Below are 55934 nucleotides of genomic sequence, written 5' to 3'. Positions count from 1 at the left end.
CAGCTCGTCCTCATAGAAGCGCTCCACCCCGCTCTTGCCGATGAAGTGCGTGCCGGCATAGTTGCCCGAGTCCAGCCCCGCCAGCTCCTCGGCATTGATCCGGCCCACGTACCCCAGGGCGTGCACCATGGTCTCGGCGTCGGGATAGTAGCGCAGCAGCTGGGCCTCGACCTCGACGCCGGGCAGGCGGTGGCGATTGACCGCCAGGCGGGCGATCTGCGCCTCGTCGAGGTCGCTCATCAACAGCGCCGGCTGGAAGGGCCGCTGGCGCTGGCGCGAACGAACCCGGAAGGCCTCGGCCTCCTCCTCGGGCAGCTCCAGCAGCTCCACCAGCAGGGCCAGGGTGGCATCCAGGTCATCGACCCGCTCGCGCACCAGGGTCAGGTTGTACGTGGGACGGTTCTCGGCCAGCAGCTTGCCGTTGCGATCGTAGATCAGGCCGCGGGTCGGCGGCAGCGGCTCCACCCGCACCCGGTTCTTCTCGGAGCGCGTGCTGTAGACCTCGTGCTGCACCACCTGCAGGTAGAAGAGCCGCCCGCCCAGCAGCCCCGTCAGGACCAGCACCACCAGCACGGCCAGCAGCGAGCGCATGCGGAACACGCGCAGCTCCTGTTCCGGATTCTTCAGGGTATCGCGGCGGCGACGCATGCTAGGTAATGCCCTCGGAATGATGACGCATAGAGCCTTCGGCGGTGTTCACGAATCGCACCTTCAGCGCGGCCCGGTGCGGCGCGCCGTCAGCGGTGATAGGGGTGGCCGACCAGCAGGGTCCAGGCGCGATAGAGCTGCTCGGCGAGCAGGATGCGCACCAGCGGATGGGGCAGGGTCAGCGGCGAGAGCGACCAGCGCTGGTCGGCGCTGGCCGAGAGCGAGGGCTCGAGGCCGTCGGGCCCGCCCACCAGCAGCGCCACGTCGCGCCCCTCGAGGCGCCAGGCGTCCGCCTCGCGGGCCAGCTGCTCGGTGCTCCAGGGCTTGCCGCCCACCTCGAGGGCCACCAGGTGCTCGCTGCCCCGCAGGCGGGCGCGGATGCGCTCAGCCTCCGCGGCCATGGCCCGCGCCACGTCGGCGTTCTTGCCGCGCTGCCCCGGGGCGATCTCCTCCACCTCCAGGGCAAAGTCGCGGGGCAGGCGCTTGCGGTACTCCTCGACGCCGCGATCGACCCAGTCGGGCATCTTCGTGCCCACCGCCAGCAGGCGGACCCTCATGAGCCCTGCTCGGCCCGGGATTCGGCGTCGCTCGGCAGGTCGGCCCAGAGCCGTTCGAGGTCGTAGAGCTGGCGCGTCTCGGGGAGCATCACGTGAACCACCAGCTGGCCGAGGTCGACCAGCACCCAGTCGGCCCCGTTCTCGCCCTCGACGCCCAGCGGCGCCAGCCCCTCGTCCTTGGCCGCCTGCACCACCGTATTGGCCAGCGCCGACACGTGGCGAGTGGAGGTGCCGGTGGCCAGCACCATGCGGTCGGTCACGCTGGTCAGTCGTGAGACGTCCAGGACGGCGACGTCCTGGGCCTTGAGGTCCTCCAGTGCGTCGATCACCAGAGTCTTGAGTGCGTCGATATGCATAGCCCTTCGTATCTGCCCTTGGTCAGCGAGAAATCGTTACCCCCATTGTACCGACTCGACGCGCCGGTGGGCAGCACTCAGCCATGCCAAGGACCAGGGCCAGCCATCAGCGAGGCCGATAGAGTCCGCGTGCGAGGATGCGTGCCTCCACCGCCTCGGGCAGCAGGTAGCGAATGCTGCGCCCGGCCGCCAGGCGCCGGCGCACCTCGGTGGCCGAGATGGCCATGCGCGAGGGCAGCCGCAGGCGCAAGAGCTTTCCGGCCGGCGCGGCCATCAGCGCCTCGCCCGACTCGACCTCGCGCCCGGCCAGCAGCCTTGCGAGCGCCGCCGGCAGCGCCGCCTCATGATCCGGGCGATCGATCACCACCACGTGGGCCAGCGCGAAGAGACGCTCGGGCTCGTGCCAGTCGGCCAGGCGCAGGAAGGCGTCGTGCCCCAGCGCCATCACCAGCCGCGCCTCGTCGCCGACCTCGCGGCGCAGCGAGGCCAGGGTGTCGGCGCTGTAGGAGGGGCCGTCGCGCTCGAGCTCCCGGGGATCGGCCAGCAGCCCCGGCGTGTCGCCGATGCCCAGGCGCAGCAGCGCCAGGCGCTCGTCGGGCGAGACCCGCGGCTCTCCGCGCAGCGGCGGCATGGCCGCGGGGATCATGTGCACGCGATCGAGCGCCAGCGCCTCGCGAAGCTCCACGGCACTGCGCAGGTGCCCCAGGTGGACCGGATCGAAGGTGCCGCCCAGCATCGCCAGGCGGGGCGGGGTCGACACCTCGGCGACGCGAGCCGGCAGCCCCGCCTCGCTCACTGGCGCACCTGGCCGTCGCCGAGCACCACGTACTTGCGGGTGGTCAGGCCCTCGAGGCCCACCGGGCCCCGGGCATGCAGCCGGTCGGTGGAGATACCGATCTCCGCGCCCAGCCCGTACTCGAAGCCGTCGGCGAAGCGGGTGGAGGCGTTGACCATCACCGAGCTGGAGTCGACCTCGGCCAAGAAGCGTCGCGCCAGAGTGTAGTTCTCGGTGACGATGGCGTCGGTATGCCGCGAGCTGTAACGCTCGATGTGCGCCATGGCGGCGTCGATGCCGTCGACCACGCGGATCGCCAGCACCGGCGCCAGGTACTCCGCCTGCCAGTCCGCCTCGGTGGCCTCCACGATGTCGCCGAGGATCGCCCGAGTGCGCTCGCAGCCGCGCAGCTCGACCCGATGCTCGGCGTAGGCGGCGGCGAGCCGCGGCAGCAGGGGCTCGGCCAGCGGCGCATCGACCAGCAGGGTCTCCATGGTGTTGCAGGTGCCGTAGCGCTGGGTCTTGGCGTTGACCGCGATGGCGAGTGCCTTGTCGGTATCCGCGCTGGCGTCGAGGTAGACGTGGCAGACACCGTCGAGGTGCTTGATCACCGGCACCCGCGCCTCGCGGGTGATGCGCTCGATCAGCGACTTGCCGCCGCGCGGGATGATCACGTCGACGTACTCGGGCATGCTGATCAGCCGGCCCACGGCGGCGCGGTCGGTGGTGGCCACCACCTGCACGGCGCCCTCGGGAAGGCCGGCCTTGGCGAGACCGGCACGGATGCAGGCGGCGATGGCGGCGTTGGACTCGCGGGCCTCGGAGCCCCCGCGCAGGATGGCCGCGTTGCCCGATTTCAGGCACAGGCTCGCCGCCTCCATGGTCACGTTGGGGCGCGACTCATAGACGATGCCGATGACCCCCAGGGGGACACGCATCTGGCCGACCTGAATGCCGCTGGGCCGCGAGCGCAGGCCGTCGATCTCGCCGACCGGGTCCGGCAGCGCGACCACCTGGGAAAGCCCTTCGATCATCGCATCGAGGCGGGCATCGTCCAGCGCCAGGCGATCGAGCAGGGCCTCGTCCAGGCCGCTCTCGCGACCCCGGGCCAGGTCACGGGCGTTGGCCGCCAGCACCTCGCCGCGGGCCTGCTCGAGGGCCTCGGCCATGGCCAGCAGGGCGGCATTCTTGGCCGCCGTGTCGACCCGGCGCATGCGGGTCGCCGCCTCGCGGGCGCCCTGTCCGAGGCGCTCCATGTAGGTGTCGACGTCCCCGATCTCCGGGGTGGCGGTCTCGCGATCCGAGCGGGAGGCTTGAGCTGTCATGCCGTTGCGTTTCTCCTGGGGCCGGCGCCGCCGCGACAAGGGCAGGGCCGGGGTTATACTGTGCCGAAAACCGGGAAGGGATTCATACTAATCCACCATGCAGACCAAGTACAAAAGCCTCCTGCTGCGCGGCAACCTGCTGATCGCGGCGGTGCTGATGGCGCTGCTGGCCACCCGCACGCCGACCCTGACCGACACCCTGCTGATATGGCTGGCCGCGGCCTGGCTCGCCATCACCGCGCTGCTGCTGACCTTCGACCATCGCCGACCCGCCACGCTGCCCTGGCAGCTGCTGCCGATCCTGCTGCTGGCGGCGCTGCTGTGGGGGGAGCCCGGCCGCCACGTCACCTGGCTGTGGGCCTGGGCCATGCTGCTGATGCTGCCCCAGCCCCGCTGGGTGCTGCTGCTGGGGAGCCTGCTGGCGCTCGCTACCTGGTGGCCGCTCAGGGACCTGCTGGGCCTCGAGCAGTGGGTGCTGAGCGGCCTGCTGCTGGCCGCCCTGATGCTGCTGGGCCTGTCCCGGGCCCTGGATCTGCGCGCGCGACGCCAGAGCGCCCTGCGCCGCGCCCGCCTGGTACCGGGCCTGGCGCTGTGGCCCGGTGAGCGACTGCCCGACGACCTGGCCCTCGAACGCAAGCGCAGCCTGCGCGAGGGCGTGCATGCCGAGCTGCTGCTGATGCATACGCCGCGCCACCGCTGCTGGCCGCTGGCGCAGCGCCTGTGCCGCCTGACCTACCGCTTCGAGCACTGCTACCAGCTCGATCCGACGACGCTGGCGGCGATGCTGACCAGCCGTGACCGTGACCAGGCCGACGAGCGTCGCGAGCTCTTGTGGCGCTCCCTGGAGGCTCGCGGGCCGGGCCGGGCGATTCCCCTGCGCGACCTGAGGTCGCTGGACGACGAACGCCGGGCCCTGGCTCGCCAGCCGGCCGGCCTGCGCGTGATCGGGGGGGCGAGTGATGCATGACCGCGACCGCCACGCCTCGCGGCTGTTCGCCTTGTGGCACGCCGGCGGTGCGCTGCTGCTGCTGGGCATGGCCCTGTGGCTTTACCTGATGGGAGAGTACGAACGCATCCCCCTGCCCGCCGCGCTCTCCCTGCTGATGGTGGTCGCCACCCTGCTGAGTGCGACCCGCGAGGAGAACTCGCGGCTGGCCGCCTACCTGGCGCTGATCTGCGGCTATCTGCTGATCGCCGTCGAGCTGCCCCGCCAGTCCGGCCTGCCGGCACTGTGGGTGGGCCTGCCGCCGGTACTGACCCTGCTGCTGCTGCCGCTGGCCCCCGCCATGCTGCTTAACCTCGCGCTGACGCCGGTATGGCTGGCGCTGCTCGGCAACGGCCAGCTCGATGGCCAGATGCTGCTGGGGTACCTGAGCCTGGTGGCCGTGGCCGCCCTGGTACCCTGGGAGCAGGCCCGCCAGCACGCCCTGCTCAGGGCCACCGATCCGCGCGACGCCGAGTGCGCGGCCACCGGCCGCGAGACCCTGCACGAGCTGCTGGCCAGCGAAGTCGAGCGCGCCGGGATGCTCGGCCAGCCCCTGGGGGTACTGCTGATGCATCTGCCCCAGCTCGACATGGCCGGCGAACAGTTCGGCCACGGCGCGCAGCAGGCGCTGCTGGACACCCTCTGCCAGGCGGTCTCCAGCCGCAGTCGCGACCACGACATCCTGGGCCGGGAGGGCCCGGCGGACTTCTGGCTGGTGATGCCGGACACCAGCGAGAGCGGCGCCCTGATGGTCCAGCACCGCCTCGACCAGGCCCTGGAGCAGATCACCCTGATGGATACGGGCCCGATGGACGTGCGACTGCGCCTGTGCCGGCCGCGGGCGGGCGAGTCCTGGCCGCGCTTCGAGCAGCGCCTGGAGACCTGTAGCCGTTCGCTGGCCGACGGCTGAGCGCGGACGCGCCGATTCCCGGCCTGACCATGGAGCGTCACTTGAACATCGCCGACACCCTCTTCCAGCTGGCGCCCTCGCCGGGGCTGCTGCTGCTGATCATCGCCGCTATCGCCCTGGTGGAATCCCTCGCCCTGGTGGGGCTGCTGGTACCCGGCGTGGTACTGATGACGGCCGCCGCCTCTCTGGCCGGCCATCAGGAGCTCGCCGTGATCACGGCCATCCTCGCCGCCTTCATCGGCGCCGTGATCGGCGACGGCCTGAGCTTCCTGCTGGGCTATCACCAGCGCGAACGGGTCACCGCCCAGTGGCCGCTGTCGCGTCATCCGGAGTGGCTGGCCCGGGGCGCGCGCTTCTTCCAGCGACACGGCTCGCTTTCGGTCCTGCTGGGGCGTTTCGTGGGCCCGGTGAGGCCGGTGGTGCCGCTGATCGCCGGCATGCTGCGCATGTCGCCCCGCGCCTTCCTGTGGGCCAACCTGATCTCGGCGGCGCTGTGGGCGCCGGCCTACGTGCTGCCGGGCTATCTGCTGGGGCGCACCTGGCAGCGGCTGGTGGCGCTGCCCGAGGGGCTGGAGGCCTGGCTGGTCGGCCTGGGCGCGCTGGTGGTGGTGCTGGCGGTGATCTTCTCCTGGGTGCGCCACCTGGTGACCCGCGAGGGCATGGCCTACCGGGGGCTGATCGGCTGGTCGCGGCGCAGCGCCTTCGGCCGACGCCTCTGGCGGTGGCTCTCGCCGCCCCACGACGTCGAACCGCCGCTCGCCTCCTGGCTGCTGCTGATCCTCTCGCTGACTGCGCTCTCCGCCTGGACGCTGGTGGTCATGCATCACGATGCCCCGCTGGCCATGGACATGCGCCTGGAGGCGCTGATGCGAGGCCTGGCGCTGCCCGGTCTAGACGCCATCGGTCAGGCGCTGGACCGGGCCGGCGACCTGCTCGGCGTGGTGGCCCTGGCGCTGCCCTGGGGCATCTGGCTGCTTGGGCGACGCCACTGGGCGGCCTTCTGGCACATCGCCGGCGGGCTCTTGGGCATCGCGCTGCTCAACACCCTGGGCAAGGCGGCGATCGGCCGCGTCCGCCCCATGACGCCGGAGCACCTCGCCGACTCCTTCTCCTACCCCAGCGGCCACACCTCCACCGCGGTGGTGCTGTTCGGCATGGCCGCGGCCTTCGTCAGCCGCGAGCTCCCTCCCGGCCGGCGCTACCTGGCCTACTGGGCGGCCATCGCCGCGATCCTGCCCATGGCGCTGTCGCGCCTGGTGGTCGGAGTGCACTGGCTGAGCGACCTGATCGGCGGCGCGCTGCTCGGCCTGGTGGTCTGCGCCCTGGTGCAGCTCGCCTGGCAGCGCCACCCGCGGGCGCCGCTGCGCCCCTGCCCCTGGCAGCGGCTAGGGGTCGCCTCGCTGGCGCTGGTCGCCGCCCGCATCGCCTGGCTGCCGCCGTTCTAGCCTCGCCTCGCCTCACCCCAGCGCCAGCCACAGGCCCACCCCGACCATCAGCGTGCCGGCGACGCGGTTGAGCAGGCGCACGTTGTCGCCTTCGCCGAGCAGGCGACGCAGGGTGCGCCCGCCGGTGGCATAGAGCAGCAGGCAGAGGAACTCGATGGCGAGGATCATCGCGATCAGCGCCGTGAGCTGGGGGGTCAGGGGCCGGGTGGCGTCCAGGAAGGGCGGCAGCAGGGCCACGAAGAAGGCCCAGCCCTTGGGGTTGGCCACCGCCGTGACCAGGCCCTGCAGGGCCAGCTGCCCCCGGGCGGCGGGCGGGCCCGCCTCGAGCGCCTCGGGGATGGCCATGCGCCCGCGGGAGCGCCACATCATCACGCCGAGGTAACCCAGGTAGGCGCCGCCCAGCCACTTGAACACCGCGAAGAGCTCGGGCTGGCGCAGCATCAGCGCGGCCACGCCGGCGCCGGCGGCGAAGGCCACCAGCCCCACCCCCGCGAGCTCACCGACCATCATCCACAGCGTGCGCCTTACGCCCTGGGTCATGCCCAGCACCATGGCCAGGGTCATGCACATGCCCGGCGTCAGCGAGACCAGCAGGAAGGTCGGCACGAACACCGACAGGACAGACAGCGTGATCATGGGGGATACGTCCTTGTGGTCGTGACCCGCCCAACGGGGCGCCGTCCGGCATGGCGGGTCGACATGCGGCCGGCGTGAAGGGCGGCTCCGTGGCCCGGACCGGCCTACTCTCCCCAGCGGGGCATCAGGCGGTGCTCGATGCCCAGCTGGTTGAGGATGCGCGCGACGATGAAGTCGACCAGATCCTCGATGCGCTGCGGCTGGTGATAGAAGCCCGGGGCGGCGGGCAGGATCACGGCGCCCATGCGGGTCAGCGACAGCATGTGCTCCAGGTGGATCGCCGAGAAGGGCGTCTCCCGGGGCACCAGGATCAGCCGGCGGCGCTCCTTCAGGGCGACGTCGGCGGCCCGCTCGATGAGATTGTTGCTGGCCCCCGTGGCCACCGACGAGAGCGTGCCGGTGGAGCAGGGACAGATCACCATGGCCGAGGGCGCCCCGGAGCCGGAGGCCACCGGAGCCATCCAGTCCTCGCGGCCGAAGCAGCGAATCTGGCCCGGCGCGGCGCCGGTGCGCTCGGTCAACGCCTCCGCGAGCCGCTCCGGCCGCGCCGGCAGCTCCTCGTCGGTCTCGGTGGCGATCACCAGGTGGGCGGCCTTGGAGATCATTACCCAGACGCGATGCTCGGCCGCCACCAGCGCCTCGATGAGGCGCAGGCCGTACTGGGCCCCCGAGGCCCCGGTCAGCGCCACCGTGACGGGCTCGCGCAGCTCGGTCGCCTCGCTCCGCTCAAGCGGCTCAATCGGCATGAGCGACCTCCAGGGCGGCCAGCAGCTTCTCGTGGATGCCGCCGAAGCCGCCGTTGGACATCACCACGATGCGATCCATCGGCCGCGCCTCGGCCACCAGGGCTTCGACCAGGGCATCGAGGTCCTGGCAGAGCCGGGCCGGGACCGGGCTCGCCTCGAGCACCGGCGAAAGCGACCAGTCGAGTCCCGGCGGCTGGAACCAGAAGGCGGCGTCGGCGGCCGCCACGCTCGCCGCCAGGCGATCGCGCAGCGTGCCCAGCCGCATGGTGTTGGAACGCGGCTCGATCACCGCCAGCAGCCGGCCGCGCGGCGTCGCGGCCCGCAGGCCCTCCAGGGTGGCGGCGATCGCCGTGGGGTGATGGGCGAAGTCGTCGATCACCTCGATGCCGGCCACCTCGCCGCGCAGCTCCTGGCGCCGCCGGGGCGTGGCGAAGCGCGACAGCGCGGCGGCGCCGCGCACCAGGTCGACCCCGCAGGCGTTCGCGGCGGCGAGCGCCGCCAGGGCGTTGCGGGCGTTGTAGGCGCCGGTCAGCGACCAGTCGACCACGGCGTCCTCGTTCACCTCCCCTGCCCCGTCGCGGGCCTCGTGGATCACCCGGAACCGCGAGGCGTCCTCGCGCTCGAGCTCGAGCCGCCAGGGGCTCGCCGCCGCGCTGCCGAAGTGCTCCAGCGGCGTCCAGGCGCCCATCGCGATCACCCGGTCCAGCGCCGGCTCGCCGTCGGCCACCAGCAGCCGGCCGCGCCCCGGCACGGTGCGCACCAGATGATGGAACTGCCGCTCGATGGCGGCCAGGTCGGGAAAGATGTCGGCGTGATCGAATTCCAGGTTGCCCAGGATGGCGATCTCCGGGCGGTAGTGGACGAACTTGGAGCGCTTGTCGAAGAAGGCGGTGTCGTACTCGTCGGCCTCCACCACGAAGGGCGCATCAGGGGCGCCGAGGCGCGCCGAGACGCCGAAGTTGCGCGGCACCCCGCCGATCAAAAACCCCGGGGACTGGCCGGCGGACTCGAGCAGCCAGGCCAGCAGGCTCGCCGTGGTGGTCTTGCCGTGGGTGCCGGCCACGGCGATCACCCGCCGCCCCGGCAGCACCTGCTCGGCGAGCCACTCCGGGCCGGAGACGTAGGGCAGCCCTAGGTCGAGTACCGCCTCGACCTCGGGGTTGCCCCGCGAGAGGGCGTTGCCGATCACCACCCGGTCGGGGCGCGGCCTGAGGTTGTCGGGCGAGTACCCCTCGCACAGGACGATGCCCGCCTCCTCGAGCTGGGTGCTCATGGGCGGGTAGACATTGGCATCCGAGCCGCTGACGGTCAGGCCCTTCTCGCGGGCGAGCAGCGCGAGGCTGCCCATGAAGGTGCCGCAGATGCCGAGGATGTGAAGGTGCATGCAGTCTCCGGAAGTCTTGCCGCCGCTGGCCGCGGCGCGGTCCGGGCGAGACTAGCATGGCGTCGTCGGGGCGCTCCAGTGAGTGCCCCGTGAGCCCGCGCGAGCGGATGCAGTGACAGCCGCTTTCGGCTAGACTCTGCGGCTTTCGCACTCCTCGACGCATCAGGAACAGGTAAGCCCCATGGCCCAGCATAACGCCTTCTACGCCCAGTCCGGCGGCGTCACCGCCGTGATCAACGCCAGCGCCTGCGGCGTGATCGAAGCCTGCCGCCGCCACCCGGACCAGATCGGCAAGGTCTATGCCGGCCACAACGGCATCATCGGCGCCCTCACCGAGGACCTGATCGACGTCAGCCAGGAGAGCGACGAGGCGATCGCGGCGCTGCGCCACACGCCCGGCGGCGCCTTCGGCTCCTGCCGCTACAAGCTCAAGGACATCGAGACGCACCGCGCCCAGTACGAGCGGCTGATCGAGGTCTTCAAGGCCCATGACATCCGCTACTTCTTCTATAACGGCGGCGGCGACAGCGCCGACACCTGCCTGAAGGTCTCGCAGCTCTCCGAGAAACTCGGCTACCCGCTCACCGCCATCCACGTGCCCAAGACCGTGGACAACGACCTGCCGATCACCGACAACTCGCCGGGCTTCGGCAGCGTGGCCAAGTACATCGCCACCTCGACCCTGGAGGCCTCGCTGGACATCGCCTCCATGTGCGCCACCTCCACCAAGGTGTTCGTGCTGGAAGTGATGGGTCGCCACGCCGGCTGGATCGCCGCCGCCGGGGCCCTGGCCGGCGAGGGCGAGGGCGAGCCGCCCCACCTGGTGATCTTTCCCGAGGTGGCCTTCGACCGCGCCGCGGTCATGGCCCGGGTCGACGCCTGCGTCAAGGAGTACGGCTACTGCGTGATCGTGGTCTCCGAGGGGGCGCGCTACGAGGACGGCACCTTCCTCGCCGACTCCGGCAACACCGACGCCTTCGGCCACCGCCAGCTGGGCGGCGTGGCGCCGACGCTGGCCGGCATGGTCAAGCAGGACCTGGGCTACAAGTACCACTGGGCGGTGGCCGACTACCTGCAGCGCGCCGCCCGCCACCTCGCCTCCAAGACCGACGTCGACCAGGCCTACGCGGTGGGCGACAAGGCCGTGGAGCTCGCCGTGGCGGGCAAGAACTCCATGATGCCGGCCATCAAGCGGGTCAGCGAGACGCCCTACGAGTGGTGCATCGAGGCCGCCCCGCTGGCCGAGGTGGCCAACCGCGAGAAGTTCATGCCCGGCGAGTTCATTCGCGAGGACGGCTTCGGCATCACCGCGGCCTGCCGCCAGTACCTGTCGCCGCTGATCCAGGGCGAGGACTTCCCGCCCTTCGAGAACGGCCTGCCCAAGGTCGCGCGCCTGAAGCTGGCCAAGGTCGAGCGCAAGCTGCCCGACTTCACGATCTAGGCGGCGCTCGGCGCCGAGCAGGATAGCAACGAAAGAAAACCTCCAGCAGGCACCTCTGCTGGAGGTTTTTTCTTGGCTGCTTGGACGCTTGGAATTGCCCGAGAAGCCTTATCTCAACAGCCAGGAGAGCACCAGCAGCAGCAGCAGGATCCCCGCTACGCCCTGCCAGAAGCTCGCCCGCTCCCCCGGGCCTCGCCCACCGCTTCCCGCCTCCCGGGGCGGGCGCAGGGCGCGACGAAACTCCGACATGCGCCGGAAGCGCAGCGCGCGCTGGGGATCCAGGGCGCGGCGCAGGGCATCGTCCAACACGACCGTCACCTCGGGATTGAGGGTGCGGGCGCTGCGGTAGGCCAGCTGCTCGAGGTCGGTGTGGCTGCGCAGCCGATGGGGCGCCAGGGCATAGGGCAGCTCACCGGTCAGCAGCCAGTAGACGGTCGAGGCCAGCGAGTACTGGTCGCTGCGCCGCCCGACCTGGTCGTCCAGGGCATACTCCGGGGCGCTGTGCTCGGTGAGGCCGAGCTGGCGCACCAGGCCCCTCGAGCGACGGTGACCGTCCACGTCGCGCAGGTGGCAGGCGCTGAAGTCGGCCAGTACCACCTGGCCGTGCCGGTCGATCAGCACGTTGTCGGGATGAATGCGCTGGTGCAGCAGGTCGCGGTGGTGCAGCGCCTGCACCGCCTTGCCCAGCTGATTGGCGATATCCAGGCGCTGCTCGAGGCTCGCCTGGGGATGCTGGCGGGCCCATTCGGTCAGCGTGCTGCCCTGCACGTGGGCCATCAGGTAGTAGAGGAAGCGCCGCGGGCGCGAGGACTCCATGATCCGCACCACGAAGGGCGAGGTGACGCGCTCCACCACCCACTGCTGCAGCAGGAAATGCTCCAGGTAGGCGTTGCGGCTGGAGAGCTCGGGGCTCGGGGCCTTCATCACCATCTCGCGCCCGCTGTGCACGTCGCGCACGTGATAGACCCGCGACTGGGCGGTGCGCGACAGCACCGACAGCACCTCGAGGCCATCCAGGCGCTCTCCGGGCGCCAGCTCCGGGGGAATCGGCAGGTCGCCGTAGACCCGGCCAGGCCGATCCTCCGAGGCGTCGGGCAGGCCGTCGATACGCACCAGCTGGAAGCAGAACTGGTCGCCGCCGTAGCCCCGCTCCTGGGCCCGCTCGCGGGCCGCGCCGGCCAGCCGCTCACAGGCGGCATCCAGGTCGCTGGCATCCTCGCGGATCAGCCGCACGTAGTCCGAGGGCATCAGGGTGCCCTGCACCGCCTGGGTGGTGAACAGGAAGATATCGCCCTGCTTGAGGGGCAGGCTGGCGTAATCGATCTCCAGGCCGCTGTCCATGCCCATGGCGCGCGAGGGATAGCGATAGCCGCCCAGGTCGGTGACGTGATCCCGGGAGAGCTGCTCGAACTCGGCGCCGCGCAGGCGGAACACCAGGGTATCGCCCATATGGAAGAGGTGCGCCTCCCGCCCGTGGAAGACCATGGCGGAGAGCGAGGAGACGTAGCTGCCGTCCGAGATCCGGTGGTTCTGGCTGAAGCACCAGGTGTTCAGCGCCCGCAGCACCCGGGTCGCCGAGGCCTTGACGTCCCAGTGATCCGGCGTGGAGAAGTAGTCGGCCAGAAACCCCTTGACGCTGAGATCGCCGGCTTGCTTGGCGAGGTTGTTGCGCGAGGTGGAGTCGCTGATCAGGGCGCAGGCGCCCTTGGCCGAGAGCAGCGGGGGCTCGGGCAGTCGCACCGACATCGAGCTGCGATGCCGACGCCGATCGGGCGCCACGAAGGCCTGGCCGTAGCTCAGCGACAGGTGCAGGGGGGTCAAGGCGTTCTCCTCGCAAACGACGCGATCCGCCGGCCGGTGGCCGACGCCTTCCATCGGGGACCCATGATACACCCTGCTTCCACGCCAGGCCCATCGGCGGATGAGGCGGCATGCCACCTATGGCCGATTGGTAATCACCGCCTCAGCTTCGTATAATTCGGCGGATTTTTTCCACCATTCCGATTCGCCCCGCATTAGCAGAATTGCCAACCCAAGGAAGCGACGATGAACTTCGACAACATCCCCGCCGGCAAGGATCTCCCCAACGACATCTACGTGGCGATCGAGATCCCGGCCAACCACGCGCCGATCAAGTACGAGATCGACAAGGACATGGGCGCCCTGCTGGTCGACCGCTTCATGGCCACCCCGATGTTCTACCCGGCCAACTACGGCTTCATCCCGCACACCCTGGCCGACGACGGCGATGCCCTGGATGCCCTGGTGGTCACCCCCTACCCGGTCCAGCCCGGCGCCGTGATCCGCGCGCGCCCGGTGGGCATCCTCAACATGACCGACGAGGCCGGCGAGGACGCCAAGCTGGTCTGCGTGCCCCACCCCAAGCTCTCCAGCCTCTATGACGACGTCCAGGAGGTGACCGACCTGCCCGAGCTGCTGCGCCAGCAGATCGCCCACTTCTTCGAGAACTACAAGGATCTCGAGAAGGGCAAGTGGGTCAAGGTGGAGTCCTGGGAAGGGTCCGAGGCCGCCTGCAAGGCCATCGAGAAGGCCGTGGCCGCCCACGACAAGGCCTGATTGCCGCAGCGGTCATGCCTGGTGGCGCCGACGCGCCGCCGCAAAACGAGACGGGCCGCCCATGGGGCGGCCCGTCTTCGTTGCTGCATGTCGGCGATCTCGCCGATTCTTGCTATACCCTACTCCTGCGGTTTCGCGCCGGACTCGCTGTCATCGCCGGCCTCGGCGGTCGCCTCGTCGCCGGGGGACTCAACCGCGTCCTCCGACGGCGACGCCTCGGACGCTTCCTCTTTCTCGGGCTCGGCCTCGACGGCGGCAGCGTCCCCGCTGGACGCGGTGTCTGTCTGCTCGGTTGCGTCAACGGCGCCTTCATCGGCCGCGTTGTCGGCCCCGTCAGCGGCCGTCGCGTCGCCGGCGGTTGCCGCCGCCGATGACGCCTCGGCGTCGACGGCAGAGGCCTCGGCGTCGGTCGCGGATGCCTCGCTCTCCGCCGACGCGGCCGGCGCCTGCTCGGAGGGCATAGCCTCGGAGGGCGCGGCGTCCTCGCTTTCCGGCGCCGGCATGGCCGGCGCCGGCGCTGCGGTCGGAGACGCTTCCGACGCCTCGTCAGAGGATGACGGCGACTCGCTGGCAGCCTCGGCGCCCGTCTCGCCATCGGGAGCCGAGGTCGCCGCCAGCTGCTCGGACAGCGTCCGCGACAGGTCGCGGGCCCGAATCATGTGGTTGGCCAGCACCAGCGAGTGGTTGGCGAAGAGGCCGAAGCCCGAGCCGTTGAGCACCAGCGGACTCCACAGCCGCCGCTGACTGAGCTCGAGCTCGGCGATCAGCGCCTCCCAACGCGAGGTCAGGCCGGCCGCGGAAAGCACATCGGCCTGATCGCGCTGCACCGCCTGCAGCAGATGGATCATCGCCCAGGCCTGGCCGCGGGCCTCGAAGAAGACGTCATCGACCCGGTACCAGGCGGTGCGCGCCGGCAGGGCCTCGGCGTCGATGTCCAGGTCGCGAAGCTCCGCGCGGGGGCCGATGCTGGCCGACAGCCGCAGCCCCAGGTCGTCGAGCGAGCGGGTGACCGCCTCGAGCCAGGCGGCGAGTCCCTGCCCCTCGGCGCCGAAGGCGGCCTCGCCGTCCTCGTCGAGGGCCTGCAGGTAGCCGTCGAGCGCCTCGAGGGCCTGGGTCAGGCGCTGCTCGGTGGAGGGATAGAGCCAGTCGCCGCTGTCTCCCGCCAGACGCTGCTGAACGTTCTCGAGCGCCGGCATGGCGGCCTGCTCCATGGCCGGCAGCGCCACCGAGAGCCGACGCGCCTGGGTGAGCACGCCCAGCTCCCAGGCGGGCATGTTGTCGAGCCACACCCCGGGCGGGGCGATATCATTGCGCAGATAGCCCCCGGGCTTCTCGAGCAGGGTCTCGATCAGCGTCATCAGGCTGGCGGCGGTCACCGCCCCTCGGGAGGCCGGTGCCTGGGCGGCCGTGCCGCGCTGGTCGGCCACGGCCTGCTCCACGTCGAAGACCGCCGGCGTGCGGCTCCACCAGATGCCGAGCCCCACGCACACCGCCAGGTAGATCACCAGCAGCGTCAGCAGCGGCTTGTAGATCCAGCCATAGGCCGGACGCTCCAGTTCCTCGGTCCGCTTGCGGCGCCTGGCGGCACCCTTTTGCGTCAACGCCATGTTCGAGTTTCCTTGATGAAGAGAGCTTCCGGCGGCGCGACAATACGGCGCAGCCTCGACGAGAGGATGCCATCAACACCCTCCTGATACTGCGATATCCTAGCAGGCCGGCGGCCATGCCGCCGATGAGGGAACCCGGACCACCGCCCGGGGTCAAATCGCGCCAAACGACCACCGCTCACTGCCACCAAGGAAGTCCCGTGCCGATCGTCCTGCGACTCGCCCTGCTGATCACCCTGCTGCTGCCGCTGGGAGCCCAGGCCCAGTGGTTCTCCCAGAATGACGACGATGCGCAGTTCCTGCCCGTGCATGAAGCCTTCCAGCCCAGCGCCTGGCATGACGGCGAGACGCTCTACGTCGGCTTCGAGAATGCCGACGGCTACTATCTCTACCGCCACCAGTTCGATGTCGCGACCGCCACCGAGGGCCTGTCACTGGGGGAGCCGAACCTGCCCCCCGGCCAGGCCAAGAGCGATGAGTTCCTCGGCGACGTCAACGTCTTCTACGACAGCGTGGTCTTTCAGAGCGCGCTGTCGCCCGGTCACCAGGGCCCGCTGGACCTGATCCTGACCTTCCAGGGCTGCGCCGATGCGGGCCTGTGCTACCCGCCGGAGCGGCTCGAGATCACCGCCCGCGAGGGCGAGGCACCGGCCTCCTTGGCCGGCTGGACGCCCGCGGCGGAAGATCTTGAGCGTACCGCGGTCGCCAACGCGCAGGGGGCCGCCATCGAGCCTGCTGCCACGGCCTCTGCCGATAGACCTGCCCCGGGTAGTGCCGAGGGCGCATCGGTCGCCGCCCCGACGAGCGAGGACGGCCGCTTCCGCTCACTGATGGCCGAGGCCAGCCTGCCGCTGATCCTCGGGCTCTTCTTTCTCGCCGGCCTGGGCCTGACCTTCACGCCCTGCGTGCTGCCCATGGTGCCGATCCTCTCCTCGATCATCGTCGGCCAGCAACCAACGCGCCCGCGGGCCTTCGCCCTCTCGGCGAGCTATGTGGGCGGCATGGCGCTGACCTACGCCGCCGTGGGCGTGCTGATGGGGCTGTTCGGCGCCGGCCTGAACCTCCAGGCGCGCCTGCAGTCGGCGCCGGTGCTGATCACCTTCGCCCTGCTCTTCACGCTGTTCGCCCTGGCCATGTTCGGGGCCTTCAACCTGCGCCTGTCGTCGTCGCTGTCCGGCCGCATCGATGCCTGGCAGGCGCGCGCCCAGCAGAGCGGCCCTGCCGGCCTGGCGCTGGCCGGTGCCCTGTCGGTGCTGGTGGTCTCGCCCTGCGTCTCGGCGCCGCTGGCCGGCGCCCTGGTGTTCATCTCCACCACCGGCGATGCCCTGATGGGCGGCGCGGCGCTGCTCGCCCTGGCGCTGGGCATGGGCGTGCCACTGCTGCTGGTCGGCACCTTCGGCACCACCCTGCTGCCGCGCTCCGGTGCCTGGATGAACGGCGTCAAGGCCGCCTTCGGTATCCTGCTGCTGGGGGTCGCGATCTGGCTGGTGGAGCGTCTGCTGCCGGGCAGCGTCGCCCTGCTGCTGTGGGCCGGGCTCGCCATCGGCAGCGCCCTGGCGCTGGGGGCGCTGACCGTCAACCAGGCCCAGGGCTGGCCGCGGGTGCGCCAGGCCGGCGGCCTGATGCTGCTGGCCTGGGGCATCGCCCTGGTGATCGGTGCCTCCCGCGGCGGCGACGACCCGCTGCGCCCGCTGGCCGTCACCGCGACGAGCTCGGCCGCCGCCACGGCGAGCGAGCCCGTCACCCAGCAGCCCATCACCACCGTTGAAGACCTCGAGACGCTGCGCACTACACTGGCGCAGAGCGACGCGCCGGCCTTCGTCAACGTCACCGCCGACTGGTGCATCTCCTGCAAGGTCATGGAGCGCAGCGTCTATCCGGCTCCGGAAGTGGCCGGTCCGCTGGGACAGTTTCGACGCATCAACGTCGACGTGACCGCAAGCGACGCCGCCAGCCGCGAGGTGCTCGAGCATTTCGAGCTGTTCGGCCCGCCGAGCCTGCTGTTCTTCAACGGCGGCGAGGAGCTGCGCGATGCCAGAGTTCAGGGCGAGGTCGATGCCCCCCAGCTGGCCAGCCACCTCGAGGGTGTGCTGGACTGGCTGGCGACCGGACAGGGCTGAGCCCGCGGCTCCCGGGCGATCGCGCTCGAACAGCGTTCCCCCACGGCTGGACATCCCCGCCGATTTTCGGCAGACTCCGCCTCCACTGCTCCTTCATGGTCAATAGAGGCCGCAAGACACGCTATCTTGCCGCGATCTATTGCAAGTTGGCCGGGGTTGACAGCACCCCGGATCACCACCCCAACCCCACCGGTCGAGAAACGTCATGGATATCCGCAAGGTCAAGAAGCTGATCGAACTGCTCGAAGAGTCCAACATCAGCGAGATCGAGATCCAGGAAGGGGAAGAGTCGGTTCGCATCAGCCGCCACCCCAACGGCACGAGCTGGCAGCAGCCCGCGCCCCAGCCCTACGCGACCGCGCCCCAGGCGGCGCCGCAGGCCCCGGCGGCGCCCGCCGAGCCCGCCGCCGACGCCGAGCCGTCCTACCAGGGCCAGAGCGTCAACTCCCCGATGGTCGGCACCTTCTACCGCTCGCCGGCACCGGGCTCCAAGGCCTTCGTGGAAATCGGCCAGAGCGTCAAGAAGGGCGAGACCATCTGCATCGTCGAGGCGATGAAGATGATGAACCAGATCGAGGCCGATCGCGACGGCGTGATCGAGGCGATCCTGGTCGAGGACGGCGAGCCGGTCGAGTTCGACCAGCCGATGCTCGTCATCGCCTGATCGTCCCCCGTCTTCCTCACTCATCAACTGGCGGATTCATCATGCTGGACAAGGTTCTGATCGCCAATCGCGGCGAGATCGCCCTGCGCATCCTGCGCGCTTGCAAGGAGCTGGGCATCAAGACGGTGGCGGTCCACTCCACGGCCGACCGTGAACTGATGCACGTACGCCTGGCCGACGAGGCCGTGTGCATCGGCCCGCCCTCCTCGGCGCAGTCCTACCTGAACATTCCGGCGCTGATCAGCGCGGCGGAAGTCACCGACTCCAGCGCCATCCACCCGGGCTACGGCTTCCTCTCCGAGAACGCCAACTTCGCCGAGCAGGTCGAGCGCTCCGGCTTCACCTTCATCGGCCCGCGCGCCGAGACCATTCGCCTGATGGGCGACAAGGTCAGCGCCATCGAGTCGATGAAGAAGGCCGGCGTGCCCACGGTGCCCGGCTCCGACGGCCCCCTGGGCGATGACGAGGGTGATACCCTCGCCGTGGCCCGGCGCATCGGCTACCCGGTGATCATCAAGGCCGCCGCCGGCGGCGGCGGACGCGGCATGCGGGTCGTGCACACCGAGGCGCACCTGCTCTCGGCGGTCAACGTCACCCGCACCGAGGCCCACTCGGCCTTCGGCGACGGCACCGTCTACATGGAGAAGTTCCTGGAGAACCCGCGCCACGTGGAGATCCAGGTACTGGCCGACGGCCAGGGCAACGCCATCCACCTCTATGACCGCGACTGCTCGCTGCAGCGCCGTCACCAGAAGGTGATCGAGGAGGCCCCGGCGCCGGGCATCGACGAGACCGCCCGCGCCAAGGTGCTCGAGGCATGTCGGGAGGCCTGCATCACCATCGGCTACCGCGGCGCCGGCACCTTCGAGTTCCTCTACGAGAACGGCGAGTTCTTCTTCATCGAGATGAACACCCGGGTCCAGGTCGAGCACCCGGTCACCGAGATGGTCACCGGCGTGGACATCGTGCGCGAGCAGCTGCGCATCGCCTCGGGCCTGCCGCTCTCGATCAGCCAGGACGAGGTGGAGCTGAGCGGCCACGCCTTCGAGTGCCGGATCAACGCCGAGGACGCCCGCACCTTCATGCCCTCGCCCGGCCGGGTCACCCTCTATCACCCGCCCGGCGGGCTCGGCGTGCGCATGGACTCCCACGTCTATACCGGCTATACGGTGCCGCCCCACTACGACTCGCTGATCGGCAAGCTGATCACCTGGGGCGTGGACCGCGAGACGGCGCTGATCCGCATGCGCAACGCCTTGGACGAGCTGCTGGTGGAAGGCATCAAGACCAACACCGACCTGCACAAGGATCTGGTCCGCGACGGCTACTTCCAGCAGGGTGGCGTGAACATCCACTACCTGGAGAAGAAGCTGGGCCTCTGAGCCCGCTTCCTCCTGCGCGCGGGGCGGCCATGGCCGCCCCGCTTGCGTTGCCCACTCTCCCTTCTCTTCCCCGCCCCTTCCCGCACTGACCGGAGATCGCCCATGCCCTGGATGCAACTCAAAGCCCGTATCGCCCCCGAGCAGGCCGAGACCCTCGAGGAGCTGCTGCTGGCCGAAGGCGCCACCGCCATTACGCTTCAGGACGCCTTCGACGAGCCGGTCTTCGAGCCTGAGCGCGGCACCACCCCGCTGTGGGACGAGACCGTGCTCACCGGGCTCTACGACGATCTCGAGGGCACTGAGGCGATGCTCGATCGCGTGCGCCAGGCCTGGGCCGCCGAGTTCCCCGAGGAGCCCTGCCCCGAGGTGGAGGTCGAGCTGCTGGCCGATCGCGACTGGGAGCGCGAGTGGATGGCCGACTTCCACCCCCTGCGCATGGGCGAGCGGCTGTGGATCGTGCCGAGCTGGCATGCGCCGCCGGAGCCCGGTGCCGTGAACCTGCACCTGGACCCGGGGCTCGCCTTCGGCACCGGCACCCACCCCACCACGGCGCTCTGCCTGGAGTGGCTGGATGGCCTGGCGGTGGCCGGCGAGCTGACCGACACCAGCGTGCTCGACGTGGGCTGCGGCTCGGGCATCCTGGCGATCGCCGCGCTCAAGCTCGGCGCCCGGGAAGCCACGGGCACCGATATCGATCCCCAGGCGCTCACGGCCAGCCGCGACAATGCCGAGCGCAACGACGTGGTTGATGCCGCCTTCCGGCTCTGCTACCCCGAGCAGCTCGAGGCGGGCGAGTTCCCGCTGGTGGTCGCCAACATCCTCGCCGGCCCGCTGGTGGAACTCGCCGACGAGATCGCCGGCCGCGTCGCCCCGGGCGGCCGCCTGGCACTCTCTGGCATCCTCGCCGCCCAGGCCGAGGAGGTGCTCGAGGCCTACCGCGCCCGGGGACTCGCCATGGAGGAGCCGACGGTACGCGAAGGCTGGGTGCGCCTCGCCGGCAGGCGTCCCGCCGCCGCGAAGGCGCCGTGAGGCGAATGCCCCGCGTGTAGCGGTTCAACAACGCCCGGCGTGGGCGTATGATATGCACCCCCTGTCGCCGACGACCCCGATCATGTCCGACTCTCGCCCCCTGCCCCGCATCGGTCGCCACACACTGCCCAACCGGGTGGTGCTGGCCCCCATGGCCGGGGTCACCGACCGTCCCTTCCGCGCGCTCTGCCGTCGCCTGGGCGCGGGACTGGTGGTGGGCGAGATGGTCACCTCGGACCCCACCCTGTGGCACACCCGCAAGTCGCGGCTGCGCATGGATCACCGCGGCGAGCCGGGCCCGCGCAGCGTGCAGATCGCCGGCGGCGACGCCGAGATGCTCGCCGAGGCGGCCCGGCTGAACGCCGCCATGGGCGCCGAGATCATCGACATCAACATGGGCTGCCCGGCCAAGAAGGTCTGCAACAAGGCCGCCGGCTCGGCGCTGCTGCGCGACGAGGCGCTGGTGGCCGAGATCGTCCAAGCGGTGGTCGCCGCGGTCGAGGTGCCGGTGACGCTGAAGATCCGCACCGGCTGGTGTGCCGAGAGCAACAACGGCGTGCGGGTGGCGCGCATCGCCGAGGACGCCGGCATCCAGGCCCTGGCCGTGCACGGCCGCCATCGCCAGCAGCGCTATGCCGGCACCGCCGAGTACGACACCATCGCCGCCATCAAGGCCGCGGTGAACATCCCGGTGTTTGCCAACGGCGATATCGACGGCCCCGAGAAGGCCCACCGGATCCTCGACTATACTGGGGCGGATGCGGTGATGGTCGGGCGCGGCGCCCAAGGCAACCCCTGGATCTTCCGCGAGATCGATCACTATCTGCGCCATGGCGAGCCCCTGGCTCCCCCGCAGGACGAGGAGCGCGCCGCGGTGCTGCGCGACCACCTCGAGGCCCTGCACGACTTCTACGGCGATCACATGGGCGTGCGCATCGCGCGCAAGCATCTCGGCTGGTACCTGGCCGGCGATGCGCGTTTCGACGACGACGGGCGACGGGCCCTGCGAGCCACCTTCAACGGCCTCGATTGCCCCCGCGCCCAGCGCCGCTTCATTGACGAACTCTTTCGCCACTCCCCCGCCGCGACGCCGCATCGCGTGGCTCGGGCCGTGGCATCCGACGGAACCTGTGCCGCATGACCAGCAGCCAATCCCTTGATCAGAATCTCGCGCAGTCCGAGTTCAAGTCTCAGACCTCCGGCGAGCTTGCCGAACTAAGCGACACCGTTCGCCCGGGCCCCCAGGACGACCGCCCCCTGCGCGAGGCCGTCGAGGCCTCCCTGGCGCGCTACTTCGATCATCTCGACGGCTCCAGCGTCACCGACCTCTACGCCATGGTGATGGCCGAGGTCGAGGCGCCGCTGCTGGCCTCGGTGCTCGAGCATACCCAGGGCAACCAGACCCGTGCCGCCGAGATGCTCGGCCTCAACCGCGGCACGCTGCGCAAGAAGCTCAAGCAGTACGGCCTGATCTGAACGGTCCATCCGGGGAGCCCGTGCGGCTCCCCGCGCGTTTTCGCCGCCCCATCGCAACCCGTGTCAGCCTGACCATCGACAGAGAGTGACTCCCATGGCCCAAGCCTCCTCCACCGCGGTCCGCCGCGCCCTGATCAGCGTCTCCGACAAGACCGGCATCGTCGACTTCGCCCGCGGCCTCGCCGAGCAGGGCGTCGCGCTGCTCTCCACCGGCGGCACCTTCCGCCTGCTCAAGGAGCACGGCATCGAGGTCACCGAGGTCTCCGAGCACACCGGGTTCCCCGAGATCATGGACGGCCGAGTCAAGACACTGCACCCGACGATCCACGGCGGCATCCTCGGCCGCCGCGGCCAGGACGATGGCGTGATGGCCGAGCACGGCATCGACCCCATCGACATGGTGGTGGTCAACCTCTACCCCTTCGCCCAGACCGTCGCCAAGCCGGACTGCACCCTCGAGGATGCCATCGAGAACATCGACATCGGTGGTCCGACCATGGTGCGCGCCTGCGCCAAGAACCACGCCCACACCAGCATCGTGGTGGATGCCGGCGACTATGCTCGAGTACTGACCGAGATCGCCTCCGGCGAAGGCGCGGTGAGTGATGCCACCCGCTTCGACCTGGCCGTGAAGGCCTTCGAACATACCGCCGGCTACGACGCCGCCATCGCCGACTACCTCGGCCAGCGGGTCCCCGGCGGCGAGGACGGCTTCCCGCGCACCTACAACCTGCAGTTCGAGAAGAAGCAGGGCATGCGCTACGGCGAGAACCCGCACCAGAGCGCGGCCTTCTACGTCGAGGCGGACGCCCGCGAGGCGAGCGTGGCCACCGCCACCCAGCTCAACGGCAAGGCGCTCTCGTTCAACAACGTCGCCGACACCGATGCCGCCTTCGAGTGCGTCAAGGGCTTCACCGACACCGCCTGCGTGATCGTCAAGCACGCCAACCCCTGCGGCGTGGCGGTGGGCGCCAACGCCCGCGAGGCCTACGACAAGGCCTTCGCCACCGACCCGACCAGCGCCTTCGGCGGCATCATCGCCTTCAACGTGGCGCTGGACGCCGAGACGGCGCGGGCCATCGTCGACCGCCAGTTCGTCGAGGTGATCATCGCCCCCGGGGTCGAGGACGAGGCGGCCGGCATCGTCGCTGAGAAGAAGAACATCCGCCTGCTCGACGTCGGCGCGAACTGGCCCGGCGAGCGCGAGCATGCCCATGACCTCAAGCGCGTCACCGGCGGCCTGCTGGTCCAGGATCGCGACCTCGGCATGGTCGGCCGCGACGAGCTCACCGTGGTCAGCGAGCGCGTGCCCACCGAGCAGGAGATGCGCGACCTGGCCTTCGCCTGGAAGGTGGCCAAGTACGTCAAGTCCAACGCCATCGTCTACGCCAAGGATGGCCAGACCATCGGCGTGGGCGCCGGCCAGATGAGCCGCGTCTACTCGGCCAAGATCGCCGGCATCAAGGCCGCCGACGAGGGCCTCTCGGTGCCCGGCTCGGTGATGGCGTCCGACGCTTTCTTCCCGTTCCGTGACGGCATCGATGCCGCCGCCGCCGCGGGCATCGCCGCGGTGATCCAGCCCGGCGGCTCCATGCGCGACCAGGAAGTGATCGACGCCGCCAACGAGGCCGGCATTGCCATGGTGTTCACCGGCATGCGCCACTTCCGCCACTGAGCGAAGGGGAAAACGCTGGAACTCGTCCCGCCATTTTCTCACGTTCTGTATCAAGAAAAACCCCGCCGGGCTCAGAGCCCGGCGGGGTTTTTCTTGGGCGACGCCGCGGCAGCGGCGTCGCGGCCTCGAGCGCTTAGCCGAGATCGAAGCAGAGGTACTTGGTCTCGAGGAACTCGTCGAGGCCCTGGTGGCCGCCCTCGCGGCCGAGCCCAGAGGCCTTGACCCCGCCGAAGGGCGCGGCGGCGTTGGAGATCAGGCCGGTGTTGATGCCCACCATGCCGTACTCCAGGGCGTCGGCGACCCGCCAGACGCGGCCCAGGTCCCGCGAATAGAAGTACGAGGCCAGGCCGTATTCGGTGTCGTTGGCCATGCGGACGGCCTCCTCCTCGTCATCGAAGGGGAACACCGCGGCCAGCGGGCCGAAGGTCTCTTCCCGGGCCACCTTCATCTTGTCGTGGGCGAAGCTGATCAGGGTCGGCGAGAAGAAGTTGCCGCCCAGCGGATGCGGATGGCCGCCCAGCAGCAGCTCGGCGCCCTGATCCACGGCGTCGTGGACGTGCTCGCTGACCTTGGCCACCGCCTTTTCATCGATCAGCGGGCCGATGTTGACGCCGTCACCGGTGCCGTGACCCACCTTGAGCTCGCTGTTCATGGCCACTGCGAGCTTCTCACAGAAGGCGTTTACCACGCTGGACTGGACCAGGAAGCGGTTGGTGCAGACGCAGGTCTGGCCGGCATTGCGGAACTTGGCGGCCATGGCGCCCTCCACCGCGGCATCCAGGTCGGCATCCTCGAAGACGATGAAGGGGGCGTTGCCGCCGAGCTCCAGGGAGATCTTCTGGATGTGCTGGGAGGCCTGGGACATCAGCTCGCGACCGACCTCGGTGGAGCCGGTGAAGGTGATCTTGCGCACCAGCGACGACTCGGTCATGGCCGCGGCGATCTCCGAGGCGCGACCGGGCACCACGTTGAACACGCCGCGCGGCACGCCGGCCCGCTCGGCGAGCTTGGCCAGGGCGGTGGCGGAGAACGGCGTCTGGCTGGCCGGCTTGACGACGATGGTGCAGCCCGCGGCCAGCGCAGCGCCGGCCTTTCGGGTGATCATCGCCGCCGGGAAGTTCCAGGGCGTGATCGCCCCCACCACGCCGACCGGCTGCTTGGTGACCACGATTCGCTGGTTGGCCTTGGCGGCCGGCACGGTGTCGCCATAGATGCGCCGCGCCTCCTCGGCGAACCAGCGCAGGAAGCTCGCCGCGTAGGCGATCTCGCCCGCGGCTTCCTTGAGCGGCTTGCCCTGCTCGTAGGTCATGATCATGGCCAGGTCGTCCTGATGCTCCATCATCAGGTCGTGCCACTTCATCAGGATATCGGCGCGCTCCAGGGCGGTGAGCGCCTTCCAGCTGGGCAGGGCGGCGTCCGCCGCATCGATGGCCCGCTCGGTTTCCGCACGCCCCAGGCGCGGCACGTTACCCATCGGCTCGCCGGTGGCCGGATTGAGCACGTCGATCTGCTCACCGCTGTCGGCGGCGACCCAGCTGCCGTCGATATAGGCGAAGGGGCAATAGAGCTGCGTTTCCTTGAGGGCTTGCATGGTCGTCTCCTGCCGCGAACGCGGCCTCTTGTCGGTTTTCCCCCATGCTAAGCGCAAAGACCCCGCTGCACCAAGCACCGGGGTCCTTAATCGATCAACGCCGTGGGCTCACTGCGGGCGGTGAGGCTCCCGGGAATCGGACAGGGTGATCGACACCGAATCGGAGAAGCGCAGCGCGTGGGGCTTGTCGATCTCCACCTGGGCGGTCAGCACCTGCTGATGGCCCATGATCAGGTCCAGCACCTGGCGGGTCATGCGCTCGAGCAGCAGGAAGCGACGATCCTCGACTAGGGCGATCACCTCCTTGGTGATGGTCCGATAGTTCAAGGCCTGCTCGATGTGGTTGAACTCGACGGCCTTGTCGGCGCGATAGCGAATCACCGCGTTGATCACCACGTCCTGGCGGTTCCTGATCTCGTCATCCTTGATGCCGATGTGCGTGCGCAGGCGCAGGTTCTTGATACGGATCGTGGCCATGTCGTGGTCGAAGTGCTGATCGTCCAGGGCGTGCATCGGCATGTCGAGGCTCCTTGCGGGGAAATCAGCGGCCGTTGACCAGGGTGAGGAACTCCTGGCGGGTGCTCGGCTTCTCGCGGAAGGCACCGAGCATCACCGAGGAGGTCATGCTGGAGTTCTGCTTCTCCACCCCGCGCATCATCATGCACAGGTGGCGCGCCTCGATCACCACCGCCACGCCGCGGGCCTCGGTGACCTGCTGCACCGCCTCGGCGATCTGGCGGGTCAGGTTCTCCTGGATCTGCATGCGCCGGGCATACATGTCGACTATGCGGGCAAACTTCGAGAGTCCCAGCACCTTGCCGCTGGGCAGGTAGGCGATGTGGCACTTGCCGATAAACGGCAGCAGGTGGTGCTCGCACATCGAGTAGAGCTCGATGTCCTTGACCAGCACCATCTCGTCGGTCTCCGACTCGAACACCGCCCCGTTGACGATCTCCTCGAGCGACTGGCTGTAGCCGCGGTTGAGGAACTGCATCGCCTTGGCGGCGCGCTTGGGCGTGTCGCGCAGGCCCTCGCGCTCGGGATTCTCGCCCAGCTCGTGGATGATGTGGCGGTAATGGTTGGCGAGTTCTTCGGTCATGGTCAGGCCCCGTGGCAGAGTCGGTGTCCGGCGTGTCGATGGTGGATAGCCCGGCCATCACAGCTATATAGTGTACAGAAGATATACAGGATAAACGCTTTGTACAACAAGAGAGTCCAGCAACACAATATTCTAGCGCATGACGACCGTCGACGCAGGGGAGCGTCGAGCCGGCCAGTGACATCGTGTCGCGCTGCCCCCCCACCCCCGAGGGCTGCCGGGTCTACCGGCCTGTGGTAGGCTTATGGCTGCTTCATGCTGCGCCCAAGTCACCCTCGAGAGCCCGACATGATCAAGACCCCTGCCTCTCTGCTGATGGCCGCATCCCTGGCGGTGCCGACCCTGGCCATGAGCGACACCCTCGAACTGCCGACCGATGCGACCCTCGACGTCCAGGTCATCGACACCCTGACCCTCTCCGCGCAGGAGCCGGCGCGCGACGACCTGGTCATTCACCCGGTCGCCGGCGGCAGTGCCTCACACTCCCTGCCGGAATACTGCGTGGTGGTCGGCAACGCCCGCCTCGACGGTGAGCGCATCCGCCTGACCACCGACGCTCTGACCTGCATCGAAACCGACGGCAGCGAGAGCGAGATCTACAGCGGCGAACTCTCCGCCGCCGCCTACGGCGACGACGGAGAGTTCGGCATTCCCGCCTGCCAGGACGGCGAGTGCCGGCTGACCCCGCAGCAGACCTTCCAGCTGCGCCTGGCCAGCGACCTGGCCATCGAGCAGCAGGACAACCCGGCGGCCGAGATCAACGCGCAGCGCCGCCAGGGCGAGGGCGCCGCCGCCCCGACGCCGGCCGAGACCGGCCCCGGCGGCGACTGAGCATCGCCACTGTCGCGACAAGCTTTCGCGACAGGCTTCCGCGGCATGCTAGCTAAAGGACGCACCCTTCGGGGTGCGTCCTGCGTTACAGCACCCCTTCTCTCCTCCGCCCCTCTTCCTCTCGGGCCAGCCCCCTACTCCCTGAGGCCAGAACCTCCTCAGGCCAGCCAGCGGGGCGCCGCCTCGAGCACCTGTCGCTGCTGTTCCAGCAGGCGCAGGTGGCCATCCCAGTAACCGGCATCGGCCAACCACGGGAAGGCCAGCGGGAAGGCCGGATCCTCCCAGCGATCCACCAGCCAGGCGCTGTGGCGCAGCAGGCGCAGGGTGCGCAGCGGCTCCACCAGGGCGAGCTCGCGGCGCTCGAAGTCGCGGTGCTGCTCGTAGCCCTCGAGCACCTCGGAGAGCTGCATCTGGCGCTCCCCCTCCTCCTGGGCGGTGAATAGCATCCACAGGTCCTGGATGGCGGGCGCCATCAGGCAATCGTCGAAATCGACCAGGGCGAAGTGCTCGTCCCGGCCAAGCACGTTGCCGATATGACAGTCGCCCTGCACGCGGATCATCTGGCCGAGCTCCTTGGCATCGGCGGCAAGCCGACCATGCAGCGTATCGCAGAGGCGGCGGTAGGCCGGGCCCTGACGACGATCCAGCCAACGGCTCGCCAGCACCTTGTCGCGGGCCTCCAGCACCATGCCGTCGAGATCCAGGGACCGACGCTGCGTGAAGTGCCCCCGCTCGCCCACCGCATGGACCGCGCCGATCAGCTCGCCGAGGGCGAACAGGTGGGTCGGGTTCTCCAGCTCCGGCGCCTGGCCCGGCAGATGCGGGAAGAGCGTAAAGCGAAAGCCCTCGGCGCGGTGCAGGCTCTCGCCGGCCGCGTCCCGCCAGGGCGCGGCCACGGCCACCCCGGCCTCGGCCAGCTCGGCCAGGAAGTCGTGCTCCTCGCGGATCTGGGCATCGCTCCAGCGCTCGGGGCGATAGAACTTCACCACCCAGCGGCGACGTTCGTCGTCGTGCACCAGGAAGACCCGGTTCTCGTAGCTGTTGAGGGTAAAGGGCTCCCCGGGCAGCCAGAAGCCGAGCGACTCCACCGCCGCCACGACCCGGGCGGGCGAGAGATCGGCGAAGGGATGGGGTCTGGTCTCCATGAAGGGCTCCGGCAGGATCAAAGGATCCACTTTACCAGAGCCCGGATCAGCGGTCGTGAAGCGGCGTGCGCGCCACCGCCCAGGCCTCCACCTCGCGGGCACCGGCACGGCGACAGGCCAGGGCCAACGCCTCCAGGGTCGCCCCCGTGGTCACGACGTCGTCGACCAGCGCCACGCGACCGGGCAGCGTCGCCGGCACAAAGAAGGCCGCGCGCAGGTTCCGGCGACGCTCGCCGCGGCCCAGGCCGCGCTGGCTGGGCGTGTCCCGCAGGCGCTGGGCGCGCACCAGCGGGCAGCCGAGCCGCCGGGCCAGGCGCCGGGAGAGCCACAGCGCCTGGTCGAAGCCGCGTTCCCGCGCGCGGCGCGGATGCAGCGGCACGGCCACCAGCGCCTCGGGCCAGGCCCCGGCATCCGCCGAGAGCCGCGTCGTCAGCAGCTCGAGCAGCAGACTCCCGGCCCGCGGCGAGGCGTCGAACTTGAAGCGCTGCACCAGGCCGGCCACCTCGGCGGCGTAGCGCAGCGGCACCCTGGCCCGATCGAACGCCGGAGGACGACGCAGGCAGCGCCCGCAGCGCAGCCCCGCCTGGGCCGGGGGCTGCGGTTCGCCGCAGCCATCACAGGCCGGCAGGTTCCAGGGCAGCCCCGCGAAGCAGGCCGCGCACCATGGCGCTTCTCCCGGCAACGCCGCCAGACAGAAGGCGCAGCGACCGGGCAGGGCCCGGCGCAGCCAGCCGTCAACTTGACCCGCCCTTCCGGTTGACATACCCGCCGCAGGCCGTAGGCTATCCGTCAACCTCGATATCCACGACAAGTTGACCATAAGCGAGCCCGCCATGCCTGCTGCGCCCCAAGAATCCCACCCCGACTCCCTGACCCTAGCCACCCACGGCGAGGTCCGCCACGACTGGTCGCTCGAGGAGATCGAGGCGCTGTTCGCCCTGCCCTTCAACGACCTGCTGTTTCGCGCCCAACAGGTGCACCGGGCCCACTTCGAGGCCAACGCCGTGCAGGTCTCCACCCTGCTCTCCATCAAGACCGGCGCCTGCCCCGAGGACTGCAAGTACTGCCCGCAGTCGGGCCACTACAACACGGGCCTGGGCAAGGAGAAGCTGCTGGAGATCGAGAAGGTGGTGGAGCAGGCGCGGGCCGCCCGCGAGGCCGGCGCCAGCCGCTTCTGCATGGGCGCGGCCTGGAAGAGCCCGCGGGAGCGCGACCTCGAGGTGGTGCTGGAGATGGTGCGCCGGGTCAAGGAGCTGGGGCTCGAGACCTGCATGACGCTGGGCATGGTCGACACCGACCAGGCGAGCCGGCTGGCCGAGGCCGGCCTGGACTACTACAACCACAACCTCGACACCTCGCCGGACTACTACGGCGAGATCATCACCACGCGCACCTATGCCGACCGCCTGGAGACGCTGGGCAACGTGCGCGAGGCGGGCATGAAGGTCTGCTCGGGGGGCATTCTCGGCATGGGCGAGGCGCCCCGTGACCGCGCCGCCCTGCTCCAGCAGCTGGTCAAACTCGAGCCGCATCCCGAGTCGGTGCCGATCAACATGCTGGTCAAGGTGCCCGGCACGCCGCTGGAAAACGTCGAGGACCTCGATCCCCTCGAGTACGTGCGCGCCATCGCCGTGGCCCGCATCCTGATGCCGCAGAGCCACGTGCGCCTCTCCGCCGGCCGCGAGCAGATGAGCGACTCCACCCAGGCGCTGGCCTTCCTGGCCGGGGCCAACTCGATCTTCTACGGCGACACCCTGCTGACCACCGGCAATCCCCAGGTGGAGAAGGACCGCGCGCTCTTCGACCGGCTGGGCCTGCATCCCGAGCGCCGCGAGACGTGCACCGACGAGGTCGGCCAGCAGGCCGCCCTGGCGGCCGCGCTCGAGGCCAGCGCGGTGCGCCAGGCCGCGGCGGCGCAGGAGACCGCGGCCAGCCGGCTCGCCTACGACGCCGCCCAGGCTTGACCCGCCATGGCGGATGCCTGGACCACTTACCTCGGCGAGCGGGCCGCGGCGCAGCGTGACGGCGGCCGCTGGCGAGCGCGCCGCACCCACGATGCCCGCGGGCCGCTTCGCGACTTCGCCGGCAACGACTACCTGGGTCTGGCGCAGGATCTGCGCCTCGCCGAGGCCCAGGCCGAGGGCGCGCGCCGCCACGGCGCCGGGGCCGGGGCCTCGCACCTGGTCAGCGGTCACCTGGCGGTTCACGAGGCGCTGGAGCAGCGCCTGGCCGAGCTGACCGGGCGCCCGGCGGCGTTGCTCTTCTCCACCGGCTACATGGCCAACCTCGGCACCCTGCAGGCGCTCTGCGACGGCGAGACCCGCCTCTTCCAGGATCGCCTGAATCACGCCTCGCTCATCGATGGTGGCCGGCTGTCGGGAGCCCGCTCGCGGCGCTTCCACCATAAGGATCTGGACGATCTCGAGCGGCTGCTCGCCCGGGCGCCGGCCGACGGGCGCCGCCTGGTGGTCAGCGACGGCGTGTTCAGCATGGACGGCGACGTGGCCGATATCGCCGGGCTCGCCGCGACCTGCGCCCGCCACGACGCCTGGCTGATGATCGACGATGCCCACGGCCTCGGCGTGCTGGGCGAGCACGGCGACGGCTGCGCGGGCCGGGCCGTTGGTCCCGAGCGGGTGCCGGTGCTGGTCGGCACCCTGGGCAAGGCGCTGGGCTCCGCCGGCGCCTTCGTGGCCGGCAGCCAGGCGCTGATCGATCACCTGATCCAGTTCGCCCGTCCCTACGTCTATACCACCGCCCAGCCGCCCGGGGTGGCCGCCGCCACCCTCGAGGCGCTGAATCTGCTCGAGGCCGAACCCGAACGCCGCACGCGCCTGGCGACCCTGATCGCACGCTTTCGCGCCGAGGCCGCCCGGCTCGGGCTAGCGCTCGCGCCCTCCACCACGCCCATCCAGCCCCTGGTGCTGGGCGACAGCGAGCGCGTGATGCGCTGGGCGGCCCGGCTGCGCGAATACGGGATCCTGGTTGGCGCCATCCGCGAGCCGACGGTGCCCCGCGGCGAGGCGCGGCTGCGCATCACCCTGAGCGCGGCACACGCCGACGAGGATCTCGAGGCGCTGCTCGAGGCCCTGGCCGCGCTGCACGCCGAGGAGGTGCCCGCATGAGCCGGCTCGTGCTGCTCTCCGGCTGGGGCTGCGACGCGCGGATCTGGCAGCCGCTGGCCGCGCACTGGCCCGACCGGCTCGAGACGGGTTTCGAGGTCACGCCCCCCGACTGGCCCGGCTACGCGACCCGTCCCGCCCTGGACGACCCCGAGGATCTCACCGCCCTGGCCGAGGCGATGGCCGCCGACCTGCCGCAAGACGCCGTCTGGGTGGGCTGGTCGCTGGGCGGGCTGCTCGCCGCGGCCCTGCTCGATCACCTGCCCGCCCCACGCGGCCTGGTGCTGCTCGGCATGGGCGCGCGTTTCTGCCACCCCGACGGCGTCTCGCACGAGAACCTCGCGACCTTTCGCAGCGCCTTCCGACGCGATCCACCGGCGACGCGAGCCCACTTCCTGCGCTGGCAGCTGCGCGGTGAGCCCTCGCCCCGAACCGCCCATCGCCAACTGCTCGAGCTGCTCGGCCCCGAACCCACCGCCTCGTCGGCCACCCTCGCCGCGGGTCTCGGGCAGCTCGCCGAGATCGACAACAGCGCGCGCCTCGCCGCCCCGCCCTGCCCGGTGTGGCGCATCGTGGGGGAGCAAGACCCGCTGCTGCCGCCCTCGGTCCACGACGCGGCCGACGTTCGCCTCGCCGACGCGGGCCACTGCCCGATGCTCAGCCAGCCACTCGCCCTGGCGGAGTGCCTCGCCGCCATCGCCGAGGAGAGAACGCCATGATGGCTCTACCCGCCCCCCCGTTGGACACGCCTCGCCGCGCCGCGCCGCCCTCGACGGAACAGGCCGGCTGGCGGGGACGCGTTGCCCGCGCCTTCTCCCGGGCCGCCCCCCAGTATGCCGAGCGGGCCAGCGCCCAGCGGGCCATGGCCACGACGCTCCTGGCGGGCCTGCCCGAGCGGGCCGAGGCGGTGCTGGATCTCGGCTGCGGCCCGGGGGAGACGGCCGCCGGCCTCGCCGAGCGTTACGGCGCGGCTTGCCTTGTCATCGGGCTCGATCTCGCCCCGGGCATGCTCGATGAGGCCCGCCGGAGCCACGGCGACCCCGTGCGCTGGCTGTGTGGCGATGCCGCCGCCCTGCCGCTGGCCGATGCGAGCCAGGAGCTCGTGGTCTCCAACCTGGCGATCCAGTGGTGCCCGGACCTCGACGCCGTGCTGGCCGAGGTGCGACGCGTGCTGCGCCCCGGCGGTCGCGCCCTGATCAACACCCTCGCCCCCGGCACTATCGCCGAGGTGAGTCATGCCTGGTCGCATCCGGAACGCCCCGCCGCCCTACTCGCCTTCCGCGACGCCGGCGAGCACCGCCGGGCAGCCCGAGCGGCGGGATTTCGCCGCGTCGACTGCCGCGAGCGCGCGGCGCGCTTTCACTATCCCGACCTCGCCGCGGTCATGGCCTCGATCAAGGGCGTCGGGGCCCAGGTCGCGCGGCCCGGTGCCCGGCTGACGCGGGCTGACCTGGCCCGGGCGGCGCGGCGCTTTGAAGCGCTACGCGAGCCCGAGGGGCTGCCCGTCACCTATCGCCTGCTGACCCTGGAGCTTTCGCCCTGACATGCCCGCCTACTTCGTGACCGGCACCGACACCGACGCCGGCAAGACCCTCGTGACCAGCGGCCTGCTCGCCCTGGCCCGGCGCCGCGGCCTCACTACCCTGGGCCTCAAGCCCGTGGCCTCCGGCTGCAAGGAGACCGCCCAAGGGCTGCGCAATGCCGATGCCCTGGCCCTCGAGGCGCAGACCCGACCGGCCCTGCCCTACGCGACGATCAACCCTTTCGCCTTCGCGCCCGCCATCGCCCCGCACCTGGCCGCTCGCCGGGCCGGGGCGGCACCGACGCTCAAGGCGCTAGACGACCATGTCCGGGCGCCGCTCGACCTCGATCGCGACCTGGCACTGATCGAGGGGGCGGGCGGCTGGCGAGTGCCGCTCAACGACCGCGAGGACCTGTCGGGGCTGGCGGTGCGCCTGGAGCTTCCGGTCATTCTCGTCGTGGGGCTGCGCCTCGGCGCCATCAGCCATGCCCGGCTCACCTTCGATGCGATCCGCGCCGACGGCCTGAGGCTGGCCGGCTGGGTGGGCAACCTCCTCGATTCTGGCTTCGCGTCGGACGATGCCCTCTACGGCGACAACCTGGCGACCCTTGACGCCACCCTCGATGCCCCGTGCCTCGGCGTGGTGCCGAGGCTCGCGGCCGAGGGACACGAGGCGCTGGCCGCGGCGGCCGCCGACCACCTGGTGCTGCCCGATGTCGATTGACTTGCGCGAAGGCGTCCGTAGAATGTGCACGCCTGCCTATCCGTGCGGATGTGGTGGAATTGGTAGACACGCCAGGTTTAGGTCCTGGTGCCTTCGGGCGTGGGAGTTCAAGTCTCCCCATCCGCACCATCTCAGCTCAGCATTGCGTTCCCTCTCGCACCGGCTTTCCTCGAGAAAGCACGGCACCTTTTTGTGCCCATCAGTTTTGTGCCCATCAGTCGCGCGTCCGTCATTCGCGCGCCCCGCCGCGCCCTGTTCCATCGCCCGGCACGCGCCCAACGGCCGCCACTCGTCCAGCGCCCGTCACGTTTTGACCATCCTTCACTCTCTGCCGATTCCTCGGAGGCCCTCATGACGTCCCCCGTCTGGCACCCCTATGCCCACCTCAAGACCCAGCGCCCGGCCCCCAAGGTGGTCGGCGGTGAGGGGGCGAGCTTCACCCTGGAGAGCGGCGAGACGCTGCTCGACGCCACCTGCTCCTGGTGGTGCATGATCCACGGCTATCGCCACCCGCGGCTGGTCGAGGCCATCCAGCGCCAGGCCGACGAGCTGTGCCACGTGATGCTCGGCGGCCTGACCCACGAGCCCGCCGACCGCCTGGCCAGGGAGCTCGTTCGCGTCACGCCGGAAGGCCTGAACCACGTGTTCTTCTCCGACAGCGGCTCGGTGGGCATGGAAGTGGCGATGAAGATGGCCGTGCAGTACCACTATCTGCGCGGCAAGCCGGCCAAGCATCGCATGCTGACGCTGATGAAGGCCTATCACGGCGACACCGCCGGCTGCATGGCGGTGTGTGACCCGGAAGAAGGCATGCACTCGCTCTTCTCGGGTTTCCTGCCCCAGCACCACTTCGCCCCCGCCCCCACCGCCCCCTTCGAGGCCAGTAAAGAGGAAGTGCAGGCCGACCTCGACGCCCTGCGCGGCGTGCTCGAGGCCCATCATGAGGAGATCGGCGCGCTGCTGATGGAGCCGCTGCTGCAGGCCGCCGGCGGGCTCAACATGACCTCACCCCACTACCTGCGCGGCGCCCGCGAGCTCTGCGAGGAGTTCGACGTGCTGCTGATCTTCGACGAGGTGGCCACCGGCTTCGGGCGCACCGGGCGGATGTTCGCCGCCGACCACGCCGACGTGACGCCGGACATCATGGTGCTCTCCAAGGGGCTGACCGGCGGCTACCTGGGCCACGCCGCGACGCTCGCCACCGACAGGGTGCACGACGCCTTCGTCGGCGACAGCGAGCTGCACGCCTTCATGCACGGCCCCACCTTCATGGGCAATCCGCTGGCCTGCCGGGTGGCGCTGGAGAGTCTGGCGGTGTTCGAGGAGGAGGACTACCTGGGCCGCATCCAGGCGCTCAACGGCGTGCTGCGCGAGACCCTGGTCGACGATGAGGCGCTGCGCGCCCATCCCGAGGTCGAGGATGTCAGGGTGCTCGGCGCCACCGCGGTGATCGAGGTCCACGACGCCGCCACGCTCAAGGGCGTGGCCGACTTCGCCCGCACCCAGGGCGTCTGGCTGCGCCCCTTCGGCCGCTGGCTCTACACCATGCCCGCCTACATCACCAGCGATGCCGAGATGCGCCGCATCACCGACGTCATGAAGAGCTGGTTCCAGGACGGCTGAGCAATCAGACCAGCGAACGCGGCAGGCGCAGGTCCCAGCTGCGGCAGAAGACCCGCGTCTCGCCCTCGTAGGCGTCCAGGGTGGCGTGCAGCCGGAAGGTCTCGGCATCCGAGGTGAGGCGCGTGCGCGTCACGGTGCGCACCGCCCAGTCGCCCCGGGCCAGAGAGCGCTCCCAGTGGGTCGTGCCCTCCAGGGAGTCGACGTCGTCGTCGCGGCAGGCGTAGGTCTCCACCGCCCGGGTCGCCACCTCGATCCCGGAGTCCTCGAGGCGGATCCGGCCGTTGTCGTTGATCACCTCGAGGATCGAGAGATCCTCGGCGAGGTCGCGATGCACGTACCAGTTGTGGTGGCCGGGCTCGAGGCGCGTGATCTCGATGCTCGCCGCCGCCTCGGGGGCGGCGAACGGCGCCAGCCGGCTGTCCTCCTCGCGGGGCGGACGCACCGGCAGGTGCAACACGCAGCCTCGGTCGAAGAGCGTGAGACGTACCGGCTCGGGCGGCGCCCAGGCCAGCGGCCAGTAGGAGGTGGAGAGCGACAGCCGCAGCCGGTGACCGCGAGGAAATGCCTGGGCCACGTCGTTGAGCTGCAGCCGAACCCGGTAGTGGCGGCCCGGCTCCAGGGGGCTCGGCGAGGCGTGGCTCTCGCGGTGGGTCAGGTTGAGCAGGCCGTAGGTAACCCGGGTGGCCTTGTCGTCGGGAGCCACGTCACACAGGCGCGCCGCCACCATAGCCACCGGCCGATCGGCGGCCAGCTCCAGCTCCACCACCGCCGCCCCCATCACCTCCAGCGGTGCCTCCAGGGGCGGACTGTCGAAGGTCAGGGCGCCGCCGTCCTCCTGGCGCTGGTCGTGGGCCAGGTCGGGGCCGGCGGCATAGGAGCACCACTTACCGGCGAAGAGCCCGCAGGTCAGCGGCGACTGCACGGTCAGTTCGTGCTCCTCCTCGCCGGGATGCCCGTCGAGGTGCAGCCGATCGGGCGAGAGCGGCAGCTTGACCTGCACGATGTTCGGCGACGGCCAGCAGGGCTCGGCGACCCAGCGCCCGGGCCGGCAGCCGACCTGCGTGGTCGGCGGCATGCTGTCCTGCATCCACACCTTGAGCGCCGGCTCCACCTTGACCCCGGTGTCGCGCCCCTTGAGCCACTGGTCCCACCAGCGCACGCACTCCTGCAGGAAGCCGATGGCCGGCCCCGGCTCGCCGAGATGGGGATACTTGTGACTCCAGGGGCCGATCAGCCCCTGGCAGAGGCCGGGCAGGCTCGCCACCAGGCGCTTGACGGCATTGGAGTAACCATCCGACCAGCCGCTGACCGCGAGCACCGGCACCTCTACCCGCGAGAAATCCTCGCAGATCGAGCCGTGGCGCCAGTAGGCGTCCCGGTGCGGATGCTCGAGCCAGGTCGCGAGCCACAGCCCGCTGCCCGCGAGGCGCCGGTGCCACATCACCCGCCACTCATCGCCGACCACGCTGGGGTCCGGTGGCAGCGAGTTGTAGGCGAACATGGTCGAGGCCCAGGAGAGGTTGTCCCCCAGCAAGCAGCCGCCCATGTAGTGGACGTCGTCGGCATAGCGATCGTCGGTGGAGCAGACGCTGACCACCGCGCCGAGCTCGGGGGGCCGGCGGGCCGCCAGCTGCAGGCCGTTGAAGCCGCCCCAGGAGATACCGATCATGCCGACCCGGCCGTCGCACCAGGGCTGGGCGGCCAGCCAGCGCAGGATCGCCTCGCCGTCCACCAGTTCCTGCTCCAGGTACTCGTCGGTGAGCACGCCCCCGGAATCACCGCTGCCGCGGATATCGACGCGGATCGAGGCGTAGCCGTGACCGGCGAAGTAGTGATGGTGCTGGGCATCGCGCCGCGCCGAGCCGTCGCGCAGCCGGTAGGGAATGTACTCGAGGATCGCCGGCAGCGGCCGCGATTCGGCGCCCGCCGGCAGCCAGAGGCGTGCGCAGAGCTCGACGCCGTCGTCCATGGGAATCCACACCGGATCGTGGCACTCCACGCGATAGGGAAAGTCGGTGACGATGCGCATGGCCTCCTCCTCTCGTAGTGGCTGGCGACGGCTCAGGCCTCGTCCCGGCCCTCGTCCGACAGCGGCTCGATCTCGAACGGCAGCATGCGCCGGCACTGCGCGATGCGCGCATCCAGCGTCTCGCGGTCGTCCGCCCCGACGAACAGCACGCCCAGCTCCCAAGAGAAGGAGTCCTGATGCTGAAGCTCGGACAGCCACATGCCCTCCGCCACGTTGAGCTGCACCAGGGTGCCCGGAAACGCCGCCTCGACGCGGCGGATCTCCGCCTCGCTCGGCACCCGGCTCACCCGGCCATCGTCGAAGACTCGCAGCATCTGCTTGGCGGCCACGCCGTAGCGGCCCTCGCGGTGGGGCATGCGCGGCGCCATTCCTAGTGCCACGTCGACCATCACCTGCAGGTGCGGCGCCCCGTCGACCAGCTGGAAGAGCGCCGCGTGGGAGCGCGAGATGCGCGCATTGACCTCCAGCAGCCATAGCCGGTCGCTCTGCTCGTCGTGGAAGAACTCGATGTTGAAGGGGGCGTCATCAAAGCCGATCTGGGCGATGAAGCGCCGGGTGAGGTCCAGCATCCGCCGTTGCAGCGCCTCGGGCAGCGAGGAGGGATACTCGTAGCGCAGCAGCACGGAAGGGTGCTCGGTGTCGCGCAGGCTGTCGACGATGCCCACCAGATGCACCTCGCCGTTAAGCACATAGCCCTCCAGGGTGACCTGACGGCCTGCCGAGATGATCGCCTCGGCGATACAGTGATGCCCGGTCACCGCCGCCACCTCGTCGGGCAGCGCGACATGGGCACAGACCTCATCGAAGGGTCGGCCGAAGCGCCCGATGCCCGCCCGGATGAGCGGCAACACCTCGCGCAGCTGGTCGGCATTCTCGATGCAAAACCCCAGGTGCGACGAATGCGCCTTGATCGGCTTGAGCCAGAACGGGTAGTTGATCTCGACCGACTCGACGGCACGCTCGTCGAAGGGGTCCAGCGCCTGGAAGGCCGGCACGCAGTCGGGCACCGAGCGGGCCTGCTCCAGGCGACTCCAGTACTTGTGCTCGCACTTGAGGAAGGCCGCGAGCGACGGTCCGGGCAATCCCCGGGCCTGGCGCAGCACCGGCAGCAGCCCGCTGGTGGGAAAGTCCCAGTAGCCGACGATGGCATCCACCGGGCCGTCGAATCGTCGGAGTTCTTCCAGGGCGCTTTCCACCAGCCGGTCGAAGGGGTACTCCTCGGCGTGCACCACCTTGTCGAGAGTCAACAGCGGATGAAAGGCATACTGCTCGGCGTGACGAAGGTGCGGCAACATGCGTTGCGCCAGGCGGTCCTGGCCGACGATGAAGACGTTCCAGCTCATGGGCATTCCTCCAGACGGGCCATCCCATGGCAGCGGACCATCGCGTCGCGTCCCACCCTTCATCATGGCAAGCGATTCACGAATCCGCCTCCGGGATATTCGCCGCCCTCGCCCTTTGCGTAAGCGCCCGCCGGGCCTCGGCGGCAGTAGGGGGCGTGGCAGCGAAGTCGACCAAGCCGCTAGACTGCAGGCAACGAGGCGAGGCACGCCCAGCCGTGTCGATCGCCCGAGCCCGACTCACGTCAAGCCGTCAAGGATGCCCCGCATGACCCTGAGCAAGACCCGAACCAGCTTCTACCGCCGCCTCTACGTGGCCCACCTGGTGGTCAGCGGTGCCTCCAGCGTGCCGGCCATCATGGAAGCCACCGGCATGCCCCGGCGCACCGCCCAGGACACCCTCGCCGCCCTGGCCGAGTTGGACATGGTCTGCGAGTTCGAGCACCTGCCCGGCGAGCGCCACAACATTGGCGCCTACGTGATTCGCGACTGGGGCCCCATCGACCCGACCTGGGTGGCCAACCACGCCGACCGGCTGCGCCAGGCCCTGGGCTACCCGCCGCGGCACTGAGAGCTACGACAGCACTCCAGGGCATGCCGACCCGGCCATGAGAGGTGCCCTCGTGATGAGCCCGTACTGGCTGCTTCCCGCCTTTCTGCTGCTGTCCTTCGAACTGCGCCTGGCCGATACCCTGAGCTTCCACGCCGCTCTCGCCTGCAGCCCCCTGGCGGCGATGGCCGGCGACCGCCTGGGATGGCGCGGGGTGGGCCTGGTCGCCGTCGGCGGGCTGCTGCTGCCCGTCGGCCTCTATACCCCCCTCGGCGGCTTTCCCGCCCGACTGGATATCTACCTGGTCTCGCTGGCCCTGGCGGCGCTGCTGGCAACCCGTTGGCCAGTGCCGGACCTGGCGCGCACCTTCCGCCCGAGCGCGGGCTTGTTCACCGTCCTCGCCCTGCTGCCGCTCCACGTGGTGGTGGCCCGGGAAGGGCTCGACAGCGGTGTCATGGTGGTGGTCAGCGTCGGTCTGCTGCCGCTGCTCTTCTTCCTGCTGTTTCTGCTCGGCTGGGCCCGGGCGCCAGCCGTCCCGGTGCTGGCTCCCCTGGGCCTGGCAACGGCCGCGGGGATCGCCCTCGCCCTGCTCGATGGCGCCGTGCTCGAACTCCCCAGCCGGCTGCACTACCGACTGGATACGCCGGCGGACTTCCTGACCGGCGCGGCCTGCTTCCTGGCCGGCCGATACGCTCGCCTGCTCGTCCTCGAGGAGGCATCGGATCGAGCACTGCCGCGCCGGCCCCTGGTCCCCCTGGCCCTGCTGCTGACGCTGTGGGGCGGATATCCGGCCTGGCAGGCTCTCGTTGAGCGCTCGGTGGAGCACGCCACCCTGGTCGATCAGTTCGCGCCCGTCGGCAGCGCGCTGGCCCTGCCCCTGGCGGCCCTGCTGGCCGGATGGCGATACCGATGGCGCGGCATCGCCGGCCTGATGCTCATCGCCGCCGCCGTGGAGGCCGCCGGGGCGATGCTGGCCTGGGCCAGCGCCAACCTCGGCACCCTCGTGGTGGTCATCGCCTTCGGGGCGCTGGGCAACGGGCTGCGCGACCGCCGCGATGGCACGCGCACCGCCTGGCCCTCGGGGAGCCGGGCCGGCCTGTTCCTGGCCGGCATGGTGAGCCTGCCGCTGATCCTCGGGCTCGAGCTCGACGAGGTGCGGGACCTCGCGATCCTGGCGCTCGGCGTGGCGGCCCTCCTCGCGCTCCCCTTCGTGTTCCGGGTGCTCCTGCGCCGGGCCGGCCTGTGGTTGAGCGAAACGTCCCGGCGCGGCTGGATGGCCCTGACGGGACTAACGCTGCTGCTGCTCGGGCTACTCCCCCATCTCCAAGAGGCCCTGGGCGCCCTGGGAGCCGTCCTGGCGGTCATCGGGTTTGGAGAGGCCTGGGGCTGGCGTTCGGACGAAGCCGTGATCATCGGCCTCGGCGTCCTGGCCTACCTCGCCATGCTGCTGACGGCCGTGGGCGCGGTCCTGAGGCGGCTGCCCGCGGTGCTGGCAAGCGCCAGGGAACTCACCCGCTGGTGGAAGACCCATCGACAACAGGGCCACCAGGTGGCGACGGCAGACGCGATGGAGAGCGACTCCGCCACGGCGACATGGCTCCCGCGCCTAGCCAGGGGAATCGGCTGGATACGCAACGCCCTGATCCTTGCCGCCGTGGTGATGGCCCTGTTGCTGATGATGGATGAGTTGTTCTAAGAGCGGCGATGTCTCAAAGGCCGCCATCGGCGAAACGTAGCGACCGGCCCCCTCATGAAAACGCCCGCGGCGAGTCGGGCATTAGGGGTACGTCCCCGATAACGATAACGAAGGCGAGTTCCTGCCCAGCGAGCGCCACGACATCGGCGCCTACGTGATTCGCGACTGGGGGCCCATCCACCCGACCTGGGTGGCCGACCACGCCGAACGGCTGCGCGAGACCTTAGGCTACCCGCCGCGGCACTTAGGCCGCGCCCCGTCGTCAGCCGTTGCCCTTTGAGGGGAAGCGATAGCCGAGGGCTTCCAGGGCCGCCCGGGACGGGGCCGCCGGCGGCGCGGCATCCTGCGCGTTATCCGCCGCCCCGGGCAGCGCCACCACGCCGGCCTCGGCGTGCTCGACGCCCACCACCTCGCCGCAGCGGCGACAAGACAGGCCCACCCCGCCCGACGCCTCGCGAGAGACGAGCTCATCGACGCCCTCCCCGACCTGCACCGCCTCCAGTGGCCAGAGGGTGGCGGGCTCGCCCGCCGGGTCCACGGCGCCGCCGAGCGGCGCCCCGCAGACCAGCAGGCAGACCGCGCCACAGTCGCAGGCCAATCGCTGATAGAGACCGTTGCTCATCGTGCCCTCCTCGATCGATGGATAGCGCCTGGCGACAGGCGCCTCGAGTGTGGCAGCACTGCTCACATCGGCCCACCCCGGTTCGGCATGAGGCTCGGGGCCTCAGGCCCTGCCCGGCGGCCACTCCGGGTGGGCGGGCACGGCCTCGGGAGAGAGCCAGGCGACATCGTGCGACGTCCAGATATGCGCCTCGGGCCCGACGCCGGGGTCGTCGTCCAGCGTCGCGACCCGCACGATGACGTGCGCCTGCTGGGCCCGCTCCGCGACGAGATGCGTACCGCACACCGAGCAGAAGTGCCGCACCTTTCCGGGGCTCGACTCGAAGCTCGAGAGCCGGTCTTCCCCGGCGAGCCAGCGGAAGTGTGACCTCTCGACCCCGGCGGTCGGCACGAGGGGCGCCGCATGCGCCTTCCGGCAGGTGCGGCAGTGGCAGAAGCTGATCGGCCCATCCTGCGCCGTTACCTCGTAGGCTACCGCCCCGCACAAGCAGCTTCCTTTCATGATCGCCTCCTGTACTTACCCTTGTACTCACCTTCACTTTAAAAAACGTCGCATGCCGGTGAAAGCAGCGCCCCTGCCTTACAACGAGGCTTAGGGTTTAATCCCCCCTACGCCACGTCTATCCCTAGGCTCCGCAACTTCTTCGCAAGCTCATCGAGCGAGCCTTTATACTCCCAGTACATCTCTCGCCCATCGGCACCAGACACCAGCACGTATTGCTCACTGATCGAGCGAATGCGTTCCACCGACACCAGCTTTCGGACGAACTCCCCAGCCGTCACCGCTTCCTCAATCGGCTGGTTGTCCGAGTCAAATCCGTGAAAAATCAGAGCTGTGTTGACTTCCATATCTACGTATTCCATCGCTATTCCTAGGCGTGGATCCGGTGACGCTTGAGGTTGAACGTGCTGGAGCACGCTACAGGCACGTCGCCAACGGTCGCTTGTACGATCCATCAGCCGAGACAATCCGCCCACATTCCACTTATCCCAGAAGCTTGCTTGTGCCAAGTGCGTGCGCCGATGATCCGCAATTTGTATTGAATCAGCAGTAACTAATCAGCCTAATGGACCAGGCCCTGGAGAACCACCGGCGACAGCCGGGCCACCTGTTGGCGACGGCAGACGCGATGGAGAGCGACTCCGCCACGGCGACATGGCTCCCGGGCCTGGCCAGGGGAATCGACTGGATAAGTAAAGCCCTGATCCTCATCACCGTGGTGATGACTTTGTTGCTGATGATGGATGAGTTGCTCTAAGAGCGTCGATGTTTCAAAGGCCGCATTCGGCCAGAAGCGGACGTTGAGAGCACGCTGATATAACGTGGAGTTAACCGCAGGGATAGGACAACTTCGCGGCCTCATCACGGAACAAGTTCCACGGCAAGGTTCGGCAGCGCGATACCTTGTAGGTTCGTTGCCCATGACTCGCCGGGGCGAACGGCTTGAGCCGTTGTGATGGTGCCAGTCGTCACGATCTCATTGGCTTGCAGAGACAAACTTTCTGGCTGTTTGGAAAGCACCGTAATTAGGTGCGCCAAAGCCATCAATGGGCTACCCAGCACGTTGGCGCCCTTACCGACTTCCCGTACTTCTCCGTTGCGTGAAAGCGCAACGGAGAATGATTCGAGAGCGGCAACTGGGTCGGATGCGAGTTGGTCGATGGGTACTGGCTTACCCAGAAGAAGCGTTCCGTGCAAAGAACAATCGGCGACGGTGTCTGCAGCCTGAAATTTCCAGCCCGGGTAGTGGGACTGTACTATCTCGAAGGCGTGAGCGGCCCAATCAATGGATGCAAGTAGCGAGGAGAGGTCAGCACCTACAGGTGGCGCTGAGCGAAAGTGGAAGACAATCTCAGGCTCGATCTTTGGCTCGGTAAACTGGCCGACGCTACAAGTGCCACCGGCCATGGGCAAGCTCGTGACCGTTTGATCATATACGTAAGCCCAGATGGGCTCTTGGACACCGTAGATGGCCCACATGTCGGGATTCGTAAAACCGATTTTTCGGCCTACGGGCACGACGCCCTCCGACAAGCGAGCATCATGAACGAGTTTCGCCACAGCGTAGGCCGACGGCAGATCAAATGCTGGCACATGCGAAGTAAACGGCTCGATCTGTTGCACTTTTAACTGTGCGGCTCGTATCTGTAAGGCGATATCTTGAAGTTGCGGAGCAGCGAGCATGGCGATTACCCTTGGTAGCCTAACAGATATTAGACGGAGCATTCGTTTTTTGCCTTGAGCGCGCAGACGCATTCAACTATGTTATGCCGCACCCAACAAGCTTACCGACCCATTGAAATTTCAATAAATCAAGTATAGCTAGGCAGGATAAAAAATGAAAAAAACCTCCGCCTTTGCCAGCATGGCCGTTTTGGTCCGCCAACTCCTCCCTTTTTTAAATCAGCATATCCTGAACTTCAGGAGCCGGCCAAGAGCAGATGTTAAGAATATACTGATATGAAAGGGGGAGCTAAGCGGCGGCTGCAAAGCCGAGGTCCGCTTGAGCGACGTGTTATGCGAAGCAAACTCTGAATGGGCGTGCTGGATTTAAATAACTCTTCGGTTTCCATGAGAAGATCGCTCAGTAATTCAAGCTGATCGTCATATCTAGGTTTTGCCCACCGTATGGAAAACTAGCGGCATCGAATGAAGGTGCACTCAACCTGGCTGTTGCGTCGTTTGAAAATCCGTAGCCTTCCGTGGGGACCCCCAGCCAGTTGGCGTCAAGCTTTCCGTTCATGTTTTCATCATGAATGACGGCCAACGCATACGTCCCCGGCGGTATGCTTAAAAAGTCGCAACGCGCCTGTGTATCCCGAATTTTTATTACCATGATATTAGTTGCGGAGTGAAGAAATTCAGTAGGGAAACCCACTGGCGATGCGAAAAGCGCGCACGCTACGGCTCCCGTGCTGTTATTTATGTCCAAAATCTTTACATGAATTCCCGAGCATGGTGATTGGGCTAGGACACTGGCGGGAAGATTCGCCAATACCAGCACTGCGCACAATGCTACACAGCGAACGCTCATGGGAACCCGCGTCACCAGACGCCTGACAGAGGAGGCCAACGCGGACTTTCGAGGAGTTAACTCACTCATGATCTCCCTCATGGCTCCGCTCTGCGTAGCCTAGTTAAATCCCCCACTGACGCCGGGCGCCATGAGAGGATAGATAGAGGGCTCCCCGAGATGGCATCAGGGCCTGTCCCCGGTTGCCCCGGGTGACCGCACCGGCAGCATCTTTGCCGGAAAGCCCTTCTTAGTCATTAACTGCCGTGTAAGTTTACTCAGTATAGGCTGAAGTTTTGCATCCGGCCAGAAGCGGACATTCGAAAAAGGCTGATATGATGTGACGAAGGACCTGTGATCACCAGCGCGAAGCACGAGTGTCACATGACTGTAGGTGTAGAGAACGCTTTCACCTAATTGGTCAGGTGTTACACCGGTGCTCTGATAATGATTTAACGCTTGGATTTCTGGGTTATGGAATTTATTTACGAATCAATCTAATAAAGAAAGGCATTACATATAGTACCATCCAAGCCAAAGCCGTACACAGTACAGCGGTTTGTTCACGCCCCAAACCAACGGCTATTCCTATGGCGGCCGTGAACCAAATGCCAGCCGCGGTGGTAAGCCCTGTAGCACCTTGGTTATCTTTGCCAGTGATGATGGTTCCCGCACAAAGAAAGCCGATGCCGGCAATCACACCCTGAATGACACGACTCATCTCCGAATCCGAGATACCAGCTTGCTGCGGAATAAAAATAAATAGTGCAGCCCCCATGCAAACCAACATATGGGTGCGTATTCCAGCAGCCTTTCCACGCTGTTCTCGCTCGAGCCCAAGCAGGCCACCCAAGAGGGCAGCGAGTAACAATCTAATCACAACAACTACGAACTCACCCAAATCATTAAAATCCGAAAACTCAGATGCTACAATATACCCGATGAAATCCATGTATTCATCCCTATAAACCGTGACTCATCATTTGCTCTGCAAACATTATCTTATCATTTTTGAAGACAAGGCAATAGTAGCGTCAGCTGAAGCTTTTGGAAAATTAATGTACTTCCAGCGCCCGAACTTCCACAGATGCAAGCGTAAGTTTCTGATCTTAGGCAAACACGTTGGCAGGATTGGCACCACTGCAATCATTAACCGCCGTAGATGCTTAAATTAAAAAAATATCAAGTCTCGTATCACAACTACGTAACTGCCCGATACTGGCGAGCCGGCCAGAAGGGCAACATCATAGTATAGCCGTTTTGGATAATAACGCCTGCATTTTCCAAAAGCGCCCGATTTTTACTGAAAACTGACTTTCTCGCCAGAAACCGGTCCACCGGCAATGTGAGATTTCCGCTACGTTTACCCAGATAGCAGGAGATCTCGCGTTGAAGAGTATCCTCCATACCGCAGAGCATATCATCAGCATCCTCAAGACCAATAAACGTGGCGTGTGTATAGACGAGCTGGACCGGCAGTATGGCGTGACTGAGCAGACCATCTATCGCTGGAAGGCCAAGTACGGAGGCATGAAGGTATCTGGGCGAAACGACTATGGCAGTTGGAGGCAGCCCCTGTCTGAACTTGTTGCTTGAACACTCTGCTCCACGAGTGCCCTCAGATTCTGGAGGCCATCGAAATTGCGTATCAAAAGCACGTCGTCAGGCCACAGCCAACAACAAACCCCAAACCCTATGCGGGTATGGGGTTTCATGATCCAACATTGGCGCCTAGCGGTGAACTGAATCAGCCCTCAGTGCGGACAAGCCAAGTCTCGACGGTCTCATCACCATGAGCTTGCTTCCAAGCCTTGAGCGTCTTCTGGTTTCCACCGCGAGTCTCTACTACTTCACCCGTGTTCGGGTTCTTATAAATCTTCAGCTTGCGTTTGCGGCGAATTCCGGAGGAAGCCGAAGCGGATGAAGCAGCAGGTTGTGGGTTCAGTAAAGAAAGCACATCAGTGGCGCTCTTGTCGAACTCTTCCATCAGCGCCTCGAGCTTGTCCTTGAACTCAATCTCAGCTTGTAGGCGCGGATCGTCCTTCATTTTTTCAAGCTTTTCGGCCAGCTCCTTCAGCTGCTGCTCTTGCTGGGCGTAGGTTGTCAGGAGGCTTGACATAGGATTGCTCTCTATCAGGGTAATTAACATCTGGCATAATAATTAACGATAAAGATAAATGCAAAGAAATTCTTGCTTTCATGTCCTGTGTCGGTGGCAAAAAAGAGATGGAGGTGCACGGGTGTGGCTGGAAATAACAACTGTTCGAGCTAGACCGCAAGCGCAGGACTGAGTCCAATATCCCGAATGGGGTTCACATTTACGTTGTAACTGCTCAATGGGTAAGGATAGTTAGACACACACTCCTGTTGTCCGACGCGGTGAATCCGACCAGCCAACCGGTCAAGTGCCGTTCTGCATGGGTAACAACCAAGGAGGTTCCGTAATTTGGCGGCATGGGTTGTGGTAATGGTTTACGCTGATAAGGATATTTCCATTGACCTTCCCTGTCATATACTCCTCATTTCCCTTTCACGGAACTGGCTGGCAGTAGTGAATGACGAGGGAAGCGCTACGGGAATAGACGTGCAAAGGCAGGTCTAAACCGGCCTTTGCCACGAGGCGAGATCAGCCGGGAGGAGTACCAGCGGGTAAAGAAGGATTTCGAATGACGGTACAGGACCCCATGTTTCCCGCCAGTGCCATGCCAGACAGGGACTGGTGGCATGCTCTATGGCCTGACCCCGACAGGGTTATCAAGACTTTGCGTATCGAGCAGGGGATGAAGGTCGTCGATTTGGGCTGTGGCGATGGTTATTTTACCGCCGCCATCGCCCGCCAGGTGGGCCCGGGGCGCGTAATCGGTCTCGACCTCGACCCAGTCATGCTTGAGCAGGCGCAAGCTACGTGCACAGGGATGGAGAATTGTAGCTGGGTGCTGGCGGACGCCATGGCTCTTAGTCGTCTTCTAGATCCCTCCGTGGACTATGTGCTGATTGCCAACACCTTTCATGGAGTACCGGATAAGACCGCCCTCGCCCAGGAAATCGCTAAGGTCCTGAGGCCGAACGGCCGGCTGGGTATCGTTAATTGGCATCCCATACCAAGGGAGCAGACGACTGTTCTTGGGCAGCCGCGAGGTCCCAAGACCGCGATGCGCATGTCTGCGGAACAAACCCGAATGCTGGTCGAGCCTGCTGGCTTCAAACTGGAGGCTCGGGTCGAACTTCCTCCATACCACTACGGCGAAGTTTTCATCCGTTGCATCTGATCACCCGGTACCCAACAATTAGAGAGTGTGGATGACCTGCTAGACTGGATTCGAGCCTGCGTGTGCCATAGGCGCTGGCATATCGATATCACCGAGGAGAGAAACATGGGAACAAAAGAAGAGAGAGACGTAGAGAAAGGCTATCCGAAGGCCGACTTCGTGGCCAAGCTACGGCGACTGGCAGATGCCATCGAGAGCGGCGAACGTTTCGATATTCAGATTGCCGGCGAGCGGATCTATGTCCCCGTCAGAGCCAAATTCACTATCGAACACGAACGATCAGATGATGAAGAAGAGGTTGAGTTTCAGATCAAATGGCAAAATGACTAGGCCAGATCGTCTGATGGGGCTGTCGTACCTCGATCAGCGATAGAAGTACTACCAAGTCTGAAGCAGCCGGGCAGTGGCTATCAGATTGGAGGGCATCTGTTGTGTTCGTTCATTCGGTTGTCATAGGCCTAGAACTGCCCGCCGGCTGGGCTATGAGAAGTGCATCTCCAAGGACGGCTTGTTTTTTAAGGTACTGCTCACGGGCCGCTTGCGGCCAGAAGCGGACATTTAGCTATTGTTAATGTGGCGCCCGCCTCTATAGGCGTTAAACGCTCAGAGTAGTGGGTAGTTTGGCATCCTCAAGTAAAAGATTGTGCTTTTTCTCAGAACGGTTATTAGCACCTTTCTTCCCACCTAGTGAAGTGAGTGGCATAGGAGCGTGATTCTTAAGGATATTTTAAAAAATGATCCGCCACATTACCAACACGCCCACCAATTTTTGTTGATTTCGTGGCTATTTCGCACTGTAGGCGGAGCTATAATTAACATTTTGCCTCCCGATGCCGGCTCGAAATGCTCGCACGCTCGAAACTCGACTTTGTGGAGGGTGGGTAGCTCCGGCCACATGGATATGTGGTCAAACATCGCTACCGAGGCATGGAATTATCAATCAGACGAAGCCGTTAGCTAACCACCTGGATTTTAACAGGCAGCCCCCTTTCCGGCGACGACTGGTGCAATGGTCCACCAGATGCTCCCTGGGAGACACAAGAAGCAAGGACACCAATGCATTGACCTTACGCGGGGGTTCTTATGAGCGATCGCCACTGATAGAGACTGTAGACGGATACCCCCAGCCGAGTGGCCACTTCCGTAACGGGATGGCCTCGTTCCGTCACCTGCTTGACGGCTTAGATCTTGAATTCTTCGATATATCACTGGTGGCTCATGGGACCTCCTTGGTGCCTTCAGTATAAGGCCTGGAGGTGTCTACGAAACCGGGGGCGATTCATTATAAGCGCAGGTGATGTGGCACGGGAGTTCGGCATCATGTCCGGTGCTAGCTCTGGTTTTGCTACTCTGCCGATGACGACCAGCACACCCTTGTGCCCTTGCCCGCCGGCTTCAGTGGCACGCCCACCAAGGAGGCAGTGGTGGGCGCGATCATGGATCACCTCGGAGGTGTCGAGACTACCTTGCGTCATCGAGGGAAGGGAAGAATTCCCTGCTAGAATGGAAACAAGGCTGGTGCTGCATCGGGCACCAGCGATGACACAATAATCAAGGAGAGAAGCCACGTGGCTCCAAGGAAAAAGAGGCGTGGAAAAGGGTTATCCGGGGGCCGATTGTGTTGCCAAGTTACGCCGTCTGGCAGATGCCATCGAGAAGAAAGAACGTTTCGAGATATGGGTCGCGGGTGAACGCATCTAGCCCCCCTCCGGGCCGAATTTACTATCGATCACGAACGCGACGGGGATGAGGCAGAAATAAAATTTCAAATTAAATGGGAACACTGAATGGTTTGGCACATACTATACAACCGCATCTATTCCACGGCCTTTTATGTAGAAGACAACCTACCACGTGGAAACATGCCTTGTGCAGATGAGCCATCTTTTCCGCCATCGCAGAGGGGGTTGACCAGGGAAGGCTCGCTGATTGGTCTATCACTCGGCTTGCGCGGTTAAACGAACATACACACTAGCCGAGTTATCTATGACAACCGCCACTTGGTTTATCTTGATAGGCTCACTGCTTTTGGTAGTGGGATTCACTTTTTCCTACATTAAAAGTGTGCCGACCACCTCTGCCATTGTGTACCTTGTCATCGGGTGCATTTTTGGCCCCATGGGCTTAGAACTATTTCATTTTAATCCGCTGGAAGAGTCGGGATTGCTGGAGCTCCTGACCGAGATTGCCGTATTGATTTCGCTATATTGCGCCGGCGTCAAAATGCCAGCGCCAGTGAGCTTGAAGCGATGGCAAAACCCCATGCAACTGGCGGTGCTTTCGATGATACTTACGGTCGGATTAGTGACGCTTTTCGGCTACTACTGGCTTGCTCTACCGCTTGGGGCCGCCGTGTTGCTAGGTGCCGTAGTCGCACCGACTGACCCTGTTTTGGCGACCGAGGTTCAGGTCCGTAGCGCAGATGATCCTGACGAACTACGTTTTTCATTGACCTGCGAGGCCGGAATGAACGACGGCAGCGCCTTCCCATTCGTGATGCTCGGCCTAGGGTTGCTGGGGCTGCACGACCTTGGTGATGGCGGATGGCGGTGGCTGGCAGTGGATGTGCTCTGGGCAAGCGGCGCAGGCATCGGTATCGGCATCTTGGCGGGCATTAGTGTCGGTTGGTTAGTAACCAAGATACGCACTCGCTTTGTGGGTACTTCCTTTCTAGAAAGTTTCCTCGGCCTGGGGCTCATCTCATTCGCTTATGGAATCAGTCTGCTAGTGGATGCGTGGGGTTTTTTAGCCGTGTTCAGTGCTGCGGTTGCTTTACGCCACACCGAATTGAAATTGTCCGGACTCAAACAAGATTATTCGGCACCTGTCGAGGCAAGTCTAGAAGGAGAATCTCAGCCCATATCGCATGTGCACGTGAGTGAAAGCTCGCTGGTATTCAACGAGCATCTCGAGCGTCTGGCAGAAGTCGTGCTGGTTCTGCTGATAGGTGGCTCGCTCTTCTGGGACTCCTGGAGTTGGCGAGCCGTAGGGTTCGCGGCCTTTCTATTTCTAGTCGTCCGCCCCATCAGTGTACATCTTGGCATGTTGGGAAGCAGGGCATCCATGCGTATGCGCCATCTCATGGGCTGGTTTGGCGTTCGTGGTATTGGCTCGCTTTACTATCTGATGTATGCCATCCAGCATGGCCTGCAAGAAGAAATAGCACTGGAATTGATGCACCTTACCCTAATAGTGGTTGCCATATCGATTCTGATTCACGGAATTAGTGTTAAGCCCACTATTGCTCGTTATTGGCGTTCGCGTAACATTAGGCATTAGCGGCATATTGAACTTCGGATTTTCAATTACCCAAGGCCTACCATCTACGATCTTGCTGCTCATCCGTCAGAGAAGGCAGCCAGGCGGTGGGAATACGGAAACCTATGGCTCGACACTCGTTGCCAGGACGATACAAAAGCAATCAAAAAAGGCCGTCACATTCCATCGGCAGGAGAGATTGCGGTGTTATCGACTTTGCGGGATAACGATAAACCCAGGTTGGGTTTTAACAATACTCGCTGGTGGTGATAAGTAGAATTGGCAGATTCGACTTTTCGGGCAAAGCCTGGCGCTTGGCAAACCGAAGGCACTCGTCCCTACGATGGACTACCCGAACCATCAACTGTTCTTCGATACGCTTGCGCAAATAAGAAGATTTCGCTCATTGGTGCCCGTCCCCGATGGCCCTTGGTCAATCCGGGGGTGGCCCGGCGAAGGCACCGCGGTGAAAGGCTGCCGCGGCCTCGACTTCGGCGATGCCACGCTGGCCGGGTTCCGGCGGCTCCGCGCCGGCCAGCACATGAAGCACCGACCTGACACCGCGTGACAGCGAGATCAGGTTGTAGCCACCCTCCAGCACGAAGACCAGGCGTCCCTTGCAATGCCGGCGGGCCAGGGCCTTGAGGATGTCGGTCATGGCGGCGAAGCCGTCATAGGAGACCTCCAGGGCCAGGTCATGGGTGTGCGGATCGAAACCGGCCGAGACCAGGATCAGGTCGGGCCGGAACCACTCGACCGCCGGTACCAGGATCTCGCGAAAGGCCTTGAGGTAGGCGGCGTCGCCGGCGTCGGCGGGGAGGGGAACATTGACGTTGGTGCCATCCCCGCGGCCCATGCCGACCTCCTCGAGACTCCCCGTACCAGGATAGAAGGGGGCGGCGCGATGCAGGTCGAAGAACAGCACATTGGGGTCGGCCCAGAAGATATCCTGGGTACCATTGCCGTGGTGGGCATCCCAGTCAACGATCATCACTCGCGTACAACCCAGTGCCAGGCGGGCATGAGCGGCGGCCACCGCCACATTGTTGAACAGGCAGAAGCCGCGGGCGCGCACCGGCTCGGCGTGGTGACCAGGTGGTCTCACCAGTGCGAAACTGCTCTCGGCTCTTCCCTCGACGACGGCCTCGACGGCGGCGATCGCCGTGCCGGCGGCCACCTCGGCGGCGTCGACGCTACCGGGTGACACGGCCGTGGTGTCCACATCCAGCCAGGCACTCTGGCCGCGAAGCACGAAGATATGGTCCAGGTAGGAGCTGGTGTGCACGCGCCCCAGCTGCTCCCGCGTCGCCGCCATGCCCGACTCGAAGGTCACGCCGGGAACCGGCTCGAGTTCCAGAAGGTGCCGGATGGTGGTGAGCCTGGCGGGGTGTTCTGGATATTTCCAGGGAACGCCCAGTCCCACCAACAGTGAACGGATACGATCGTCCATGCGACCCGGCAGGAAAGGCACCTCGATATCCGGCTCATGGGCCAGCATTCGCTCGTCGTAGAAGACAATCACGCTGTTCTCGTCGGCCACAGTTCAAACTCCGTGGGTGTGAAGCGAAACAGTGATTCAGGCCAAGTGCCTGACTACAGCATAGATGGGCAGGTCTATGGGGAAAGGGTGTCGACGAACTCACTCGGTGGCCAGGCACGCCGGCAGGCTCTTGCGCAGCGAACGGGGGTGATGCCCCGGTCGTCGACTGGCTCACACCAAGAGGCCACCGATCAGGAATCGGCGACCTGGGTATCTTGCGTAAGCCGGCCCGCGTGCTCAAAGATGTCTTGGCCTTGGTCGCGTCGAGCTGGGCATTGACCAGCTTGTCGGTGACGTCGACGGGCATTGCGCGCAGCCGCGGCATCTCGCTGGCCACGAGCCGCGGCCCGGTGGACCCCTTATGCCCCTCCACGAAGACCCGGAGCGGCCCTTGGCCGGCCTCGTGCATTTGCCCCAACATGTACTGGGCGTCGGCGGTGGTGGCAAGGCGGACGACTATCGGCAAGGCCTGGCGGTACTCCTGCCGCTCATGGCTCCCCAGAGTGTCGGTGTAGGTGTCATCGGCATTGGTCAGCGCGATGTGACCGAACAGGAAGCGCAGGAACACGAATTCTTCGAGGATGGTTACGAGGGCGTTTCCAGCGGGATGGTATGTCTCCGGCCGGCAGCCCCTCGGCGTCCGATGCCTTGCCGATCCCCTCGCTTTTCGCGTGTCTCAACGAAGCCCAAGAACGGAGAGAACCACCAGCACGATGACGACGGCGCCGACGATCCAGACGATGTTGTTCATGAGATACTCCTCTGCGGCGCATGATCCCGTGTGAGGACGCTGTGCCATGGTTGTGGTGATGGCGTCGCGGTCCCTGCGACGCGTGGTGCAACTCCCTGTACAGGCCTTCCCTTGCCTCACCCATGTTGATGGTATGCGATTGGCGCCCCGCCAACTGTGCGCTAGCGTACAGTGTGCCTCGCATCCGATGCCTGGCGGAACGCCCGGCCCTCCACTAGAAGTCGAGAACGAGTTGCGAGGGCTGGAGGGTGTGGTGCAGGCCTGGTTCGGTCCGCCTGCGTTGCAGGGGGCGGGTATTCATCTCGGCCGTGAAGCAGTGATGCCCATTTCGACCATTGCGCTTGGCGTGGTACATGGCCGTGTCGGCGTTGTGCATGAGGGCATCGGCATCGTCGGCATCATCCGGGTAGAGGCTGATGCCGATGCTGAGCGTGACAAGGAGTTGATGGCCATGGATGCAGTACGGCCTCCCGAGGACGGCGAGCAGTTTTGCCGCGACTCGGGTGGCATCCTCGGGTCGCCTGATCTCGGCGAGCAGGATCACGAATTCGTCGCCACCCTGGCGGCAGACGGTGTCGATGACGCGCATGCACTCCTGAACACGACTCGCCACCGCCTGGAGCAGGCTGTCCCCCACGGCATGGCCGAACGCATCGTTGATGGGCTTGAAGGCGTCAAGGTCGAGATAGAGCAGGGCGACCAGGTGGCGGTGACGTTGGGCCAGGCCAAGGGCGCGAGAGAGCCGTTCGGTCAGCAGGGCACGGTTGGGCAGTCCGGTGAGCGGATCATGCTGCGCCAGGTAGGCCATCCTCTCCAGCGTGACCTGTGAGCGAGTGGCGTCGTGGAACACGATCACGGCGCCGGTGACGCGACCCTCACGGTCGTGGATGGGCGCCGCGGAATCCTCGATCGCAAGCTTGCTGCCATCCTGGCGGACCAGCACGCAATCCAGGGCGAAGCCTGCCGTTCGGTTCTCCTCGATGGCGCGCCGCCCGGGGGTGATGACCGTGCGGTGTGTCTTGCCATCGACGAGAGGAAACACTCGCGAGAGTGGCGCGCCGATGGCCTCCCGTTGTGACCAACCTGTCAGGGTCTCCGCCACCCGGTTCATGTAGGTGACCGTCCCGCGGAGGTCGATGGTCAGGACGGCATCGCCGATGGCGCCGAGGGCCGCCCGGGCCCATTGCTTCTCGGCCTCCAGGGCCGCTGCGAGGCACCGTCTTGAGGTTCTGGTCGCTGTTCGCTCGGGAAGGGCCTCTGTGCGCGGAGGATGACCTTGCCGCAGCGGCTGCTCGGCAGGGAAGGAGGCGGAACCGAGTGGTGTCCAGATGGTGCCTTCCAGCAGCGAGTCGTCCCTCACGGGCTCGGCCTGGGAACGCGCCTGGCCCATGGGGCAGATGCCCAAGCGTTGGGCAAGGCTGGCATGGTCCGCTGGGTCGCTCGAGGGCGTGAGACAAGAGGCCTGGTCATCAGAAGGGCGTGCATTACCATGAGCCGGTTTCCTGTTCTGGCGATGTCTGATATCCGCCGGGACGGCGTTGCCTGACCCGGGCCTGGGAGCGCCTGGCCAGTATCCAGCGAGCGTAGTGGCGTGGCGGGGTCGCTTCCGTGCGTTAGCGTACACAGCATGGGCGTCGCGTCCTGCGCCTGTGTCGGCGGGGGGTGCAGCGAGTCAGGGTATCTCGATGTATTTCAGGGGTGATTGCCTGCCTGGTGCTGTCGGGCAGCCTGTTGCCTGTTTCTTGACGTGATCCGGGGTGAGTCCGGCTGGAAGTTCCAGCAGCTGCCCCGTATCGTCAACCACCTTCGGCCAAGTCCTCCCTGCCGGCCCTGCGGTCGGGGGGGCCTGCCCGCGTCGGGAGTGTCCGTCATGGCCCTGCTACATGATCCTCGCCAGAATCACCTGCTGGCGGCCCTGCCGCGGGATGAATACGAGCGCCTGGCGCCCCACCTCGAGCGGGTCGAGCTGCCGCTGGGGGCGTCGCTGGTCGAGTCGGGCATGATGATGCGCCATGTCTATTTCCCGACGGACTGCATCGTATCGCTGCTATGCGTCATGGAAGCGGGGGATTCGACGGAAATTGCCGTCGTCGGTGCCGAGGGGATCGTCGGCATCTCGCTGTTCATGGGCGGCGAAACCACGCCGAGCCGCGCCATCGTGCAGAGTGCCGGCAGTGCCTATCGCCTCAAGGGGCAACTGCTGAAGGACGAGTTCGATCGCGCGTCAGCGCTCCAGTTCAAATTATTGCGCTACACCCAGGCCCTGATCACCCAGATGGCACAGACGGCGGTGTGCAACCGGCACCACAGCCTGGATGAGCAGCTGTGTCGCTGGCTGCTGTTGAGCCTGGATCGCCTGCCGACCAACGAGCTGGTCATGACCCAGGAGCTGATCGCCAACATGCTCGGCGTGCGTCGAGAGGGCGTCACCGAGTCGGCCGGCAAACTGCAGAAGGCCGGGCTGATTGCCT

55 protein-coding genes, 1 tRNA gene and 1 pseudogene (1 of these 57 running past the window's edge) are annotated in these 55934 nt (G+C 66.9%); 30 read left to right on the top strand and 27 right to left on the bottom strand.

The window, feature by feature from the left end; translation table 11 throughout:
* The 5 genes from mrdA to ABE957_RS15785 all read right to left on the bottom strand — a co-directional run.
* Positions 1-648, bottom strand: the 5' end (the start) of a protein-coding gene (gene mrdA, locus ABE957_RS15805; protein WP_349759624.1) for a penicillin-binding protein 2. Its footprint begins 1260 nt before the window's first position; the window shows 648 of its 1908 coding nt (coding positions 1-648); it begins with the start codon at positions 646-648; its stop codon lies beyond the left edge, outside the window.
* An 89-nt stretch (positions 649-737) separates the two neighbouring features.
* The gene (rlmH, locus tag ABE957_RS15800) at positions 738-1205 is read right to left on the bottom strand and encodes a 23S rRNA (pseudouridine(1915)-N(3))-methyltransferase RlmH (protein ID WP_108444605.1); all 468 of its coding nucleotides are present in this window, start codon (positions 1203-1205) and stop codon (positions 738-740) included.
* Positions 1202-1561 (bottom strand): ribosome silencing factor, encoded by a 360-nt coding sequence (gene rsfS, locus ABE957_RS15795; RefSeq protein ID WP_349759622.1) that lies wholly within the window; start codon positions 1559-1561, stop codon positions 1202-1204. Before rsfS ends, rlmH begins: the two co-directional genes overlap by 4 nt.
* 106 nt (positions 1562-1667) lie before the next feature.
* Positions 1668-2297 carry a nicotinate-nucleotide adenylyltransferase gene (gene nadD / locus ABE957_RS15790; RefSeq protein ID WP_349759640.1) on the bottom strand — a complete coding sequence of 210 codons (630 nt, stop codon included), beginning with the start codon at positions 2295-2297 and terminating at the stop codon, positions 1668-1670.
* Positions 2298-2353: 56 nt separating this feature from the next.
* On the bottom strand, positions 2354-3661 hold the full coding sequence (locus ABE957_RS15785; RefSeq protein WP_349759621.1) for a glutamate-5-semialdehyde dehydrogenase: 1308 nt from the start codon (positions 3659-3661) through the stop codon (positions 2354-2356).
* 97 nt (positions 3662-3758) lie between these two features.
* Between ABE957_RS15785 and ABE957_RS15780 the strand changes: the two genes are divergently transcribed.
* The 3 genes from ABE957_RS15780 to ABE957_RS15770 are packed head-to-tail and all read left to right on the top strand — an operon-like array spanning position 3759 to position 7001.
* Complete coding sequence (locus tag ABE957_RS15780; RefSeq protein ID WP_349759620.1) at positions 3759-4628, top strand: hypothetical protein; 870 nt, start codon at positions 3759-3761, stop codon at positions 4626-4628.
* Positions 4621-5556 (top strand): GGDEF domain-containing protein, encoded by a 936-nt coding sequence (locus tag ABE957_RS15775; protein WP_349759619.1) that lies wholly within the window; start codon positions 4621-4623, stop codon positions 5554-5556. The genes ABE957_RS15780 and ABE957_RS15775 overlap by 8 nt, the downstream gene beginning before the upstream one ends.
* A 41-nt stretch (positions 5557-5597) precedes the next feature.
* Positions 5598-7001, top strand: a complete 1404-nt coding sequence (locus ABE957_RS15770; RefSeq protein WP_349759618.1) for a bifunctional DedA family/phosphatase PAP2 family protein — start codon at positions 5598-5600, stop codon at positions 6999-7001.
* A gap of 12 nt (positions 7002-7013) precedes the next feature.
* Here the strand turns inward: ABE957_RS15770 and ABE957_RS15765 are convergent, their stop codons facing one another.
* The 3 genes from ABE957_RS15765 to mpl all read right to left on the bottom strand — a co-directional run bounded on the left by ABE957_RS15765 (position 7014) and on the right by mpl (position 9767).
* Complete coding sequence (locus ABE957_RS15765; protein WP_349759617.1) at positions 7014-7637, bottom strand: LysE family translocator; 624 nt, start codon at positions 7635-7637, stop codon at positions 7014-7016.
* 104 nt (positions 7638-7741) lie between these two features.
* Complete coding sequence (locus tag ABE957_RS15760) at positions 7742-8383, bottom strand: flavin prenyltransferase UbiX (RefSeq protein WP_349759616.1); 642 nt, start codon at positions 8381-8383, stop codon at positions 7742-7744.
* On the bottom strand, positions 8373-9767 hold the full coding sequence (gene mpl / locus ABE957_RS15755; protein WP_349759615.1) for a UDP-N-acetylmuramate:L-alanyl-gamma-D-glutamyl-meso-diaminopimelate ligase: 1395 nt from the start codon (positions 9765-9767) through the stop codon (positions 8373-8375). Before mpl ends, ABE957_RS15760 begins: the two co-directional genes overlap by 11 nt.
* Positions 9768-9948: 181 nt before the next feature.
* Between mpl and ABE957_RS15750 the strand changes: the two genes are divergently transcribed.
* A complete protein-coding gene (locus ABE957_RS15750; RefSeq protein ID WP_349759614.1) occupies positions 9949-11208 on the top strand; it encodes a 6-phosphofructokinase in 1260 nt (419 codons plus the stop codon).
* Positions 11209-11316: 108 nt separating this feature from the next.
* Here ABE957_RS15750 and ABE957_RS15745 read toward each other — a convergent pair whose 3' ends face one another.
* Positions 11317-12954 carry a bifunctional protein-serine/threonine kinase/phosphatase gene (locus ABE957_RS15745; protein ID WP_349759639.1) on the bottom strand — a complete coding sequence of 546 codons (1638 nt, stop codon included), beginning with the start codon at positions 12952-12954 and terminating at the stop codon, positions 11317-11319.
* Between the two features lie 300 nt (positions 12955-13254).
* On the opposite strand from ABE957_RS15745, the gene ppa reads away from it, so the two are divergent.
* Positions 13255-13785 carry an inorganic diphosphatase gene (ppa, locus tag ABE957_RS15740; RefSeq protein WP_089849731.1) on the top strand — a complete coding sequence of 177 codons (531 nt, stop codon included), beginning with the start codon at positions 13255-13257 and terminating at the stop codon, positions 13783-13785.
* A gap of 119 nt (positions 13786-13904) precedes the next feature.
* Here the strand turns inward: ppa and ABE957_RS15735 are convergent, their stop codons facing one another.
* A complete protein-coding gene (locus ABE957_RS15735; protein ID WP_349759613.1) occupies positions 13905-15392 on the bottom strand; it encodes a DUF2333 family protein in 1488 nt (495 codons plus the stop codon).
* Between the two features lie 200 nt (positions 15393-15592).
* Between ABE957_RS15735 and dsbD the strand changes: the two genes are divergently transcribed.
* The 7 genes from dsbD (at position 15593) to purH (ending at position 23738) form a co-directional block, all read left to right on the top strand.
* Positions 15593-17512 (top strand): protein-disulfide reductase DsbD, encoded by a 1920-nt coding sequence (dsbD, locus tag ABE957_RS15730; protein WP_349759612.1) that lies wholly within the window; start codon positions 15593-15595, stop codon positions 17510-17512.
* A 205-nt stretch (positions 17513-17717) separates the two neighbouring features.
* Positions 17718-18176 (top strand): acetyl-CoA carboxylase biotin carboxyl carrier protein, encoded by a 459-nt coding sequence (gene accB, locus ABE957_RS15725; protein WP_349759611.1) that lies wholly within the window; start codon positions 17718-17720, stop codon positions 18174-18176.
* Between the two features lie 41 nt (positions 18177-18217).
* The gene (gene accC, locus ABE957_RS15720; RefSeq protein WP_349759610.1) at positions 18218-19558 is read left to right on the top strand and encodes an acetyl-CoA carboxylase biotin carboxylase subunit; all 1341 of its coding nucleotides are present in this window, start codon (positions 18218-18220) and stop codon (positions 19556-19558) included.
* A gap of 102 nt (positions 19559-19660) precedes the next feature.
* Positions 19661-20587: a 50S ribosomal protein L11 methyltransferase gene (prmA, locus tag ABE957_RS15715; RefSeq protein WP_349759609.1), complete on the top strand. Its 927-nt coding sequence runs from the start codon at positions 19661-19663 to the stop codon at positions 20585-20587.
* An 82-nt stretch (positions 20588-20669) separates the two neighbouring features.
* The gene (dusB, locus tag ABE957_RS15710; protein ID WP_349759608.1) at positions 20670-21728 is read left to right on the top strand and encodes a tRNA dihydrouridine synthase DusB; all 1059 of its coding nucleotides are present in this window, start codon (positions 20670-20672) and stop codon (positions 21726-21728) included.
* On the top strand, positions 21725-22063 hold the full coding sequence (fis, locus tag ABE957_RS15705) for a DNA-binding transcriptional regulator Fis (protein ID WP_349759607.1): 339 nt from the start codon (positions 21725-21727) through the stop codon (positions 22061-22063). The genes dusB and fis overlap by 4 nt, the downstream gene beginning before the upstream one ends.
* A 94-nt stretch (positions 22064-22157) precedes the next feature.
* Positions 22158-23738, top strand: coding sequence for a bifunctional phosphoribosylaminoimidazolecarboxamide formyltransferase/IMP cyclohydrolase (gene purH / locus ABE957_RS15700; RefSeq protein WP_349759606.1), 1581 nt, complete (start codon positions 22158-22160; stop codon positions 23736-23738).
* Between the two features lie 133 nt (positions 23739-23871).
* Here purH and ABE957_RS15695 read toward each other — a convergent pair whose 3' ends face one another.
* The 3 genes from ABE957_RS15695 to folE all read right to left on the bottom strand — a co-directional run bounded on the left by ABE957_RS15695 (position 23872) and on the right by folE (position 26428).
* Complete coding sequence (locus tag ABE957_RS15695; RefSeq protein ID WP_349759605.1) at positions 23872-25329, bottom strand: NAD-dependent succinate-semialdehyde dehydrogenase; 1458 nt, start codon at positions 25327-25329, stop codon at positions 23872-23874.
* Between the two features lie 108 nt (positions 25330-25437).
* Positions 25438-25848, bottom strand: coding sequence for a dihydroneopterin triphosphate 2'-epimerase (folX, locus tag ABE957_RS15690; protein ID WP_349759604.1), 411 nt, complete (start codon positions 25846-25848; stop codon positions 25438-25440).
* A 22-nt stretch (positions 25849-25870) separates the two neighbouring features.
* A complete protein-coding gene (gene folE, locus ABE957_RS15685) occupies positions 25871-26428 on the bottom strand; it encodes a GTP cyclohydrolase I FolE (protein WP_349759603.1) in 558 nt (185 codons plus the stop codon).
* Between the two features lie 288 nt (positions 26429-26716).
* Here folE and ABE957_RS15680 point away from each other — a divergent pair, with 288 nt between their 5' ends.
* Positions 26717-27259: a TraB/TrbI/VirB10 family type IV secretion system protein gene (locus ABE957_RS15680; RefSeq protein ID WP_349759602.1), complete on the top strand. Its 543-nt coding sequence runs from the start codon at positions 26717-26719 to the stop codon at positions 27257-27259.
* Between the two features lie 158 nt (positions 27260-27417).
* Here the strand turns inward: ABE957_RS15680 and ABE957_RS15675 are convergent, their stop codons facing one another.
* Positions 27418-28404: a serine/threonine protein kinase gene (locus ABE957_RS15675; RefSeq protein ID WP_349759601.1), complete on the bottom strand. Its 987-nt coding sequence runs from the start codon at positions 28402-28404 to the stop codon at positions 27418-27420.
* A gap of 46 nt (positions 28405-28450) precedes the next feature.
* Positions 28451-29167, bottom strand: a complete 717-nt coding sequence (locus ABE957_RS15670; protein ID WP_349759600.1) for a ComFC family protein — start codon at positions 29165-29167, stop codon at positions 28451-28453.
* 70 nt (positions 29168-29237) lie between these two features.
* Here ABE957_RS15670 and bioB point away from each other — a divergent pair, with 70 nt between their 5' ends.
* The 7 genes from bioB (at position 29238) to bioA (ending at position 35395) form a co-directional block, all read left to right on the top strand.
* The gene (bioB, locus tag ABE957_RS15665) at positions 29238-30368 is read left to right on the top strand and encodes a biotin synthase BioB (protein WP_349759599.1); all 1131 of its coding nucleotides are present in this window, start codon (positions 29238-29240) and stop codon (positions 30366-30368) included.
* 6 nt (positions 30369-30374) lie between these two features.
* Positions 30375-31529: an 8-amino-7-oxononanoate synthase gene (gene bioF, locus ABE957_RS15660; protein WP_349759598.1), complete on the top strand. Its 1155-nt coding sequence runs from the start codon at positions 30375-30377 to the stop codon at positions 31527-31529.
* Entirely contained in the window at positions 31526-32245 is a 720-nt protein-coding gene (locus tag ABE957_RS15655; RefSeq protein ID WP_349759597.1) for an alpha/beta fold hydrolase, read from the top strand. Before bioF ends, ABE957_RS15655 begins: the two co-directional genes overlap by 4 nt.
* Entirely contained in the window at positions 32242-33069 is an 828-nt protein-coding gene (locus ABE957_RS15650; RefSeq protein ID WP_432765425.1) for a methyltransferase domain-containing protein, read from the top strand. Before ABE957_RS15655 ends, ABE957_RS15650 begins: the two co-directional genes overlap by 4 nt.
* Position 33070: 1 nt before the next feature.
* On the top strand, positions 33071-33772 hold the full coding sequence (gene bioD, locus ABE957_RS15645; RefSeq protein ID WP_349759596.1) for a dethiobiotin synthase: 702 nt from the start codon (positions 33071-33073) through the stop codon (positions 33770-33772).
* 44 nt (positions 33773-33816) lie between these two features.
* Positions 33817-33901 (top strand) — tRNA-Leu (locus tag ABE957_RS15640).
* Between the two features lie 222 nt (positions 33902-34123).
* Entirely contained in the window at positions 34124-35395 is a 1272-nt protein-coding gene (gene bioA, locus ABE957_RS15635; RefSeq protein ID WP_349759595.1) for an adenosylmethionine--8-amino-7-oxononanoate transaminase, read from the top strand.
* 4 nt (positions 35396-35399) lie between these two features.
* Here the strand turns inward: bioA and ABE957_RS15630 are convergent, their stop codons facing one another.
* Complete coding sequence (locus tag ABE957_RS15630) at positions 35400-37424, bottom strand: CocE/NonD family hydrolase (RefSeq protein WP_349759594.1); 2025 nt, start codon at positions 37422-37424, stop codon at positions 35400-35402.
* Between the two features lie 32 nt (positions 37425-37456).
* Entirely contained in the window at positions 37457-38767 is a 1311-nt protein-coding gene (locus ABE957_RS15625; RefSeq protein ID WP_349759593.1) for an ATP-grasp domain-containing protein, read from the bottom strand.
* A 265-nt stretch (positions 38768-39032) separates the two neighbouring features.
* On the opposite strand from ABE957_RS15625, the gene ABE957_RS15620 reads away from it, so the two are divergent.
* The 3 genes from ABE957_RS15620 (at position 39033) to ABE957_RS15610 (ending at position 41290) form a co-directional block, all read left to right on the top strand.
* Positions 39033-39335 carry a winged helix-turn-helix domain-containing protein gene (locus tag ABE957_RS15620; RefSeq protein ID WP_349759592.1) on the top strand — a complete coding sequence of 101 codons (303 nt, stop codon included), beginning with the start codon at positions 39033-39035 and terminating at the stop codon, positions 39333-39335.
* 55 nt (positions 39336-39390) lie between these two features.
* Positions 39391-41010, top strand: coding sequence for a hypothetical protein (locus ABE957_RS15615; protein ID WP_349759591.1), 1620 nt, complete (start codon positions 39391-39393; stop codon positions 41008-41010).
* Between the two features lie 121 nt (positions 41011-41131).
* Complete coding sequence (locus ABE957_RS15610) at positions 41132-41290, top strand: helix-turn-helix domain-containing protein (RefSeq protein ID WP_349759637.1); 159 nt, start codon at positions 41132-41134, stop codon at positions 41288-41290.
* On the opposite strand, the gene ABE957_RS15605 is transcribed toward ABE957_RS15610, so the two are convergent.
* The 3 genes from ABE957_RS15605 to ABE957_RS15595 all read right to left on the bottom strand — a co-directional run bounded on the left by ABE957_RS15605 (position 41273) and on the right by ABE957_RS15595 (position 42495).
* A complete protein-coding gene (locus ABE957_RS15605; RefSeq protein WP_349759590.1) occupies positions 41273-41632 on the bottom strand; it encodes a hypothetical protein in 360 nt (119 codons plus the stop codon). The genes ABE957_RS15610 and ABE957_RS15605 overlap by 18 nt on opposite strands.
* 102 nt (positions 41633-41734) lie before the next feature.
* Positions 41735-42133, bottom strand: coding sequence for a GFA family protein (locus ABE957_RS15600; protein WP_349759589.1), 399 nt, complete (start codon positions 42131-42133; stop codon positions 41735-41737).
* 107 nt (positions 42134-42240) lie between these two features.
* Positions 42241-42495 (bottom strand): hypothetical protein, encoded by a 255-nt coding sequence (locus ABE957_RS15595; RefSeq protein WP_349759588.1) that lies wholly within the window; start codon positions 42493-42495, stop codon positions 42241-42243.
* Positions 42496-42698: 203 nt separating this feature from the next.
* On the opposite strand from ABE957_RS15595, the gene ABE957_RS15590 reads away from it, so the two are divergent.
* Entirely contained in the window at positions 42699-42890 is a 192-nt protein-coding gene (locus ABE957_RS15590; RefSeq protein WP_349759587.1) for a hypothetical protein, read from the top strand.
* Positions 42891-42994: 104 nt separating this feature from the next.
* Here the strand turns inward: ABE957_RS15590 and ABE957_RS15585 are convergent, their stop codons facing one another.
* From ABE957_RS15585 to ABE957_RS15575, 3 genes are all read right to left on the bottom strand, one after another.
* A complete protein-coding gene (locus ABE957_RS15585; RefSeq protein ID WP_349759586.1) occupies positions 42995-43816 on the bottom strand; it encodes a 2-keto-4-pentenoate hydratase in 822 nt (273 codons plus the stop codon).
* 400 nt (positions 43817-44216) lie between these two features.
* Entirely contained in the window at positions 44217-44735 is a 519-nt protein-coding gene (locus ABE957_RS15580; RefSeq protein WP_349759585.1) for a DUF2141 domain-containing protein, read from the bottom strand.
* A 391-nt stretch (positions 44736-45126) separates the two neighbouring features.
* On the bottom strand, positions 45127-45597 hold the full coding sequence (locus tag ABE957_RS15575; RefSeq protein WP_349759584.1) for an MgtC/SapB family protein: 471 nt from the start codon (positions 45595-45597) through the stop codon (positions 45127-45129).
* A gap of 437 nt (positions 45598-46034) precedes the next feature.
* Here ABE957_RS15575 and ABE957_RS15570 point away from each other — a divergent pair, with 437 nt between their 5' ends.
* On the top strand, positions 46035-46241 hold the full coding sequence (locus ABE957_RS15570) for a transposase (RefSeq protein WP_349759583.1): 207 nt from the start codon (positions 46035-46037) through the stop codon (positions 46239-46241).
* 151 nt (positions 46242-46392) lie between these two features.
* On the opposite strand, the gene ABE957_RS15565 is transcribed toward ABE957_RS15570, so the two are convergent.
* Complete coding sequence (locus ABE957_RS15565) at positions 46393-46764, bottom strand: histone-like nucleoid-structuring protein, MvaT/MvaU family (RefSeq protein WP_349759582.1); 372 nt, start codon at positions 46762-46764, stop codon at positions 46393-46395.
* 547 nt (positions 46765-47311) lie between these two features.
* Here ABE957_RS15565 and ABE957_RS15560 point away from each other — a divergent pair.
* On the top strand, positions 47312-47914 hold the full coding sequence (locus ABE957_RS15560) for a class I SAM-dependent methyltransferase (RefSeq protein WP_349759581.1): 603 nt from the start codon (positions 47312-47314) through the stop codon (positions 47912-47914).
* Between the two features lie 105 nt (positions 47915-48019).
* Positions 48020-48244 carry an amphi-Trp domain-containing protein gene (locus tag ABE957_RS15555; RefSeq protein ID WP_349759580.1) on the top strand — a complete coding sequence of 75 codons (225 nt, stop codon included), beginning with the start codon at positions 48020-48022 and terminating at the stop codon, positions 48242-48244.
* Between the two features lie 740 nt (positions 48245-48984).
* Here ABE957_RS15555 and ABE957_RS15550 read toward each other — a convergent pair.
* Positions 48985-49083, bottom strand: a pseudogene (locus ABE957_RS15550) (transposase); the annotation flags it as partial.
* Between the two features lie 817 nt (positions 49084-49900).
* On the opposite strand from ABE957_RS15550, the gene ABE957_RS15545 reads away from it, so the two are divergent.
* The gene (locus ABE957_RS15545; protein ID WP_349759579.1) at positions 49901-51193 is read left to right on the top strand and encodes a cation:proton antiporter; all 1293 of its coding nucleotides are present in this window, start codon (positions 49901-49903) and stop codon (positions 51191-51193) included.
* A gap of 412 nt (positions 51194-51605) precedes the next feature.
* Here the strand turns inward: ABE957_RS15545 and ABE957_RS15540 are convergent, their stop codons facing one another.
* Positions 51606-52712, bottom strand: a complete 1107-nt coding sequence (locus ABE957_RS15540) for a histone deacetylase family protein (protein WP_349759578.1) — start codon at positions 52710-52712, stop codon at positions 51606-51608.
* Positions 52713-53103: 391 nt separating this feature from the next.
* Between ABE957_RS15540 and ABE957_RS15535 the strand changes: the two genes are divergently transcribed.
* Entirely contained in the window at positions 53104-53487 is a 384-nt protein-coding gene (locus ABE957_RS15535; protein WP_349759577.1) for a hypothetical protein, read from the top strand.
* Between the two features lie 190 nt (positions 53488-53677).
* On the opposite strand, the gene ABE957_RS15530 is transcribed toward ABE957_RS15535, so the two are convergent.
* On the bottom strand, positions 53678-54853 hold the full coding sequence (locus tag ABE957_RS15530; RefSeq protein ID WP_349759576.1) for a diguanylate cyclase domain-containing protein: 1176 nt from the start codon (positions 54851-54853) through the stop codon (positions 53678-53680).
* Between the two features lie 480 nt (positions 54854-55333).
* Between ABE957_RS15530 and ABE957_RS15525 the strand changes: the two genes are divergently transcribed.
* Positions 55334-55934: Crp/Fnr family transcriptional regulator (locus tag ABE957_RS15525; protein ID WP_349759575.1), on the top strand; the 601-nt coding region annotated here is incomplete at its 3' end.

This window comes from Halomonas pelophila (assembly GCF_040196315.1).
Classification (GTDB): Bacteria; Pseudomonadota; Gammaproteobacteria; order Pseudomonadales; family Halomonadaceae; genus Halomonas; species Halomonas pelophila.
The sequence above is the reverse complement of the archived record's forward strand: the minus strand, read 5'-3'. Positions and strand labels throughout refer to the sequence as shown.

Bases quoted from the DNA above. Each gene is read 5' to 3' on its own strand.
- rlmH (WP_108444605.1), bottom strand. From the start codon at position 1,205: ATGAGGGTCCGCCTGCTGGCGGTGGGCACGAAGATGCCCGACTGGGTC.
- ABE957_RS15675 (WP_349759601.1), bottom strand. From the start codon at position 28,404: ATGGAGACCAGACCCCATCCCTTCGCCGATCTCTCGCCCGCCCGGGTC.
- bioB (WP_349759599.1), top strand. From the start codon at position 29,238: ATGCCTGCTGCGCCCCAAGAATCCCACCCCGACTCCCTGACCCTAGCC.
- ABE957_RS15670 (WP_349759600.1), bottom strand. From the start codon at position 29,167: ATGTCAACCGGAAGGGCGGGTCAAGTTGACGGCTGGCTGCGCCGGGCC.
- ABE957_RS15595 (WP_349759588.1), bottom strand. From the start codon at position 42,495: ATGGAATACGTAGATATGGAAGTCAACACAGCTCTGATTTTTCACGGA.
- bioD (WP_349759596.1), top strand. From the start codon at position 33,071: ATGCCCGCCTACTTCGTGACCGGCACCGACACCGACGCCGGCAAGACC.
- ABE957_RS15555 (WP_349759580.1), top strand. From the start codon at position 48,020: ATGGGAACAAAAGAAGAGAGAGACGTAGAGAAAGGCTATCCGAAGGCC.
- ABE957_RS15680 (WP_349759602.1), top strand. From the start codon at position 26,717: ATGATCAAGACCCCTGCCTCTCTGCTGATGGCCGCATCCCTGGCGGTG.
- ABE957_RS15585 (WP_349759586.1), bottom strand. From the start codon at position 43,816: ATGCTCGCTGCTCCGCAACTTCAAGATATCGCCTTACAGATACGAGCC.
- ABE957_RS15530 (WP_349759576.1), bottom strand. From the start codon at position 54,853: ATGGGCCAGGCGCGTTCCCAGGCCGAGCCCGTGAGGGACGACTCGCTG.
- ABE957_RS15575 (WP_349759584.1), bottom strand. From the start codon at position 45,597: ATGGATTTCATCGGGTATATTGTAGCATCTGAGTTTTCGGATTTTAAT.
- ABE957_RS15775 (WP_349759619.1), top strand. From the start codon at position 4,621: ATGCATGACCGCGACCGCCACGCCTCGCGGCTGTTCGCCTTGTGGCAC.
- fis (WP_349759607.1), top strand. From the start codon at position 21,725: ATGACCAGCAGCCAATCCCTTGATCAGAATCTCGCGCAGTCCGAGTTC.
- ppa (WP_089849731.1), top strand. From the start codon at position 13,255: ATGAACTTCGACAACATCCCCGCCGGCAAGGATCTCCCCAACGACATC.
- nadD (WP_349759640.1), bottom strand. From the start codon at position 2,297: ATGCTGGGCGGCACCTTCGATCCGGTCCACCTGGGGCACCTGCGCAGT.
- prmA (WP_349759609.1), top strand. From the start codon at position 19,661: ATGCCCTGGATGCAACTCAAAGCCCGTATCGCCCCCGAGCAGGCCGAG.
- bioF (WP_349759598.1), top strand. From the start codon at position 30,375: ATGGCGGATGCCTGGACCACTTACCTCGGCGAGCGGGCCGCGGCGCAG.
- ABE957_RS15600 (WP_349759589.1), bottom strand. From the start codon at position 42,133: ATGAAAGGAAGCTGCTTGTGCGGGGCGGTAGCCTACGAGGTAACGGCG.
- ABE957_RS15785 (WP_349759621.1), bottom strand. From the start codon at position 3,661: ATGACAGCTCAAGCCTCCCGCTCGGATCGCGAGACCGCCACCCCGGAG.
- ABE957_RS15650 (WP_432765425.1), top strand. From the start codon at position 32,242: ATGATGGCTCTACCCGCCCCCCCGTTGGACACGCCTCGCCGCGCCGCG.
- bioA (WP_349759595.1), top strand. From the start codon at position 34,124: ATGACGTCCCCCGTCTGGCACCCCTATGCCCACCTCAAGACCCAGCGC.
- ABE957_RS15620 (WP_349759592.1), top strand. From the start codon at position 39,033: ATGACCCTGAGCAAGACCCGAACCAGCTTCTACCGCCGCCTCTACGTG.
- ABE957_RS15545 (WP_349759579.1), top strand. From the start codon at position 49,901: ATGACAACCGCCACTTGGTTTATCTTGATAGGCTCACTGCTTTTGGTA.
- ABE957_RS15655 (WP_349759597.1), top strand. From the start codon at position 31,526: ATGAGCCGGCTCGTGCTGCTCTCCGGCTGGGGCTGCGACGCGCGGATC.
- ABE957_RS15695 (WP_349759605.1), bottom strand. From the start codon at position 25,329: ATGCAAGCCCTCAAGGAAACGCAGCTCTATTGCCCCTTCGCCTATATC.
- ABE957_RS15735 (WP_349759613.1), bottom strand. From the start codon at position 15,392: ATGGCGTTGACGCAAAAGGGTGCCGCCAGGCGCCGCAAGCGGACCGAG.
- ABE957_RS15750 (WP_349759614.1), top strand. From the start codon at position 9,949: ATGGCCCAGCATAACGCCTTCTACGCCCAGTCCGGCGGCGTCACCGCC.
- ABE957_RS15580 (WP_349759585.1), bottom strand. From the start codon at position 44,735: ATGAGTGAGTTAACTCCTCGAAAGTCCGCGTTGGCCTCCTCTGTCAGG.
- purH (WP_349759606.1), top strand. From the start codon at position 22,158: ATGGCCCAAGCCTCCTCCACCGCGGTCCGCCGCGCCCTGATCAGCGTC.
- folX (WP_349759604.1), bottom strand. From the start codon at position 25,848: ATGCCGATGCACGCCCTGGACGATCAGCACTTCGACCACGACATGGCC.
- ABE957_RS15615 (WP_349759591.1), top strand. From the start codon at position 39,391: ATGAGCCCGTACTGGCTGCTTCCCGCCTTTCTGCTGCTGTCCTTCGAA.
- accB (WP_349759611.1), top strand. From the start codon at position 17,718: ATGGATATCCGCAAGGTCAAGAAGCTGATCGAACTGCTCGAAGAGTCC.
- ABE957_RS15605 (WP_349759590.1), bottom strand. From the start codon at position 41,632: ATGAGCAACGGTCTCTATCAGCGATTGGCCTGCGACTGTGGCGCGGTC.
- ABE957_RS15760 (WP_349759616.1), bottom strand. From the start codon at position 8,383: ATGCCGATTGAGCCGCTTGAGCGGAGCGAGGCGACCGAGCTGCGCGAG.
- ABE957_RS15780 (WP_349759620.1), top strand. From the start codon at position 3,759: ATGCAGACCAAGTACAAAAGCCTCCTGCTGCGCGGCAACCTGCTGATC.
- ABE957_RS15745 (WP_349759639.1), bottom strand. From the start codon at position 12,954: ATGTCGGTGCGACTGCCCGAGCCCCCGCTGCTCTCGGCCAAGGGCGCC.
- ABE957_RS15630 (WP_349759594.1), bottom strand. From the start codon at position 37,424: ATGCGCATCGTCACCGACTTTCCCTATCGCGTGGAGTGCCACGATCCG.
- ABE957_RS15625 (WP_349759593.1), bottom strand. From the start codon at position 38,767: ATGAGCTGGAACGTCTTCATCGTCGGCCAGGACCGCCTGGCGCAACGC.
- ABE957_RS15560 (WP_349759581.1), top strand. From the start codon at position 47,312: ATGACGGTACAGGACCCCATGTTTCCCGCCAGTGCCATGCCAGACAGG.
- folE (WP_349759603.1), bottom strand. From the start codon at position 26,428: ATGACCGAAGAACTCGCCAACCATTACCGCCACATCATCCACGAGCTG.
- dusB (WP_349759608.1), top strand. From the start codon at position 20,670: ATGTCCGACTCTCGCCCCCTGCCCCGCATCGGTCGCCACACACTGCCC.
- rsfS (WP_349759622.1), bottom strand. From the start codon at position 1,561: ATGCATATCGACGCACTCAAGACTCTGGTGATCGACGCACTGGAGGAC.
- ABE957_RS15590 (WP_349759587.1), top strand. From the start codon at position 42,699: ATGGACCAGGCCCTGGAGAACCACCGGCGACAGCCGGGCCACCTGTTG.
- ABE957_RS15765 (WP_349759617.1), bottom strand. From the start codon at position 7,637: ATGATCACGCTGTCTGTCCTGTCGGTGTTCGTGCCGACCTTCCTGCTG.
- accC (WP_349759610.1), top strand. From the start codon at position 18,218: ATGCTGGACAAGGTTCTGATCGCCAATCGCGGCGAGATCGCCCTGCGC.
- ABE957_RS15565 (WP_349759582.1), bottom strand. From the start codon at position 46,764: ATGTCAAGCCTCCTGACAACCTACGCCCAGCAAGAGCAGCAGCTGAAG.
- mpl (WP_349759615.1), bottom strand. From the start codon at position 9,767: ATGCACCTTCACATCCTCGGCATCTGCGGCACCTTCATGGGCAGCCTC.